This is a genomic window from Methylobacterium sp. PvP105 (assembly GCF_017876975.1).
Lineage (GTDB): Bacteria > Pseudomonadota > Alphaproteobacteria > Rhizobiales > Beijerinckiaceae > Methylobacterium > Methylobacterium radiotolerans.
The window spans coordinates 441595-499265 of the sequence record NZ_JAGIPA010000001.1 but is presented as its reverse complement, the minus strand read 5'-3'; the positions used below and the strand labels follow the sequence as shown (position 1 = coordinate 499265).

The 57671-nt window shown below is 70.9% G+C and carries 48 protein-coding genes (2 of these 48 only partly in view); 28 read left to right on the top strand and 20 right to left on the bottom strand.

The genetic code is table 11. From position 1 onward, the window contains the following. Window positions 1–915, bottom strand: the 5' portion of a protein-coding gene (alaS, locus tag J3A75_RS02395; protein WP_029359418.1) for an alanine--tRNA ligase. It extends 1764 nt beyond the left edge of the window; only the first 915 of its 2679 coding nucleotides appear in the window; the start codon lies at window positions 913–915; its stop codon lies beyond the left edge, outside the window. Between the two features lie 229 nt (window positions 916–1144). Here alaS and J3A75_RS02390 point away from each other — a divergent pair, with 229 nt between their 5' ends. From J3A75_RS02390 to J3A75_RS02370, 5 genes are all read left to right on the top strand, one after another. Further along, window positions 1145–2311 carry a transglycosylase SLT domain-containing protein gene (locus J3A75_RS02390; protein WP_012322493.1) on the top strand — a complete coding sequence of 389 codons (1167 nt, stop codon included), beginning with the start codon at window positions 1145–1147 and terminating at the stop codon, window positions 2309–2311. Between the two features lie 120 nt (window positions 2312–2431). Further along, a complete protein-coding gene (locus tag J3A75_RS02385; RefSeq protein ID WP_012322492.1) occupies window positions 2432–3028 on the top strand; it encodes a response regulator in 597 nt (198 codons plus the stop codon). 73 nt (window positions 3029–3101) lie between these two features. Next, complete coding sequence (locus tag J3A75_RS02380; RefSeq protein ID WP_071000603.1) at window positions 3102–4031, top strand: transglutaminase N-terminal domain-containing protein; 930 nt, start codon at window positions 3102–3104, stop codon at window positions 4029–4031. Between the two features lie 77 nt (window positions 4032–4108). Further along, window positions 4109–4927: a transglutaminase-like domain-containing protein gene (locus tag J3A75_RS02375; protein ID WP_071000799.1), complete on the top strand. Its 819-nt coding sequence runs from the start codon at window positions 4109–4111 to the stop codon at window positions 4925–4927. A gap of 147 nt (window positions 4928–5074) precedes the next feature. Beyond that, window positions 5075–5722: a L,D-transpeptidase gene (locus J3A75_RS02370; RefSeq protein WP_012322489.1), complete on the top strand. Its 648-nt coding sequence runs from the start codon at window positions 5075–5077 to the stop codon at window positions 5720–5722. A gap of 101 nt (window positions 5723–5823) precedes the next feature. Here the strand turns inward: J3A75_RS02370 and J3A75_RS02365 are convergent, their stop codons facing one another. After that, complete coding sequence (locus J3A75_RS02365) at window positions 5824–6159, bottom strand: hypothetical protein (RefSeq protein WP_012322488.1); 336 nt, start codon at window positions 6157–6159, stop codon at window positions 5824–5826. Window positions 6160–6289: 130 nt separating this feature from the next. After that, entirely contained in the window at window positions 6290–6778 is a 489-nt protein-coding gene (locus J3A75_RS02360) for a phasin (protein ID WP_012322487.1), read from the bottom strand. Between the two features lie 259 nt (window positions 6779–7037). Here J3A75_RS02360 and J3A75_RS02355 point away from each other — a divergent pair, with 259 nt between their 5' ends. The 5 genes from J3A75_RS02355 to J3A75_RS02335 all read left to right on the top strand — a co-directional run bounded on the left by J3A75_RS02355 (window position 7038) and on the right by J3A75_RS02335 (window position 15912). Continuing rightward, complete coding sequence (locus J3A75_RS02355) at window positions 7038–9578, top strand: PAS domain-containing protein (protein WP_312892327.1); 2541 nt, start codon at window positions 7038–7040, stop codon at window positions 9576–9578. A gap of 271 nt (window positions 9579–9849) precedes the next feature. After that, window positions 9850–11796: an acetate--CoA ligase gene (gene acs / locus J3A75_RS02350; RefSeq protein ID WP_024828003.1), complete on the top strand. Its 1947-nt coding sequence runs from the start codon at window positions 9850–9852 to the stop codon at window positions 11794–11796. A 136-nt stretch (window positions 11797–11932) separates the two neighbouring features. After that, window positions 11933–12304 (top strand): DUF485 domain-containing protein, encoded by a 372-nt coding sequence (locus J3A75_RS02345; protein WP_024828004.1) that lies wholly within the window; start codon window positions 11933–11935, stop codon window positions 12302–12304. After that, window positions 12301–13983, top strand: coding sequence for a cation acetate symporter (locus J3A75_RS02340; RefSeq protein WP_012322483.1), 1683 nt, complete (start codon window positions 12301–12303; stop codon window positions 13981–13983). Before J3A75_RS02345 ends, J3A75_RS02340 begins: the two co-directional genes overlap by 4 nt. Window positions 13984–14277: 294 nt before the next feature. Then, window positions 14278–15912: an MFS transporter gene (locus tag J3A75_RS02335; protein ID WP_024828005.1), complete on the top strand. Its 1635-nt coding sequence runs from the start codon at window positions 14278–14280 to the stop codon at window positions 15910–15912. A 603-nt stretch (window positions 15913–16515) separates the two neighbouring features. Here the strand turns inward: J3A75_RS02335 and J3A75_RS02330 are convergent. The 4 genes from J3A75_RS02330 to J3A75_RS02315 all read right to left on the bottom strand — a co-directional run bounded on the left by J3A75_RS02330 (window position 16516) and on the right by J3A75_RS02315 (window position 21691). After that, a complete protein-coding gene (locus J3A75_RS02330) occupies window positions 16516–16755 on the bottom strand; it encodes a hypothetical protein (RefSeq protein WP_071000601.1) in 240 nt (79 codons plus the stop codon). A 390-nt stretch (window positions 16756–17145) separates the two neighbouring features. Beyond that, entirely contained in the window at window positions 17146–18744 is a 1599-nt protein-coding gene (purH, locus tag J3A75_RS02325) for a bifunctional phosphoribosylaminoimidazolecarboxamide formyltransferase/IMP cyclohydrolase (protein ID WP_071000600.1), read from the bottom strand. A gap of 83 nt (window positions 18745–18827) precedes the next feature. Continuing rightward, complete coding sequence (locus tag J3A75_RS02320; RefSeq protein WP_043075107.1) at window positions 18828–20576, bottom strand: heparinase II/III family protein; 1749 nt, start codon at window positions 20574–20576, stop codon at window positions 18828–18830. Between the two features lie 176 nt (window positions 20577–20752). Further along, on the bottom strand, window positions 20753–21691 hold the full coding sequence (locus tag J3A75_RS02315; RefSeq protein WP_043075106.1) for a metal ABC transporter substrate-binding protein: 939 nt from the start codon (window positions 21689–21691) through the stop codon (window positions 20753–20755). A gap of 156 nt (window positions 21692–21847) precedes the next feature. Here J3A75_RS02315 and J3A75_RS02310 point away from each other — a divergent pair, with 156 nt between their 5' ends. The 7 genes from J3A75_RS02310 (at window position 21848) to J3A75_RS02280 (ending at window position 31615) form a co-directional block, all read left to right on the top strand. After that, on the top strand, window positions 21848–22381 hold the full coding sequence (locus J3A75_RS02310; protein WP_012322477.1) for a Spy/CpxP family protein refolding chaperone: 534 nt from the start codon (window positions 21848–21850) through the stop codon (window positions 22379–22381). 92 nt (window positions 22382–22473) lie between these two features. Continuing rightward, entirely contained in the window at window positions 22474–24234 is a 1761-nt protein-coding gene (locus tag J3A75_RS02305; protein WP_071000599.1) for an ABC transporter ATP-binding protein, read from the top strand. 103 nt (window positions 24235–24337) lie between these two features. Beyond that, entirely contained in the window at window positions 24338–25426 is a 1089-nt protein-coding gene (locus tag J3A75_RS02300; RefSeq protein WP_071000598.1) for a branched-chain amino acid aminotransferase, read from the top strand. Window positions 25427–25609: 183 nt separating this feature from the next. Continuing rightward, the gene (locus J3A75_RS02295) at window positions 25610–27412 is read left to right on the top strand and encodes a hypothetical protein (RefSeq protein ID WP_024828012.1); all 1803 of its coding nucleotides are present in this window, start codon (window positions 25610–25612) and stop codon (window positions 27410–27412) included. A gap of 134 nt (window positions 27413–27546) precedes the next feature. Further along, complete coding sequence (gene oxlT / locus J3A75_RS02290) at window positions 27547–28833, top strand: oxalate/formate MFS antiporter (protein WP_024828013.1); 1287 nt, start codon at window positions 27547–27549, stop codon at window positions 28831–28833. Window positions 28834–28978: 145 nt separating this feature from the next. Further along, window positions 28979–30724: an oxalyl-CoA decarboxylase gene (gene oxc / locus J3A75_RS02285; RefSeq protein WP_012322472.1), complete on the top strand. Its 1746-nt coding sequence runs from the start codon at window positions 28979–28981 to the stop codon at window positions 30722–30724. A gap of 195 nt (window positions 30725–30919) precedes the next feature. Further along, window positions 30920–31615, top strand: coding sequence for an alpha/beta hydrolase (locus J3A75_RS02280; RefSeq protein ID WP_024828014.1), 696 nt, complete (start codon window positions 30920–30922; stop codon window positions 31613–31615). Between the two features lie 3 nt (window positions 31616–31618). On the opposite strand, the gene J3A75_RS02275 is transcribed toward J3A75_RS02280, so the two are convergent. The 3 genes from J3A75_RS02275 to J3A75_RS02265 all read right to left on the bottom strand — a co-directional run bounded on the left by J3A75_RS02275 (window position 31619) and on the right by J3A75_RS02265 (window position 34660). Further along, entirely contained in the window at window positions 31619–32797 is a 1179-nt protein-coding gene (locus J3A75_RS02275) for an HPP family protein (RefSeq protein WP_024828015.1), read from the bottom strand. Between the two features lie 83 nt (window positions 32798–32880). Further along, on the bottom strand, window positions 32881–34131 hold the full coding sequence (gene frc, locus J3A75_RS02270; protein WP_012322469.1) for a formyl-CoA transferase: 1251 nt from the start codon (window positions 34129–34131) through the stop codon (window positions 32881–32883). A gap of 55 nt (window positions 34132–34186) precedes the next feature. Further along, on the bottom strand, window positions 34187–34660 hold the full coding sequence (locus J3A75_RS02265) for a PAS domain-containing protein (RefSeq protein WP_012322468.1): 474 nt from the start codon (window positions 34658–34660) through the stop codon (window positions 34187–34189). Between the two features lie 395 nt (window positions 34661–35055). Between J3A75_RS02265 and J3A75_RS02260 the strand changes: the two genes are divergently transcribed. Together J3A75_RS02260 and J3A75_RS02255 are read left to right on the top strand one after the other, a co-directional pair. Beyond that, window positions 35056–35709 carry an ABC transporter ATP-binding protein gene (locus J3A75_RS02260; RefSeq protein WP_012322467.1) on the top strand — a complete coding sequence of 218 codons (654 nt, stop codon included), beginning with the start codon at window positions 35056–35058 and terminating at the stop codon, window positions 35707–35709. A gap of 136 nt (window positions 35710–35845) precedes the next feature. Then, complete coding sequence (locus J3A75_RS02255; RefSeq protein WP_012322466.1) at window positions 35846–37087, top strand: capsule polysaccharide transporter; 1242 nt, start codon at window positions 35846–35848, stop codon at window positions 37085–37087. A 40-nt stretch (window positions 37088–37127) separates the two neighbouring features. On the opposite strand, the gene J3A75_RS02250 is transcribed toward J3A75_RS02255, so the two are convergent. Further along, a complete protein-coding gene (locus J3A75_RS02250) occupies window positions 37128–37724 on the bottom strand; it encodes a hypothetical protein (RefSeq protein ID WP_024828016.1) in 597 nt (198 codons plus the stop codon). A gap of 237 nt (window positions 37725–37961) precedes the next feature. Here J3A75_RS02250 and flhA point away from each other — a divergent pair, with 237 nt between their 5' ends. After that, window positions 37962–40109 (top strand): flagellar biosynthesis protein FlhA, encoded by a 2148-nt coding sequence (gene flhA, locus J3A75_RS02245; protein WP_012322464.1) that lies wholly within the window; start codon window positions 37962–37964, stop codon window positions 40107–40109. A 182-nt stretch (window positions 40110–40291) separates the two neighbouring features. Here flhA and J3A75_RS02240 read toward each other — a convergent pair whose 3' ends face one another. From J3A75_RS02240 to fliI, 3 genes are all read right to left on the bottom strand, one after another. After that, entirely contained in the window at window positions 40292–41359 is a 1068-nt protein-coding gene (locus tag J3A75_RS02240) for a lysylphosphatidylglycerol synthase domain-containing protein (protein ID WP_053621323.1), read from the bottom strand. A gap of 142 nt (window positions 41360–41501) precedes the next feature. Beyond that, on the bottom strand, window positions 41502–41909 hold the full coding sequence (fliJ, locus tag J3A75_RS02235) for a flagellar export protein FliJ (protein ID WP_012322462.1): 408 nt from the start codon (window positions 41907–41909) through the stop codon (window positions 41502–41504). A 149-nt stretch (window positions 41910–42058) separates the two neighbouring features. Next, complete coding sequence (gene fliI, locus J3A75_RS02230) at window positions 42059–43411, bottom strand: flagellar protein export ATPase FliI (RefSeq protein ID WP_012322461.1); 1353 nt, start codon at window positions 43409–43411, stop codon at window positions 42059–42061. Window positions 43412–43830: 419 nt separating this feature from the next. Between fliI and ctrA the strand changes: the two genes are divergently transcribed. After that, complete coding sequence (ctrA, locus tag J3A75_RS02225) at window positions 43831–44532, top strand: response regulator transcription factor CtrA (RefSeq protein WP_010683835.1); 702 nt, start codon at window positions 43831–43833, stop codon at window positions 44530–44532. Window positions 44533–44614: 82 nt separating this feature from the next. Here the strand turns inward: ctrA and J3A75_RS02220 are convergent, their stop codons facing one another. After that, a complete protein-coding gene (locus J3A75_RS02220; RefSeq protein WP_071000597.1) occupies window positions 44615–45394 on the bottom strand; it encodes a trypsin-like serine protease in 780 nt (259 codons plus the stop codon). 119 nt (window positions 45395–45513) lie between these two features. Beyond that, complete coding sequence (gene cysS, locus J3A75_RS02215; RefSeq protein WP_071000798.1) at window positions 45514–46911, bottom strand: cysteine--tRNA ligase; 1398 nt, start codon at window positions 46909–46911, stop codon at window positions 45514–45516. A 310-nt stretch (window positions 46912–47221) separates the two neighbouring features. Between cysS and J3A75_RS02210 the strand changes: the two genes are divergently transcribed. Then, the gene (locus J3A75_RS02210) at window positions 47222–47569 is read left to right on the top strand and encodes a hypothetical protein (protein WP_012322458.1); all 348 of its coding nucleotides are present in this window, start codon (window positions 47222–47224) and stop codon (window positions 47567–47569) included. Between the two features lie 51 nt (window positions 47570–47620). On the opposite strand, the gene J3A75_RS02205 is transcribed toward J3A75_RS02210, so the two are convergent. Continuing rightward, on the bottom strand, window positions 47621–48133 hold the full coding sequence (locus J3A75_RS02205; RefSeq protein ID WP_012322457.1) for a CreA family protein: 513 nt from the start codon (window positions 48131–48133) through the stop codon (window positions 47621–47623). Window positions 48134–48292: 159 nt separating this feature from the next. Between J3A75_RS02205 and J3A75_RS02200 the strand changes: the two genes are divergently transcribed. From J3A75_RS02200 to J3A75_RS02185, 4 genes are all read left to right on the top strand, one after another. Continuing rightward, the gene (locus tag J3A75_RS02200; protein ID WP_024828019.1) at window positions 48293–49366 is read left to right on the top strand and encodes a DUF2865 domain-containing protein; all 1074 of its coding nucleotides are present in this window, start codon (window positions 48293–48295) and stop codon (window positions 49364–49366) included. 79 nt (window positions 49367–49445) lie between these two features. Continuing rightward, window positions 49446–51563 carry an OmpA family protein gene (locus J3A75_RS02195; RefSeq protein ID WP_209649664.1) on the top strand — a complete coding sequence of 706 codons (2118 nt, stop codon included), beginning with the start codon at window positions 49446–49448 and terminating at the stop codon, window positions 51561–51563. A gap of 91 nt (window positions 51564–51654) precedes the next feature. Next, window positions 51655–52863, top strand: coding sequence for an MFS transporter (locus J3A75_RS02190; protein WP_029359735.1), 1209 nt, complete (start codon window positions 51655–51657; stop codon window positions 52861–52863). 16 nt (window positions 52864–52879) lie between these two features. Beyond that, entirely contained in the window at window positions 52880–53656 is a 777-nt protein-coding gene (locus J3A75_RS02185) for a class I SAM-dependent methyltransferase (protein ID WP_024828022.1), read from the top strand. Window positions 53657–53714: 58 nt separating this feature from the next. On the opposite strand, the gene J3A75_RS02180 is transcribed toward J3A75_RS02185, so the two are convergent. Next, window positions 53715–55055, bottom strand: coding sequence for a glutamate--tRNA ligase (locus tag J3A75_RS02180; protein WP_071000596.1), 1341 nt, complete (start codon window positions 55053–55055; stop codon window positions 53715–53717). Between the two features lie 147 nt (window positions 55056–55202). Here J3A75_RS02180 and J3A75_RS02175 point away from each other — a divergent pair, with 147 nt between their 5' ends. Then, a complete protein-coding gene (locus J3A75_RS02175) occupies window positions 55203–56480 on the top strand; it encodes an FAD-binding oxidoreductase (protein WP_209649662.1) in 1278 nt (425 codons plus the stop codon). 12 nt (window positions 56481–56492) lie between these two features. Here the strand turns inward: J3A75_RS02175 and J3A75_RS02170 are convergent, their stop codons facing one another. Both J3A75_RS02170 and J3A75_RS36955 read right to left on the bottom strand, forming a co-directional pair. Continuing rightward, entirely contained in the window at window positions 56493–56963 is a 471-nt protein-coding gene (locus tag J3A75_RS02170) for a hypothetical protein (protein ID WP_012322449.1), read from the bottom strand. Continuing rightward, a complete protein-coding gene (locus J3A75_RS36955) occupies window positions 56960–57370 on the bottom strand; it encodes a hypothetical protein (RefSeq protein WP_071000594.1) in 411 nt (136 codons plus the stop codon). Before J3A75_RS36955 ends, J3A75_RS02170 begins: the two co-directional genes overlap by 4 nt. Before the next feature lie 294 nt (window positions 57371–57664). Between J3A75_RS36955 and J3A75_RS02160 the strand changes: the two genes are divergently transcribed. Continuing rightward, window positions 57665–57671: the beginning of a TadE/TadG family type IV pilus assembly protein gene (locus J3A75_RS02160; RefSeq protein ID WP_024828026.1), read on the top strand. 548 nt of this gene lie beyond the right edge of the window; the window shows 7 of its 555 coding nt (coding positions 1–7); it begins with the start codon at window positions 57665–57667; its stop codon lies off the right edge, out of view.

Genomic DNA, 57671 nt, shown 5'->3' with positions numbered 1-57671 from the left:
GATCCGGCGCAGCACGTAGCCGCGGCCCTCGTTGCCCGGCAGCACGCCGTCGGCCACCAGGAAGGAGGACGCCCGCAGGTGGTCGGCGATCACCCGGTAGGACGCCATCGTGGCCGGCTCCGGCGCCCGCGAGACCGCGTGAGCGACGGCGTCGATCAGGGCGCGGAACAGGTCGGTGTCGTAGTTCGAGTGGACGCCCTGGAGGATCGCCGCCATGCGCTCCAGGCCCATGCCGGTGTCGATCGACGGCCGCGGCAGCGGGTTCCGGACGCCCGGCTCCAGCTGCTCGTACTGCATGAACACGAGGTTCCAGAACTCGAGGAAGCGGTCGCCGTCCTCGTCCGGCGAGCCGGGCGGGCCGCCCTGCAGCGCCGGGCCCTGGTCGATGAAGATCTCCGAGCAGGGGCCGCACGGGCCGGTATCGCCCATCTGCCAGAAATTGTCGGAGGTCCCGATCCGGATGATCTTGTCGTCGGAGAAGCCGGCGATCTTCTTCCACAGGCCTGCGGCCTCGTCGTCGTCGGCGTAGACGGTGACGAGGAGCTTGTCGGGCTTGAGGCCGAACTCCTTGGTGATCAGCGTCCAGGCCAGCTCGATCGCGCGGTCCTTGAAGTAGTCGCCGAATGAGAAGTTGCCGAGCATCTCGAAGAACGTGTGATGGCGCGCGGTGTACCCGACATTGTCGAGGTCGTTGTGCTTGCCGCCGGCCCGCACGCATTTCTGCGCCGTCGTCGCCCGGTCGTAGGCGCGCTTCTCCATCCCGGTGAAGACGTTCTTGAACTGCACCATGCCGGCATTCGTGAACATCAGCGTCGGGTCGTTCTTCGGCACGAGGCTCGAGGACGGCACGACCTCGTGGCCCGCCTTGGCGAAGTAGTCGAGGAAGGTCGACCGGATCTCGTTGACGCCGCTCATCGGGGCTGACTCTGGCAGGACGGACGGGAAAGGGCGGCCGCGCGTCATCCGCCCGGCGCCCGCATGGCGCCCTCTTAAGGAGGGATGCCGCGCGAGTCACGGGCGGCCTGCCCCGAAATCTCCTCGGGACGCCGCAACTCGGCCACAAGCACGGCCGTGTTGTCGCCACATCTGTCAAGCGATGGTGAGTCCGTCGCGCCACGACGGCGTGTGGAGAGTCGGGATAACGATGCAGGGCCGCACGGTCGGATCGCCGAGGACCATCGCCGGTAAGCAGGGCCATTTCGGCTCGGGCCGCGCCGACGTGATCGCCGCACAGCCCATGCTGGGCCGCGCCCATGGCAGCCGCCCCGCGCTATTCCGCTCGCTGCTCACCGTCTCGATGATCGCGGGCGGCCTCAGCGCCGCGCTGATCGGATCGGGCGTGGACCTCGCCAAAGTCGGCCTGTCGCCCGCCGTGTCGGTGGCGGAGGCCGCTACCGAGATCCCGATGCCGCGCCCGCGCATCCACACCGTCGCCCTCAGCACCCCGCTCGAGCAGACGCCGCTGCGCGCAGCCGCCAGCTTCGCCCCGGTTCACGACCTCGACACCGAGCTCGGCTCCAACACGGTCGACCGGGTGTCGTACGACTTCCTGCTCTCGGAGAGCGCCGTCGGCGACCCGAACGACATCCTCGAGTTCGGCCCGATGAAGATCCGGCGCCACCTCGTGCAGACGATCGTCCGGGCGGCCCAGGCGGTCCAGACCGATCCGGTGCTGCTGATGGCGGTGGCCGACAAGGAATCGAGTTTCGTCACGGCGGTCCAGGCCAAGACCTCCTCGGCGACGGGCCTCTACCAGTTCATCGAGCGGACCTGGCTCGGCGTGGTGCGCGACTTCGGCGCCAAGTACGGGCTGGAGAAGGAGGCCGCGCTGATCACATCCGACGCCAACGACCGGCCGGTGATCACCGATCCGGCGGAGCGCGCCCGGGTGCTGGAACTGCGCCGCGACCCGTACCTGTCGGCCCTCATGGCCGGCGAGATGCTGAAGCGCGACGCCGCCCGCATCGCCCTGCGCATCGGCCGCGAGCTGACCCTCGGCGAGGTCTACCTCGCTCACTTCCTCGGGCCGGACGATGCCGAGGAGTTCCTCGCCAACGTCGTGAACAAGCCGGCCGCCGCCGCGGCGGCGCTGCTCCCGGGTCCCGCCCGCGCCAACCGCTCGATCTTCTTCGCAGCCGGGCGCTTCGTCGGGCGCGGCCGCCACCGCAAGCCCCTGAGCCTGTCGGTCGCGCAGGTGCACGAGAAGTTCGAGGCGATGATGAGCACCCGCGGGACGCGCTATCAGAACGTCCGCCAGGTCTCCGGAATCATGGCGTATGCCGACGCCGACGCCGGCCTCGTCACGCAGTAACGGCCCTGTGACGCCGGGCGGGATTCCGAACCCCCGGCGCAACCAGCGGCGGATTGCCGACTTTCCTCCTGTGAGCGCCGAGTCCTCGAGCGGCGCGGAAGTCGACTTCGGGGGGAGTCCTTGAAAAAGCACCAGACGAGCGCACCCCTGCCGCTCACCGATACGCTGTCACCGGGTATTCCGCTCGACCAGATCGGTCAGACACTGGCGTCGTTCTACGATAAGCTCGTCACCGAGGGCGTGCCGGAGCACCTCGCCGCCCTGGTCCGCCGCGTCCGGCAGAGCGAGGACGACGAGACCGCCCGGAGCGGGCCAGACGTCGCGGTGCCCGAGGCCGATCCGCCGCGCCTCGCCCTCGTCGTCGAGGACGATCCTGAGATCCGCGCCCTGGCCGAAACCCTCCTGGAAGAGACCGAGCTCGACGTGGTCGGCTGCGACAGCGCCGAGGCCGCCCTGTCGGTCCTCCAGGCGCGCGGCGGCGACGTCGCGCTGGTCTTCGCCGATGTCCGGCTGGCCGGACAGATGGACGGCCTTCAGCTGGCGCGCGCCGTGGCGACGCTGTGGCCGCGGGCCCGGCTGGTGATCACCTCCGGCCATGGCCTGCCGCGCCCCGAGCTGCCGGCCGAGGCGGTCTTCATCGCGAAGCCCTGGCGCCCCCTCGACGTGCTCGTCGAGGCGGAGCGCGCCGCGGCCGATCCGGCTCCCCCGGTGGTCTGAGGCGCTCCGCGCGGACGGGCCCGGCCCTTGCATCGCCGGTGAGCGTGTCGGCGCGAGCCCGGAGCCTGCGACCTTGCCGATCCTCTCCGTCCGCCACCGCACGGTCTACCGGTACCGGCGTCCGGTCGCCTTCGGCGAGCACCGGATCATGTTCCGGCCGCGCGACAGCTACGACCAGCGGCTGATCGCGGCGACCCTCGACATCACCCCGGAGCCGGCCTCGCTGCGCTGGCTGTTCGACGTGTTCGGCAACTGCGTGGCGGTCGCGACCTTCGACACCCGGGCCGAGACCCTGACGTTCAACTGCGGCATCACCCTCGACCACGCACCGGAGCACGCGCCGGTCTTCCCGCTGGCGCCGCACGCGACCCACTACCCGTTCGGCTACGGGGCCGAGGACATGCCGGACCTCGCCCGATCCATCGAGCGGCAGTGGCCGGACCCGCGGCACGAGGTCGATGCCTGGGCGCGGAGCTTCCTGCCGCCCGAGGGCCGGATCCCGACGCAGGAGCTGCTCGCCGCGATGACGCGCAGCGTGCGGGCGAACTTCACCTACCTCGCCCGCTCCGAGAAAGGCGTGCAGGACCCGCTGACGACCCTGCGCACCAAGCTCGGCTCGTGCCGGGACTTCGCGGTGCTGATGATGGAGGGCGTCCGGGCACTCGGCATGGCCGCCCGCTTCGTCTCCGGATACCTCTACAACCCGCGCAACGACCGTGCGCGCCACGTCGGCGGCGGCTCCACCCACGCGTGGCTGCAGGTCTACCTGCCGGGCGCCGGCTGGGTCGAGTTCGACCCGACCAACGGCATCGTGGGCAATCGCGACCTGATCCGCGTGGCCGTGACCCGCGACCCCGCGCAGGCGGTGCCGCTGCACGGCTCCTTCTTCGGCCTCGCCAGCGACGATCTCGGCATGCGCGTCGACGTCGACGTGGTGGAGCTGCCCGCCGACGGGCCGGCGGCCCGAACCGTGCAGGGGCCGCACACGTCCCTGGCGCGTTGAGTCCCCTCGAGCACCGGGACCCGGAACGAGCGTGCGTGGCGACCCCGCGCGGAAGGCGACAGAGCAAGGTGGCCGCGATGAAGATCAGGACCGGTTTCGATATTGCCTTCACGCTGTCGCAGCCGACGCCGATGATCCTGATGCTGAGCGTCCATCCCGCGCGGACCGGGGACGTGCTGACCCCGCAGGCGATCCGGTTCGACCCGCCGGTCGAGGCGCGCGAGTACCGGGACGTCTTCGACAACATCTGCCACCGCATCGTCGCGCCGCCGGGCCAGCTGACGATCGCGGCCGATTTCACGGTTCAGGATTCGGGTCAGCCGGACCCGGTCGTGCCTGAGGCCCGGCAGATCCCCGTCCAAGACCTTCCTGACGACGTCCTGATCTTCCTCCTGGGCTCGCGCTACTGCGACACCGACAAGCTCTCGCAGACCGCGTGGTCCCTGTTCGGCGGCACCCCGGAGGGCTGGGCACGGGTCCAGGCGATCGTCGACTACACGCACGAGCGGATCCGCTTCGACTATCAGCGCGCCGACGCCACCCGGAGCGCGCACGATGCCTTCATGCAGCGCGAGGGCGTGTGCCGGGACTTCGCGCATCTGGCGATCACCCTGTGCCGGTGCATGAACATCCCGGCGCGCTACGCCACCGGCTACCTCGGCGATATCTGCGTCCCGAAGGACCCGGCGCCGATGGACTTCTCGGCGTGGTTCGAGGTCTTCCTCGAGGGGCCCGAGGGACCGCGCTGGTACACGTTCGACGCCCGCCACAACCGGCCCCGCATCGGCCGCATCGTCATGGCCCGCGGGCGCGACGCCACCGACTGCGCCATCTCGACGAACTTCGGTTACGCCCACCTCGCGCGCTTCGACGTCCACACGGACGAGATCCCCTGAGCCGAACACGCCTTCGTGATGAGGCGCACCGCACGGCCAAGCTGGCCTGCGTATTCCGCCGGAGAGCGAATTCTTGGCGGGTGTATGGAACTGCCTGCCTATGCTCACGCTTGTAATGGCAAAGGTTATTGCACAGGTAGGCCACTCATGAAGACCACGGTCACCGCACTCGCCGCGCTCCTCGGCGTGTCTGTTCTTGCCGCCACGCCCGTTCTCGCCGCCTCGTCGTACGATCCCTTCGGCACGGACAATGCCGATGAGTACTACTCCGATCAGGGACAGTACGGTTACCAGGGCACTTACGCCCCGGGCTACGGCCAGGGCGTGCAGGCCGCGCCGCAGGCGCAGGTCCAGCCGATCCCCCGTGAGATCGTGGCGTTCAACGGACCCTACGCGCCCGGCACGATCGTGGTCTCCACCGCCGAGCGGCGCCTGTACTACGTGCTCGGCAACGGCGAGGCGATCCGCTACGGCGTCGGCGTCGGCCGTCCGGGCTTCAGCTGGAGCGGCACCAACAAGATCACCGCCAAGCGCGAGTGGCCGTCGTGGACGCCCCCGAAGGCCATGATTGCCCGTCGTCCCGACCTGCCGCGCTACATGGCGGGCGGCATCGAGAACCCCCTCGGCGCCCGGGCCATGTATATCGGCAGCACTGAGTACCGCATTCACGGCTCCAACGAGCCGGACACGATCGGTCAGGCGGTGTCGTCGGGCTGCATCCGGATGACGAACGAGGACGTCACCGACCTGTACGACCGCGTGAAGGTCGGCGCCAAGGTCGTCGTCCTGAACTGAGGACGCGGCGCGGAAATACTCGCGCCCAGGTCCGCCTGCGCCGCACGGGCCGCGTCATCCGAAAGGGGGGCGCGGCCCGTCGCCGTCGAGACCGCGTGCAATCAGGGAACGACGTGGCCGACGGCCGTCTGCGGCGGGCTGAACGAGGCGATCGGCAGGTCGCAGAAGCAGCGCACGCCGAGGGGACGCGGCCCCGGCAGCGGGCACGAGAACGGCTTCGGGCCCGTGATCCCCTGCTGGACCGCGTCGCAATTGTAGCCGACGGGGGCGCGCTGCGCCCGGCGCGGGACCGGGCGGTATCCGCCGTCGTAGCCCGGATCGTCGTAGTACTGGGCCCAGGCCGCGCCGCTCGGAACGACGGCGGCGAGCGCCAGGGCGGCGACCGCCAGGCGGAGAGGTCCACGCAGGCCGGATCGGCCGGAAACAGTGAGGCGCATCCCTGAACCCTTCAGTCGGCGCGGACCCAACGCGTCCGCCCGGCGGCTCTCGGCGGCAATACCGGCGAAAACGAGACGGCCCGCCCCCCTGGACGGGAGCGGGCCGCGGCTCGTTTCGTCGATGTCTGCCTCAGTGCGAGGCGCGCTCGGCGGCGTCCTGGGCGTTCTGAGCCGTCTGCTTGGCGGCGTCCTGGCCCTGCTCCATAGCCTTGCGGGCCTCGTCGGCGCCCTGCTGCATCGCCGACTTGGCGCGTTCGGCGCCCTGCTGCATCGCGCTCTGCGCGAGGCCGCTGAACTCTTTCGCCTGCGCCTGGATGGCGGCGAACTGGCTGCGGACGAACTCGGCCTGATGCTGCATCGCCTCCTGCATGTCCCTGGAGCGGACCAGCTTCTGGGCGAGGTCGAAAGCCGCGTTCACGTTCTGCTCGGCATATTCGAAGCCGCGGGAGGAGGCGTCCAGCGCGTTCGAGCGGGCCAGTTCGGCCGAACCCTGCACCGTGTCGGCGGTGCGGCGGGCGGCGCCGATGAAGCTGTCGAACGCCTTGCGGGCCTGCTCGACGCTCTTCTCGGCGAAGTCGCGCATCTCGGCCGGAACTTCGTAGTTCGGGGGGTTGCTCATACGTCGTCTCCTCTCTTCGTTGGCCTGTGGATGGCGCTTTGTGCGGTGCACAATAACTGATTCGCCGCCATATGCCACCCGCGCTCACGGCGTTAAGGTTGACATAACGTAAACGTGTGACGGTTGCGCCGAGAGTCCAGCGTCGCGGCGCGAGGGAGTTTACAATAGGGCTACGGTCGCGGGCGTTTCTCGGGCAAAGCGGGACCGCGGAGCGTCTGGATCGCGTTGGGGTTCGAGGTCGCGGGCTTTGGAGACGACAGTGACACCGACGGCCACTGCAGTCCCGGCCGGGCTGGCGAATGCCTTCGCGACCTGGGAGCGGCTGCCCGCCCTGGCGGCCGCGCTGGCCGCGCGCGACGCCGTGCATCTCGTGATCGATTCGACGGACGCGCGGATCCTGTCCGCGTCCGAAGCGGCGGCCGGTCTCGCCGAGTCGCTGGCCGGCCCCGCCCTCGCCGGTCTGAACCGGCAGATCGCGGCGGCGGTGGCGGGCGACGCCGCGCCCCGCCTCGCGCGCCTGCGCCTCGATGCCCGCCGGATCGCGCCGCCTGTTCTGTGCTGGCTGGCGCGGGGCGCGCAGGCCGACGGCCGGCCCGCGATCCTCGTCGTCCCGACCGCGCCGGTGTCGGCGGGCCGCGCCCGTCCCGCCCGCCCGGTCGAGGCTCCGGTCGAACCGCGCGCCGCGCCTTCTGGGGCGGAGGGCGCGCCACCCCTTCAGCCGCAATCGCCCTCAACGGTGCCGCTGCGGCGCGACGACCGCTTCCTGTGGCGCCTCGATGCCGCGGGTGTCTTGACCACGCTCACCGGCCCGGAGGCCCTGTCCGGGCTGGTCGGGCAGCGCTGGCAGGATCTGGCCGCGAGCGGGCGACTCTCCGGCGCCGACGCCGTGCTGGCGGCCCTGCGCGACCGGCGCACCTTCCGCGGCGAACCGGCGGTACTCGATGCCGGCACCGGAGCGTTCCGGGTCGATCTGTCGGGCGCCCCGCTGGGGCGGGGCGACGCGGCCTTCTCGGGCTTCGGCGGCTTCGGTCTGATCCGGAGCGTCCCGGCCGCGCCTCCGGAGCCGACCCCCGAGGCAGTACGGGAGCCGACGCCGATTGCGACACCGGAGCCCGCAGCCTGTGAGGATGCGGGGGCCGCGATAGTCCCGGCCGAGCCCGGCGAGGTCGCTATCCCTGTCGGGGTGGACGCGGACCCCGTCGCCGCGCCGCTGTCGAACGACGAGCACGCCGCGTTCCGCGAGATCGCCCGGGCGCTGGGGGCCCGCTACGCCGGCGACGAGGCCGAATCCGGTTCGCCCAGGACCGAGAGCGGTTCGGTGATGCCGTTCCCCGCTCCACAGGCCGGTCCGGCGGAGACCCGCGCCGTCTCGGACGATGTCGGCGCGGACCCGGACACGGCGGAGATCGCACCGGTCGACGACGCGGCACCGGCGCCCGCGACCGATCTCCTCGGCGGATTGCCGCTGCCGGTGCTGGTCCATCGAAACGGCACGATCGTCGCGGCGAACGGCGCCTTCCTGGACCTGACCGGCTATCCTGATCTGCCGAGCCTCGCGCGCGTCGGGTTCTCGGGATTGCTGCCCGGTCTTCCCGCGGCGGAAGCACCCGAGCCGTCCGCACGCCGCACGACCGTCACGACGGCCGACGGCGGCGCCCGCCCCGTGGAACTGCTGGGGGGTGCCCTGCCCTGGGCGGGCGCGACCGCCACGTGCCTGGTCGCGCGCCCCGTCGAGGAGGCCGACGTCGCGGACGCGCTCAGGGCCGAGCGCCTCGCCCGCGCCGCCCAGACCGAGCGGACGGCCAGCGCCGAGGCGACCCTCGACGCGCTGGAAACGGGCGTCGTCACGGTCGACGCGGCCGGGCGCATCGTCGCGCTGAACCGCGCCGCGACCGACCTGTTCGGCTGCGACCCGCGCGAGATCGTCGGCAGCACTTTTGTCACGCTGTTCGACGGGGACAGCGTCCTGACGGTCGCCGATGCCCTTCGCGGCGCGGCGCCCGGGCGGCGCGTCGTGCGCCTCGCCGGGGCGCCCGTGTCGCTGACCGTAGCGGCGGCGCAGGGCCGACGGGTGGTCCAGATCGGGCGGGCCGAGAGCGAGGCGGCGGAGCGGGCCGCCGAGGGCCGCCCGGATCCCGCGCCGGCTCGCGCCGACGCCCTCGGCCGGCTCGAGGGCGCCGTCCGCCAACCGCTGACCGGGATCATCGACCTCGCCGCCGCGATGCTGAAGGAGCCGTTCGGCCCCCTCGGGGACGCGCGCTACAGGGGCTGCCTCGCCGAGATCAAGGCCTCGGGCGAGGCGATGCGGGAGCGCGTCGGGAAGCTCCTGGACCTCGCCGCCGTCGAGGCCGGGTCGCTCCACCTGGAACCGCGCGCCCTCGATCTCAACGACGTGGTGGCGAGCTGCGTCGCCCGGCTCCAGGGCGAGGCGGCCCGGGGCCGCATCGTCATGCGGACGAGCTTCTCCACCGATATCGGCGACCTGGAGGCCGACGAGCGTTCGGTCAGCCGCGCGGCCAGCTTGGTGATCGAGAACGCGATCCGGCGGTCGACCGCCGGCAGCCAGATCATCGTGTCCACCGGTTCGACGGAGCGGGCGGGTATCGCCGTGCGGGTGCGCGACACCGGTGCCGGCCACGCCCCGCGGCCGGAGGCTCCGCAGGACGATGTCGAGGACGGGCTGGCGCTGCCGCGGGCGCTGGTGGAGGCCAATGGCGGGCGGCTGGAGCTCTCCGCCCGGCCGGAAGACGGCACGCTCGTGGAGATCATCATGCCCACGCGCCGGGCGGCCAACGGCTAGGGTCGATCGCGACCACGGGCGGTCTCCGGCGGCGGAAACAGAGGGCTGCCGGTGACAGCCGCCTCGTGCGGGCGCGCTTGACAGCGCAGCATCGAAGCCTCAAGCAGCTCTTACATTGTGCCCAATCTATTCACGGGGATTGTGCTGCGCAGGTGCGCGCCAAACTGCGATGATATCGCCATCGTAGATTGTCGGCTACGTTACTTTGGAAGTCCTGGCTGCGCGGCGGCGACCGCGATACGATCGGGCACCAAAACAGGGATGGGACGCCATGGAAGGCAAGGTGATCGAGGTCCAATCCGCGTGGCGCGAGGGTGCGCACGTGGACGATGCCAAGTACCGGGAGATGTACGCGGCTTCCGTCGCCGATCCCGACGCGTTCTGGGCCGAGCACGGCAAGCGCATCGACTGGATGAAGCCGTTCTCGACCGTGAAGAACACCAGCTTCGAGCCCGGCAAGGTCTCGATCAAGTGGTTCGAGGACGGCACGACCAACGTCGCCCACAACTGCATCGATCGCCATCTCGAGACCCGGGGCGACCAGACCGCGATCATCTGGGAGGGCGACAACCCCGACGAGGCCAAGCACATCAGCTACCGCGAGCTGCACGCGCAGGTCTGCCGGATGGCCAACGTGCTGCGCAACCGCGGCGTCGGTAAGGGCGACCGCGTCACACTCTACATGCCGATGATTCCGGAGGCCGCCTACGCGATGCTCGCCTGCGCGCGGCTCGGCGCGATCCACGCCATCGTGTTCGGCGGCTTCTCGCCGGACTCCCTCGCCTCGCGCATCCAGGGCTGCGGCTCGAAGGTGGTGATCACCGCCGACGAGGGCCTGCGCGGCGGCCGCAAGGTGCCGCTGAAGGCCAATGTCGACGAGGCGATCAAGCGCCTCGACGCGGACTTGGTCGACCACGTGATCGTCGTGCGCCGCACCGGCGGCAGCGTCGCCATGGAGGCGGGCCGCGACGTCTACTACGACGAGGCCGCCGAGCAGGTGACGGACGAGTGCCCCGCCGTGGCGGTGGAGGCCGAGCACCCGCTCTTCATCCTCTACACCTCGGGCTCGACCGGTCAGCCAAAGGGCGTGGTGCACACCACAGGCGGATACCTCGTCTACGCGTCGATGACGCACGAATACGTCTTCGATTACCGCGAGGGCGACGTTTACTGGTGCACGGCCGATGTCGGCTGGGTCACCGGCCACAGCTACATCGTCTACGGGCCGCTCGCGAACGGCGCCACGACGCTGATGTTCGAGGGCATCCCGACCTACCCGTCGACCTCCCGGTTCTGGGAAGTGGTCGACAAGCACAAGGTCAACATCTTCTACACGGCACCGACCGCGATCCGCTCGCTGATGGGCGGCGGCGAGGGCCCGGTCAAGAAGACCTCGCGGCAGTCGCTGCGGGTTCTGGGCTCCGTCGGCGAGCCGATCAACCCGGAAGCCTGGGAATGGTACTACAACGTCGTCGGCGACAGGCGCTGCTCGATCGTCGACACGTGGTGGCAGACCGAGACCGGCGGCATCCTGATCACGCCGCTGCCGGGCGCCACCGCGCTCAAGCCGGGCTCGGCCACACGCCCGTTCTTCGGCGTGAAGCCCCAGATGGTCGACGCCGAGGGCAAGGTGCTGGAAGGGCCGTGCGAGGGCAATCTCTGCATCGCCGATTCCTGGCCGGGCCAGATGCGCACGGTCTACGGCGACCACGAGCGCTTCGAGCAGACCTACTTCTCGACCTATCCGGGCAAGTACTTCACCGGCGACGGCGCCCGGCGGGACGCCGACGGCTACTACTGGATCACCGGCCGAGTGGACGACGTCATCAACGTCTCGGGTCACCGCATGGGCACCGCCGAGGTCGAGTCGTCGCTGGTCGCCCACCCGAAGGTCGCCGAGGCGGCGGTGGTGGGATACCCGCACAACGTGAAGGGCCAGGGCATCTACGCCTACGTGACCCTCAACGACGGCGAGGAGGGCGACGACGCCCTGCGCAAGGAACTCGTGACCTGGGTCCGCAAGGACATCGGGCCGATCGCCTCGCCGGACCTGATCCAGTTCGCCCCCGGCCTGCCCAAGACCCGTTCGGGCAAGATCATGCGCCGGATCCTGCGCAAGATCGCCGAGGACGATTTCAGCTCGCTCGGCGATACCTCGACGCTGGCCGAGCCGGCCGTCGTCGACGACCTGATCGAGAACCGGCAGAACCGGGGCTGATCGCATCCGCGCCGCCCCGGCGGCGCGGGTCCGGACCGGGGCGGGTGCCGGGGCGGCGCCCGCCTCCAACAAGAACCACGAATCCCAACGCGCAGAACCGGGGGGCCGCGAGCGTGCCCTCGCGGGAGGAACACCCATGAGCGGCACGACACTGAACACCCGAGGGCGCACGGCGCCCCCGGGAACACGCCCACGCGAGATCGCCGCCGATCCGCAGGTCGAGCGGATCGCCCGAACCCCCGAGTTCCAGCAACTCGTTCACGAGCGCACCCGCTTCGCCTGGATCCTGACGATCCTGATGCTGGTCGTCTATTTCGGCTTCATCGGCTTGATCGCCTTCGACAAGTCGCTCCTCGCCGTGAAGGTCGGCGGCACCGCCTCCCTCGGCCTGTTCGCGGGCGTGTTCGTGATCCTGTTCGCCTTCGCGCTCACGGGGGTCTACGTCGCCCGGGCCAACACGCGCTTCGACGCGCTGAGCGAAGCCCTGAAGCGGAGCGTGGCCCGATGAACCGCCTCCTTCTCGGCCTGACGCTCGCCACGATCGTCGCGAGCGCCGCCTACGCGGCCGGCCCGGATCTCGGCGCCGTCGCGCAATCGGCCACGAACTGGCCGGCCATCCTGATGTTCCTGTTCTTCGTGCTGCTGACGCTCGGCATCACCTACCGGGCCGCCAAGGGCACCAAGTCGGCCGCCGACTTCTACGCGGCGGGCGGCGGCATCTCGGCAGGGACGAACTCCCTGGCGATCGCCGGCGACTACATGTCGGCGGCCTCGTTCCTCGGCATCTCCGGCCTCGTCTACACCTCGGGCTTCGACGGGCTGATCTACTCGACGGGCTTCCTGGTCGGCTGGCCCATCGTGCTGTTCCTGATCGCGGAGCGCCTGCGCAACCTCGGCAAGTTCACCTTCGCCGACGTGGCGAGCTTCCGCCTCGACCAGACCGCGATCCGCATCATCTCGGCGGTGGGCACCCTGGTGGTGGTGGCCTTCTACCTGATCGCCCAGATGGTCGGCGCGGGGAAGTTGATCCAGCTCCTGTTCGGCCTGCCCTACCTCTACGCGGTGATCATCGTCGGCGTCCTGATGATCGTCTACGTCGCCTTCGGCGGCATGAAGGCGACCACCTGGGTGCAGGTGATCAAGGCCTGCCTGCTGCTCGGCGGCGCGACCTTCATGGCCGGCGCGGTGCTGCTGAAGTACGGCTTCAACCCGGAAATGCTGTTCGCCAGCGCCGTTCAGGTCCACCCGAAGGGCGACGCCATCATGGCGCCGGGCGGCCTCGTGTCGAACCCGGTCGAGGCGATCTCGCTCGGCGTCGGCCTGATGTTCGGCACCGCCGGCCTGCCGCACATCCTGATGCGGTTCTTCACGGTCTCGGACGCCCAGGCCGCCCGCAAGTCGGTGTTCTACGCCACCGGCCTGATCGGCTACTTCTACATCCTGACCTTCATCATCGGCTTCGGCGGCATCGCGCTGCTGATGTCGGACCCGGTCTACTTCAAGCTCGGTCCGGCCGGCGCGTTCGACAAGCTGAAGGACATGATCGGCGGCACCAACATGGTGGCGGTGAACCTCGCCAACGCGGTGGGCGGCCCGTACTTCCTGGGCTTCATCTCCGCCGTGGCCTTCGCCACGATCCTCGCGGTCGTCGCCGGCCTGACGCTCGCCGGCGCTTCGGCGATCAGTCACGACCTCTACGCCCAGGTGATCGCCCGCGGGCGGACCACCGAGAAGCACGAGGTCAACCTGTCAAAGATCTCGGCCGTGGTGATCGGCATCGTGGCGATCTACCTCGGCTACGTGTTCGAGAACCAGAACGTCGCCTTCATGGTCGGCCTCGCCTTCGCGGTGGCGGCGAGCTGCAATTTCCCGGTGCTCGCCATGTCGATCCTGTGGCGGGGCACCACCACCTGGGGCGCGCTCGCCGGCGGCCTCGTCGGCCTGCTCGCGGCGGTCATCATGGTGGTGCTGTCGAAGGCCGTGTGGGTGACGACGCTGGGCAACCCCGCCCCGCTCTTCCCCTACGACAACCCGGCGCTGTTCTCGATGCCGCTGGCCTTCGCGACGATCTGGGTCGTGTCCCTCTTGGACAAGACCCGGCGCGCGCAGCGCGAGCGGGCCGCCTTCGAGGCCCAGTACGTGCGTTCCGAGACGGGCATCGGGGCCGCCGGCGCGCACGCGCACTGACGGCGATCCGACGGGTCTGACAGGCGGAGGGCGCGGCGCGAGCCGCGCCCTTCGTCGTTCCGGTGACAACTCGGTACGCGCCCATGTTGATGAGGGTCTTCACAATCGCTTTACCGGTTGACCGCCCCACCACGTGCGATAACGCATAGGTGATCTGCGCCTCGCGCAGAACCGCCCGGGAAACGGGCCGGTGAGCGGGCGATCCGTGTCTCGGGCCGCCCATGTGCGTCTGGGAGGACCTGTTTCATGCCTGTGGCAACCGCGATCCCGCGAGCGGGAGACGCTGCGAGGCCGATGACGTCGGCCGAGAAGCGGGTGATCTTCGCATCCTCGCTCGGCACCGTGTTCGAGTGGTACGATTTCTATCTCTACGGGTCGCTGGCGGCGATCATCGGCGCGCAATTCTTCTCGGCCTACCCGCCGGCCACGCGCGACATCTTCGCTCTGCTGGCCTTCGCGGCCGGCTTCATCGTCCGGCCGTTCGGCGCGCTGGTGTTCGGCCGTGTCGGCGATCTCGTCGGTCGCAAGTACACCTTCCTGGTCACGATCCTGATCATGGGTCTGTCGACCTTCATCGTCGGCATCCTGCCCAACGCGGCGACCATCGGCATCGCGGCGCCGATCATCCTGATCGTCCTGCGCCTCGCCCAGGGCCTCGCGCTGGGCGGCGAGTACGGCGGCGCGGCGACCTATGTGGCGGAGCACGCCCCCAATGGCCGGCGCGGCTTCTACACGAGCTGGATCCAGACGACCGCGACGCTGGGCCTGTTCCTGTCGCTCCTGGTGATCCTGGCGACCCGGACCATCACGGGCGAGGCCGCCTTCGCCGAGTGGGGCTGGCGCATCCCGTTCCTGGTCTCGGTGCTGCTCCTCGGCATCTCGGTCTGGATCCGTCTCCAGCTCTCCGAATCCCCGGCCTTCAAGAAGATGAAGGAGGAGGGCAAGACCTCGAAGGCGCCGCTCACGGAGGCCTTCGGCGAGTGGCGGAACGCGAAGTTCGCGATCATCGCCCTGTTCGGACTCGTCGCCGGCCAGGGCGTGGTCTGGTACACGGGCCAGTTCTACGCGCTGTTCTTCCTGCAATCGATCCTGAAGGTCGACGGCTACACGGCCAACCTGCTGATTGCGTGGTCGCTGCTCCTCGGGACCGGCTTCTTCGTCGTGTTCGGCTGGCTGTCCGATAAGATCGGCCGCAAGGTCATCATCCTGGCGGGCTGCGCGATCGCTGCGGCGACGTTCTTCCCGATCTTCAAGGGGATCACCTCCACGGCGAACCCGAAGCTCGAGGCGGCGATCGAGAACGTGAAGGTGACGGTGACGGCCGATCCGGCCGCCTGCGGTACCCTGTTCAACCCGGTCGGAACGCGGGTCTTCACCCAGCCCTGCGACCTCGCCCGCGACTTCCTGTCGAAGTCGTCGGTCCGCTACACGACGGTGCCCGGCGCGGCCGGCCAGCCCACGGCGATCCGCGTCAACGACACCGAGATCCCGTACCCGCAGGGCGGCAACGTCGAGGCCAACAAGGCCACGACCGCCGCGCTGCAGGCCGCGGGCTATCCGAAGGCCGGCGATCCCGAGATCGTCAAGATGTCGAACCCGTTCGACATCTTCCGGGCTCAGCCCGCGCAGGTGATCGGCCTGCTGTTCATCCTCGTGCTCTTCGTCACGATGGTCTACGGCCCGATCGCCGCCATGCTGGTGGAGCTGTTCCCGACCCGGATCCGCTACACCTCGATGTCGCTGCCCTACCACATCGGCAACGGTTGGTTCGGCGGCCTCCTGCCGGCGACCGCCTTCGCCATGGTGGCACAGACCGGCGACATCTATTTCGGCCTCTGGTACCCGATCGTCATCGCGGTCGCGACGGTGATCATCGGCGTGTTCTTCGTGCCGGAAACCAAGGATCGCGACATCTTCGCCGACACCTGACCGGCGCGAGCCGACCGGACCCCGGTCAGACCCGCGGCAACGGCGCCCAGGCAGCACACGCTGCCTGGGCGTTCTCGTTCGGGACAGCGCCCCGCGTCAGTCGCGCTTGTGTCGACCCAGCAACGCCGCGGCGAAATTGCGATCCGTGCGGTTCGACACGGATTGCGTTTTGTCGGATCCTATACGGAGGTGACAAGTATCGAGGCCCGGCTGAAACGTCGCCCCATCGGACGATGGCCGTAACTCCGACTGTTTTCGAAAAGATTATTGACGTTGTAAGAGGATGTTTATTGCAACTGAAAGTAAATTATCGGGCAGCCCCGGACTTCCCTGGAGGCGCGCCGACCACATGAATCTGTACGAATTTTAATTCGCCGACAATCGGCCCGGCGGAACCCTATGCGGTACAAGTCCGTATGAGGTTTCCCTCCGCTCCAGGCCCTTGGGATCTCGAACGTGAACACCGTCCTGGCACATCTGCGCCGTCAACCCGGGTCGAAGCCGCCGCTTCTCCTTGTGATTACCTGGTCCCTCATCGCTGCGGGGTTGTGGATCCTGATCAACAGTCTCGCCGGACGCGTCGTCTGGTGGTGGTGATTTACCTCAACGCCCCCCGCTGTTCTCGGGGCAGCCGCTGAGATAGGCGCCGAGGAGATATCCCGCCTGGTGCGCGGTCAGATATCCGATCACGATCAGCACGCGCAGCAGGTCGATCCCGTAGACGGACATGAAGATCGTCATGGCCGCGAACAGGATAACCGACGAGGTCATGGCGACGACGACCACCGAGTAGGATCGGCCGATCAGCCATCCCACGAGGAACAACAGCGCTGCGACCACCATCTCGTCACCCGACCCGGACCTGTTCCAGGAAGTTCTTCACACGAGCTTCCGGCGCATATCCGTGTGATGATGGCGCGCGACCGAGAAAATTTCAACCCAGGCAGCAGACGCCGAACATATTCGCGAAGACCGAGATATTACACCGGTAATAATGCCCGAAAAATAGCATTTCTGGATGCCAGACATCCATTGCCGAGCTTCGAACCGACCCGCACCTGTTCACGGCAATGCTGGCCGGAATCGCGCGCCCGGCTCAAAATCGGTCCGGCCGATATGATCGCGGCAAATCGTTAACGGCGCGCAACAGGGAGACCTCCGCGGTAGCCGGACAGTTCCGGACACCGCGGAGGTCGCGCGCCTTCTCGGAGAACCGGGGAACGGCCTGCCGGCTCAGTGCCGGAAGTGGCGGTGCCCCGTCAGGACCATGGCGAGCCCGGCCTCATCGGCCGCCGCGATGACGTCCGCATCGCGCATCGAGCCGCCGGGCTGGATCACCGCGGTGGCGCCCGCCTCGGCGGCGGCCATCAGCCCGTCCGCGAACGGGAAGAACGCATCCGATGCCACGACCGAACCGACCGCGAGGCTCTCCGCGACCCCGAGACGCTTCGCCCCCTCGGCGGCCTTCCAGGCGGCGATGCGCGAGGAATCGACCCGCGACATCTGACCCGCGCCGATGCCGACCGTGGCGCCGGCCTTCGCGTACACGATGGCGTTCGACTTCACGTGCTTGGCCACCCGGTAGGCGAACCGGAGATCGGCCAGCTCGGCCTCGCTCGGCGCGCGCTTGGTCACGACCGTGAGCGGCATGTCGTCGACGACCGCCGCGTCCCGGGTCTGGACCAGCAGGCCGCCCGCGAGGGTCCGCACGGTCTCGCCGCCGGCCCGCGGATCGGGCACGCCACCGGCCAGCAGCAGGCGCAGGTTCTTCTTGCCGGCCACGATCGCCGCCGCCTCGGGCGTGGCGTCGGGGGCGATGATCACCTCGGTGAAGATCTCGACGATCCGGCGGGCCGCCTCGGCGTCGAGCGTCCGGTTCAGGGCGACGATGCCGCCGAAGGCCGAGGTCGGGTCGCAGCTCAGCGCCCGCTCATAGGCCTCGAGGAGGCTGGCCCCCTCGGCGACGCCGCAGGGGTTGGCGTGCTTGATGATCGCCACGGCGGCGGTCCGGGCCGGATCGAACTCGGCCACGCACTCGTAGGCGGCGTCCGTGTCGTTGAAGTTGTTGTAGGACAGCTCCTTGCCCTGGAGCTGGCGGGCGGTGGCCACGCCCGCACGGACCTGGCCGGGCGCGCGGTAGAAGGCCGCCGACTGGTGGGGGTTCTCGCCGTAGCGCAGCTCCTGGCCCAGAGCACCCCCGAAGGCGCGGAACCGGGCCGGCGCGTCGGCGCCGAAGCGGCCCGCCATCCAGTTGGCGATGGCGGCATCGTAGGACGCGGTGCGGGCGAACGCCTTCTGCGCCAGGCTCCGGCGCAGATCCGCGCCGAGCGACCCGTCCTGCGCCTCGAGGGCGGCGAGCACGCCGGCGTAGTCCGACACGTCGGTGACGACGGCGACGTCCGCGTGGTTCTTGGCCGCCGCGCGGATCATCGCCGGGCCGCCGATATCGATGTTCTCGATGCAGTCGGCGTCCGACCGGTCGGCCGCGATGGTGGCCTCGAACGGGTAGAGGTTGACCACGAGAAGATCGATGGCGCCGATCCCGTGGGCGGCGAGCGCGGCCTGATGCTCCGGGTTGTCGCGGATGGCGAGCAGGCCGCCGTGGACCGCAGGGTGCAGCGTCTTGACCCGACCGTCCATCATCTCCGGGAAGCCCGTCAGGTCGGCGACCTCGGTGACCGGCAGGCCGGCCTCCACCAGGGCGCGGTGGGTGCCCCCGGTCGAGACCAGCACGATGCCGCGGGCGTGGAGCGCCCGGGCGAAGTCGACGAGTCCGGTCTTGTCCGAGACCGAGAGGAGCGCGCGGGAGACCCGCACCTGATCGTGCGCCATAGCTTCGTGCCGAAAGTTCGAGATTTTCCGGCGCGGTAGCATGGAAACGGTGACCCCGGCCAGCCGCCCCCGTCGCGAACCTGTCAGGGCGCCACGCCGCGCAGGGGCGCGGAGGCCTGGCGCTCGAAGGTCCACCGGACCTCGACGTCGTCGGCGACCCGCAGGTGAAGGACGATCTGGTCGGTCCGGCGCGGCCCGGTCAGCCCCGAGAAGTAGACGCTCTCCTCGATGGCGATCGCGGCGTTCTCGGCGCGGAACGTCCAGATCTCCCCGAGCGCCGAGGCGAGTTCCAGCCCCTCGGGGATGCTGCGCACCGCGATCCCGGGATGGAGGTGGAAGCGGATCGCCACGTCCTGCGGGCGCAGCCGCCGCCCGCGGCTGAGCCCCTTGCCCTGGCGCAGGAAGGCGTCGCGGCCCTCCAGGCGGGCCGTCGCGTGGAAGAGCTGCCAGCGGCGCTCGTGCACGATGCCGAACTCGGGGCCGTAGCCGTTGTGCCGGGCCGCGAGGACGACGCTGTCGGTCTCCTCGGCGCGCTCGGCGGCCACCGCGGACGGACCGCTCAGCACCACCGGGCCGCGCCGGCGGATCAGCCAGTCGGCCAGGAGCCGCTCGCCCCACCAGCCGGTGCGGGTGAGGAACCGGCAGGACGAGGCGTGGGCCACCGCGGCCGTGGAATGGGCCGGCGTCGAGCGAGCCAGGAGGCGCAGATCCGCGCCGCTGGCCGGCAGACCGCAATTGACCACGATGCGCTGCGGTCCGCTCGACATCTCGAAGGCGAGGCAGCCGGCACCGGAATTGACCGAGTAGGGCAGCGGCGGGCTGGCGCCGACATCGGCCACGATCACGACCCGGCCGCCCTCAAGGCGCTCGTAGCCGGAATTCGGCGCGTGCATCAGCGGGCGGGCGAGCGCGCCGTCGTAGACCAGCAGGGTCGCGAGATGGTCCGCGTCCGTGGCGCCCATGCCGTTGAAGTGGCTCAGCGAGGCGTCCGGGTGCCGCAGGAGACGCAGCAGCGGCAGCATCCGGTCGATTGCGCGCAGGAGCGAGAGCGGCGGCTCGACGCTGCGGCTCAGATAACTCTGGCGCAGGGGCAGCAGGTCGAGGAGCAGCTCCATGGCGAAGCGCGGGTCGCGGGAGCGGTGGCCGCCATCGGTCAGGATCTGCCGGTCGAGTTCCCGCGTCAGGATCCGGGTCGCCCGTCGCAGGATCGGCTGGATGCCGTCGCAGCACAGGCCGGCGTAGCAGAGCGCCACCGCGGCGTTCAGGCGCCATTGCGGCGGCACGCCCCGCCGGAGGTCACGCTCGAGCTGCTGCGCGTTGCGCCCGATCGCCTTCAGGAAGTTCTGGTAGAAGCCGTGGTCGGCGCCCTCCAGCACGAGGGGCGACTGGCACAGGAACGAGATCAGCCGGCGCGCCGCCACCGGCGTCTGCCGGGCGAGCACCGCGTCGCCGCGGCCGGCGATGAAATCGGCCACGAAGGCGCGGGCATTGGCCCGGGCGAGCGCGGTGTCGGCGGCGCGCAGGTGACGCAGCCAGCCGAAGCCGTAGAGCTCGTCGGCCCATTCCGGTGACGGCGCCGCGTAATCGAAGGGCGAGCCGCCGCTCGCCGCGAGCGACCGGCCGGCGAAGACGAACAATCCGGCATAGATGTCGTCCGCGAAGGTCGCGTCGGAGGTGCGCAGGTCCTGCGGCGCGATCACGAGCCCGGCCACCCGCATCCGGGCGAGGATGTCGGGCGAGGCGGTGACGCTGGCGCCGGCGGCGCGCACCGCGCGCGCGGCCTCGCGCGCGACGAGCCGATAGAAGCGCCAGCGGTCAGGCCCCCAAGCCACGCGATCTCCGAGCTACGCGTTCTGACAAGGCCCCAAGGCCTTGAGCCCTCGCGTACGAGGATCGGCTGGCACCCGTTTCGTAAGGCTAGTGGGGGCCTCTTAACCGGCGGTTTACGCTATGTCATGTCCGACGCCGCCAAGGCGAACGGCGGCGGCGGGCCTTCTCCGCGGCGGGGCTAGCCCGGCATCAGCGCCGCGTCGAACGCCTTGAGGTTCGACCGCATCAGATCGAGATAGGTCGCGGCCGGACCGCCCGGCGCCGAGAGCGCGTCGGAATAGACCTTGCCGCCGACGCGGGCGCCGCTCTCGCGGGCGATCTGCTGCATCTGGCGCGGATCGCTGATGTTCTCGAGGAACACCGCCGGCACGCGCTCCTTCCGGATCTGGCGGATGATCGCCGCCACGTCCCGCGGGCTCGCCTCGCTGTCCGTCGACACGCCCTGCGGCGCGATGAAGCGCAGACCGTAGGCCGCCGCGAAGTAGCCGAAGGCGTCGTGGGTCGTGATGATCCGCCGCCGCTCCGGCGGAATGCGGGCGATCGCCGCCCGCACGTCCCGCTCCAGCGCGTCGAGCTCGGCGAGATAGGCGGTGGCCGCCGCCCGATAGGCGTCGGCATGGGCCGGATCGACCTTTGCGAGGCCGTCCCGGATGTTCGCCACGTAGATCCGCACGTTGGCGACATCCTGCCAGGCATGCGGGTCCACGGCGTGGTCGCCGTGCCCGTGGTCGCCGTCGCCGTGGGCGTGCTCGTCCTGCGCGGGGATCGGCTTCACGCCCGCGGAGGCCACCACGACGGGGGCGCGCGTTCCGGAAGCTCGGATCAGCCGGTCGAACCAGCCCTCCAGCCCGAGGCCGTTGACGAACACGATGTCGGCTTCGGCGAGCTTGCGCGCGTCGGCCGGGGACGGGCTCAGGCCGTGGGCATCGGAGTCCGGCCCGACCAGCGTCGCCACCGTCACGTGCGATCCACCGACCTGCCGGACGAGGTCGCCGAGGATCGAGAACGTCGCCACCGCCCGGACCGGCCCGTCCTGCCCGGCAGCCGAGGCCGGCCCCGCCGACCCGAACCACAGGGACAGGATCGCGAGCGCCGTGATCCGGAATGTTCTCGCCACGCGCCGCACCGCTCCACCTGCCCGATTCCCCGTCGCGCCTGCCACTAATGTAACATTGTTACATACACAAGCGGGATACACGGTCGGTGCCTCATGCGCGGCGTTGGGCGCCGCCGCGGGCCGCGACGACGTCCCGAGCGTAAGACGGAGATGTTCATGTCCCGACGTATGAGAGCGGCCATTCTCATCAGCGGCGCCCTCGGCCTGGGGCTCGCCGGCGCGGCCTTCGCGCACGATCACGGGCCCGGCGGATTCCGCGGGCACGGGCGCTGGAGCGCGCTGACGCCCGAGGACCGCGCGGCCTTCACGGATGCCCGCATCGCCGCCCTGCATGCGGGCCTGAAGCTGACGCCCGACCAGGAGAAGCTCTGGCCGCCGGTCGAGGCGGCGATCCGCGACATGGCCAAGCTGCGCCAGCAGCGCCGCGCGGCGATGCGCGACCGGCCGAAATTCAGCGACGACGCCCCGGCGGCGCTGCGGGCGATGGCGGACGCGGCGAGCGCGCGGGGCGACGCCCTGCGCAAGCTCGCCGACGCGTCGCAGCCGCTCTACGCCAGCCTCGACCCCGATCAGAAGCGGCGCGCCCTGATCCTCGCCCGGCCGATGGGCCCGATGGGCGGCCACGGCATGCGGGGCGGCTGGCAGCGCGAGCACGACGACGATCGCGGGCCGCGCGGCGAAGACCGCTGAGCAAAAGCCTTGATCCGCGGCGGCGGCGGCGGCAAACCGCTGCCGCCGCGCATCCTGACCGGGGGCGGCACTGATCCGACCCGGTAGGTCTCATGGCGCGCCTTCCCGGCGACACGGCTCCCCTCCTCGCCCGGCTCTGGCGCACCTGGCTGTACCCGCACCGGGCCACCCTGGCGGTGGTGCTGGTGCTCATCGCGCTGGTGGGCGCCTCGACGGGGCTCTACCCCGCGCTGATCAAGGCCGCCTTCGACGCCTTCGACCGCAAGGACGCCGCCGCCATCGCGTACGGACCGCTGGTGGTGATCGTGGTCACGGCCACGCGCGGCTTCGCCCTCTACGGCCAGACGATTCTGACCAACCGCGTGGTGACCCGGGTCGAGGCCGATATGCAGTCCGCGCTCTACGGCCACCTGATCGACTCGGACCTCGCCCAGCTCGGCCGCGAGAGCCCGGCGGCGCTGACACAGCGCTTCACCACCGACTTCGCCTTCATCAAGGAGGCGCTGACCCGCATCTCGACGGTCCTTCTCCGCGACATCGCGATGCTGATCGGGCTCGTGGCCGCGCTGATCTGGATGGATCCTGTGCTGACCCTGGTGGCCGGTGTCACGGTCCCGTTCGTCGCCGGGCCGATCGGGCGGATCGGCCGGAAGCTGCGGCGGGTCTCGACCTCGACCCAGGAGCAGATGGGCGCCACCGCCAGCCTGATCTCCGAGAGCCTGCAGGGGGCCCGGGTCGCCAAGACTTTCGCCATGGAGAGCTACCTCAAGGGCCGCGCCGCCGCCGCCCTCGACGAGGTGCGCCGCCTCAAGATGAAGGCCGCCAACGCCCGCGGCCGCCTCGACCCGCTGCTGGAGATCGGCGGCGGCATCGCGGTGGCGGGCGTGCTGGTGCTGGTCGGGCAGCGCGTGCTGGCCGGGGAGAAGACGGTCGGCGACTTCACCGGCTACGTGGCGGCGCTGCTGCTCGCGGCGCAGCCGGCCCGGGCGCTTGGCAACCTCAACGCCATCCTGCAGGAGGCCGCGGCCGCGCTGCGGCGCTACTTCGACGTGATGGACGAGGTTCCCACGATCCGCGAGGCGCCGGACGCCCGGCCGCTGGCGATCGCGGGCGGCGGCATCCGGTTCGCGGACGTGCATTTCCGCTACCGGCCGGACGCGCCGGCGCTGGAGGGCATCGACCTCGCGGTTCCCGCCGGCTCCGTGACGGCGCTGGTCGGGCGCTCGGGCTCCGGGAAGTCCTCGCTGCTCAACCTCGTTCCGCGCCTCTACGACGTCACCGGCGGCGCGGTGACCATCGACGGCCAGGACGTGCGGACCGTCACGCTGGCCTCGCTGCGCGCCGCGGTCGCGGTGGTGTCGCAGGAGGTCGTGCTCTTCGACGACACGATCGCCGCCAATATCGGCTTCGGCCGGCCCGGAGCGACGCGCGCGGAGATCGAGGCGGCGGCCGCGGCCGCCGCGGCCCACACCTTCGTCACGGCCCTGCCGGAGGGTTACGGCTTCCGGGTCGGATCGGGCGGCGGCCGGCTCTCCGGCGGCGAGCGGCAGCGTGTGGCCCTCGCCCGCGCCTTCCTCAAGGACGCGCCGATCCTGCTCCTCGACGAGGCGACCTCGGCCCTCGATTCCGAATCGGAGCGCCTCGTCCAGGAGGCGCTGACCCGGCTGATGCGCGGCCGGACCACCCTGGTGATCGCCCACCGGCTCTCGACGGTGCGCGAGGCCGATCAGATCGCCGTGATGGACGCCGGCCGCGTGATCGAGATCGGGCGGCATGACGACCTGCTCGCGGCCGGCGGCCCCTACGCGCGCCTCCACCGGTTGCAGCTGTCGGAACCGGCGACAGCGGAGTGACACGCAGGGTGACTCGCATGTGCGGCGACGCCGTCATGCGCCGGCTCCGTAGATTCGCGCGCCGGAGCGCGCCATAAGGGCCTCAGTCGATGAGGACCACACCGTGAGCGACCTGACGTTCGAGATCCAAAGTCATCCCACGCCGCGGACCGCCGAGGAGCGGGCCGCACTGATGGCGAATCCAGGCTTCGGCAAGGTGTTCACAGACCACATGGTGGTGGCGCGGTACACGGCCGGCCGCGGCTGGCACGACGCGCGGATCCAGGCCCGCGAGGCCATCCCGCTCGACCCCGCCGCCGCGGTGCTGCACTACGCGCAGGAGATCTTCGAAGGCCTCAAGGCCTACCGCACCGCTGACGGCGGCGCGGCCCTGTTTCGACCCGAGGCGAACGCCCTGCGGTTCCGCCGCTCGGCCGAGCGCATGGCGATGGCGCCGTTCCCCGAGGACGCCTTCGTGGAGGCGATGCGCAAGCTCGTCGAGATCGACCGCGCCTGGATCCCCGACACGGCGGACGGCAGCCTCTACCTGCGCCCGTTCATGATCGCCAGCGAGGCTTTTCTCGGGGTCAAGCCGGCCTCGGAATACCTGTTCGTGACGATCGCCTCGGCGGTGGGCTCCTACTTCAAGGATCCGACCGGGACGGTCACGGTGTGGATCTCGGAGCACTTCACCCGCGCGGCCCCGGGGGGAACGGGCGCGGCCAAGTGCGGCGGCAACTACGCCGCGAGCCTCGCGGCGCAGTCGGAAGCGGCGTCCCAGGGCTGCGAGCAGGTGGTGTTCCTAGACGCGGCCGAGCGCCGGTTCGTCGAGGAACTCGGCGGCATGAACGTGTTCTTCGTCTTCGAGGACGGCACGCTGGTGACGCCGCCGCTCTCGGACAGCATCCTGCCTGGCATCACCCGCGACTCGGTGATCACCCTGGCCCGGGAGGCCGGCCTGACGGTCAAGGAGGAGCCCTACACGATCGACGCGTGGCGCGCCGACGTGCGGGAGGGACGCCTCACCGAGGCCTTCGCCTGCGGCACCGCCGCGGTGATCACACCGATCGGCACCGTGAAGGGCCGGGAGGAGAGCTTCACGATCGGGAACGGCAAGGCCGGCCCGGTGGCCCAGCGGCTGCGGAGTCTGCTGGTGGACATCCAGCGGGGCAATTCCAATGACGCCCATGGCTGGTTCCAGAAGATCTTCTAGGAGCCGTCTCCCGTCCGCGGCGGTGCATTCATCGTCGGGACGGCCGGGTTCACCGCTCGGACCCGGAGGGCGCCTGTCCAGCTCCTATCCTGAGGTCCCGGACGCCTCCGGGGCCGCCGTGCGGCCCCGCGGCCCGCGGCCGGCCGACCGGAGCGTCCGCCTCAGGATACGGCGGCCGCGCGCGTGACAGACGCGGCGGTCCGCTCCCCCGAGGCAGCGATCGGCCCCTGGAATCCGGGCGTCCGGTCCGATCTGCCGTCCGCGTTCGTGCCGCTGGTCACCGTCTACCGGCCAGAGCACGTCGAGACGCCGCTCCGCGACGCCCTGGATCTGAGCGACCTCTGCGGGCTGCCCGCCCGCCAGCTCACCCGGTTCCGGGCCGGCCGCCTCGTCGTCCACGAAGTCCTGATCCGGGTCATGTCGGACCTGTCCGTGCCGGTCGGCGCGGTCTACGCCGATCTCGGCGTGAACTTCCGCGCCATCGTCGCCACGATCCTGCGCGAGGGGATCGAGCCGCGCCTCGGCGAGATCGAGACCGCCCTCGCGGGGATCCGCGCCGAGGCCGACGCGGTGCTCGCCCGCGAGGTCGCCGCCATCCTGGACGACCGGCCTCCCCCGCCGCCGGAGCCGCGCTGGCTCGACCGCCTCCTCGGACGCCGCCCTCCGGCGCTCGAGGCCCCGCGCGAGGATCTCGCGACCCGCGCCCTGCGCCATCTGGAGACCTGGCAGCGGCGCGCCGCCGAAGCCGGCGACGCCCTGGAGATCGCCGCCTGCGAGGCTCTGCGTGCCGTCGTGGCCGGCCTGATCGCCCGGCAGAACACGGTCATCCGCGACGCGGCCCTGCTGCGGACCATCGCGGGGACGCTGGTCTCGAACGGCTACGGCAGCCGGCGCATCGGCGAGCAGATCGAGCCCTGGATCGACGCGGTCGTGGAGGCGCAGCGCTACCGGCGGCTGGCGCCCCAGGATCATCCGGTGGTGATGAACGTGAAGGGTGCCTCGGCGTCCGGGAAGAGCACGATCCGCCCCTACCAGCTCGGCCTCGCCAGGCGCCTGGGCATGGCGTGGTCGGATTTCGCGGTGATCACCCCCGATGTCTGGCGCAAGTACCTCCTCGACTACGACAGCCTGGGCAAAGCCTCCCGCTACGCCGGGACGCTGACCGGCTACGAGGTCGAGATCATCGATATGAAGCTCGACCGCTACGTCACCCGCAAGGCGGCGGAGCGGCGGATCTCGAACCTGCTGATCGACCGGTTCCGGTTCGACAGCTTCCAGGCCGAGGCCGGCTCGGACGGTGGCGGCCAGCTGCTCACTCGGTTCGGCGATCGGGTCTACATGCAGTTCATGGTCACGCCCCCGGCCGATACCGTGGAGCGCGCCTGGAAGCGCGGCGAGCTGTTCGGCCGCTACAAGGCCGTGGAGGACCTGCTGGCCCACAACGTCGAGGCCTATACCGGGATGCCGCGCCTGTTCTTCAACTGGGCGCTCGCACGCGACAAGCAGGTGGTCTGCGAGTTCCTCGACAACAGCGTGCCGCTGGGCGAGCGCCCGCGCACCATCGCGTTCTGGGCGGACGGGATCCTCAACATCCTCGACGTGAAGGGGTTGATCGACATCGACCGCTTCCGGAAGGTCGACATCTTCGCCCGCGGCCCCGAGGCGGTGTTCAAGGGCGCCGACCTCTCTGCAGCCGCCAACACCACCTTCCTACGGGAATGCCTGCGCCGGATGGCCACCGTCCGATTCGTTCAGGCCGAGACCGGGCGGGCGATCCTGCGCCTCGACCGAGGTCGGATCACCGCGCTGGATCGGGACACCCTGGCGGCGGTGAAGGCGGGCCCGGACTGGGAGGCCGCCTGTGCGGCCATCGGCTTTCCGGCCGATCCGAGTTCCATCCCTACCCTGGAGGAGACGCTGCACCCGGCTGACGCGCCGACGCTCGGCGCGTGGGGCCCGATTCCTGCAGCGGGGCAAACGGAATAATATCGCCGCCCTGACAGTTCATCCGGTCCGTCTCACGCTGGTATATTGCATACCTAGAACGGATGTGCATGATCGTCGGTGCACCAGAGACGCCGCCACAGCAAGGCCGCGCCGCCCAAGAGAGAGGCTCAGGGATGGAACGCCAGGATTCGCCGTCGGCGAAATGGTGGCAGCTCGCCTTCGGCGTGATCTGCATGGCCATGATCGCCAACCTCCAATACGGTTGGACACTGTTCGTGGACCCGATCGATCAGCGTTACCACTGGGGCCGCGCGGCGATCCAGCTCGCATTCACGCTGTTCGTCGCCACCGAGACCTGGCTGGTTCCGGTCGAGGCTTGGTTCGTCGACCGCTACGGTCCGAAGATCGTGGTCGCCTTCGGCGGCGTGATGATCGCCCTCGCCTGGACCATCAACGCGTACGCCGACAGCCTGGCGATGCTCTATCTCGGCGCCGTCATCGCCGGCATCGGAGCGGGCTCGGTCTACGGCACCTGTGTGGGCAACGCGCTCAAGTGGTTCCCGGATCGCCGCGGCCTCGCCGCCGGTGCCACCGCGGCCGGCTTCGGCGCGGGTGCCGCCATCACGGTGGTGCCGATCGCCCGCATGATCGCGTCCAGCGGCTACCAGGACGCATTCCTGTATTTCGGCATCGGCCAGGGCGCCGTGGTCCTCGCCCTCGCCTTCCTGCTGCGCAAGCCGTCGACCAACACGCCGGTCCAGCGCAAGAAGACGCGCCTGCCGCAGACCAAGGTCGACCGCAGCCCGCGCGAGGCGGTGCGCACCCCGGTCTTCTGGGTGATGTACGTGATGTTCGTGATGGTCGCCTCCGGTGGCCTGATGGCGGCGGCGCAGATCGCCCCGATCGCCCACGACTTCCAGGTGGCCGGCGTCCCGGTGAGCCTGTTCGGCCTGCAGATGGCGGCGCTGACGCTGGCGATCTCGCTCGACCGGGTCTTCGACGGGTTCGGCCGGCCGTTCTTCGGCTACGTCTCCGACAACATCGGCCGCGAGAACACGATGTTCATCGCCTTCTCGACGGCGGCGCTCGCGGTGATCGTGCTGCTGACCTACGGGCACATCCCGATGGTCTTCGTCCTGGCCACCGCGGTCTATTTCGGGGTGTTCGGCGAGATTTACTCGCTGTTCCCGGCGACCTGCGGCGACACGTTCGGCTCCAAGTACGCCGCCAGCAACGCCGGCCTGCTCTACACCGCCAAGGGTACCGCGGCCTTCCTCGTCCCCTTCGCCAGCATCCTGTCGGCGGCCTACGGCTGGTCGGCGGTGTTCACGCTGATCATCGTCCTCAACGTGACGGCGGCGGCGCTGGCGATGTTCGTCCTGCGCCCGATGCGGGCCCGCTACCTCGCCTCGGAAGACCAGCCCGCGGCGCTCGGCGCCCAGCCGATCCGGGCGGCCTGACCGGCCTCCCACCCCACGGCGTCGCGGAAGCGACGCCCAACCTTCCCGGATCTCCCGCCCGCCCCGTCTTCGGGAGCGCGGGGGATCCCCAGCCAGCCGGCGCCGAGCGCCGCCCGTCCAAACCGATCTTCCGGGAGAAACCGTGATGACCGCAGTCGCCAAGATCGTCCACACCGCCCCCGAGGTCGAGGCCGAGCCCGATCTGACCGACGGCTTCCACCTCGTCATCGACGCGCTCAAGCTCAACGGCATCGACACCATCTACGGTGTCCCGGGCATCCCGATCACCGATCTCGGCCGCATGGCCCAGGCCGAGGGGATGCGGGTCATCTCGTTCCGCCACGAGCAGCACGCCGGTAACGCCGCGGCGATCGCGGGCTTCCTCACCCAGAAGCCGGGCATCTGCCTCACCGTCTCGGCGCCGGGCTTCCTGAACGGCCTGACCGCGCTCGCCAACGCCACGACCAACTGCTTCCCGATGATCCTGATCTCGGGCTCCTCCGAGCGCGAGATCGTCGACCTGCAGCAGGGCGACTACGAGGAGATGGATCAGCTCGCCATCGCCAAGCCCCTGTGCAAGGCGGCCTTCCGCGTCCTGCACGCCGCCGATATCGGCATCGGCGTCGCCCGCGCGATCCGCGCGGCCTGCTCGGGCCGGCCGGGCGGCGTCTACCTCGACCTGCCCGCCAAGCTGTTCTCCCAGGTGATGGACGCCGAGGCCGGCCAGAAGTCGCTGGTCAAGGTGATCGACCCGGCCCCGGCCCAGCACCCCGCTCCCGAGGCGATCGCCCGGGCGCTCGAGGTCCTGAAATCCGCCAAGCGGCCGCTGATCGTGCTCGGCAAGGGCGCCGCCTACGCCCAGGCCGACGAGGCGATCCGCGCCCTCGTGGAGACGAGCGGCATCCCCTACGTTCCGATGAGCATGGCCAAGGGCCTCCTGCCCGACACCCACCCGCTCTCGGCCGGCGCGGCGCGCTCGACGGCGCTGAAGGACTCGGACGTGGTGCTGCTGATCGGCGCCCGGCTGAACTGGCTGCTGTCGCACGGCAAGGGCAAGAGCTGGGGCGAGCCGGGCTCGACCAAGTTCATCCAGATCGACATCGAGCCCCGCGAGATGGACTCGAACGTCGAGATCGTCGCTCCGGTGGTCGGCGACATCGCCTCCTGCGTCCAGGCACTGCTCGACGGCATGGGCCAGGGCTGGCAGCAGCCCCCGTCCGACTGGATCGAGACGCTCAAGACCAAGCGCGAGGCGAACATCGCCAAGATGGCGCCGAAGCTCATGAGCAACGCCTCGCCCATGAATTTCCACGCCGCGCTCGGGGCGCTCCGCACCATCATCAAGGAGCGGCCGGACGCGATCCTGGTCAACGAGGGCGCCAACACCCTCGACCTCGCCCGCGGCATCATCGACATGTACCAGCCGCGCAAGCGCCTGGACGTCGGCACCTGGGGCATCATGGGCATCGGCATGGGCTTCGCCGTCGCGGCCGCGGTCGAGACCGGCAAGCCGGTCCTCTGCGTGGAAGGTGACAGCGCCTTCGGCTTCTCCGGCATGGAGGTCGAGACGATCTGCCGGTACGGCCTGCCGGTCTGCATCGTGGTGTTCAACAACAACGGCATCTATCGCGGCACCGACACCGACCCGACCGGTCGCGATCCGGCCACCACGGTGTTCGTGCCGGATTCCCGCTACGACCGGATGATCGAGGCCTTCGGCGGCGTCGGCTACCACGTCACCACGCCGGACGAGCTGACCCGCGCGGTCAACGAGGCGATGAACTCGGGCCGCCCAGCCCTGGTCAACGCCGTCATCGACCCGGCCGCCGGCAGCGAGAGCGGCAACATCGGCAGCCTCAACCCCCAGAGCGGGATCAAGAAGAAGAAGTGAGGGCCGCGGGCGTCCTCAGCCCGGTCCCCTGACATCGACAGACCGGCCGGATCGCTCAGCGGTCCGGCCGTTCGTGAATGAGCGGCATCCTCTCAGGCCGATCCGCAGGTCCCCTCGCCCCTGTGGGAGGGGCAGGCCTTCGCGGCGGCAAGCTACGTCGCGCGATCCCAGACACCGATCCGACGAGTCCCCGCGATGATCGATCCCGACCTCGCCGGCCGCCTGCACTTCCGACACCGTCTCCCGACTGAGGAGCCCCTTCCCCCAGGCCGGCACGATCTCGGCCTCTTCGCCGAGCGCGACGCGGTGCTGGTGGTTCCCGAGGGTCTCGATCCGCGCCGCCCCTGCCCGCTCGTGGTGCTGTTCCACGGCGGCGGCGGCAGCGCCGAGCGGATCCTGCCGATGCTGGAGGCGCATGCCCGGACCGAGCGCTTCCTGCTCCTCGTGCCGCAATCCCTGTTTCCGACGTGGGACCTCGTCATCGCCGGTCACGGGCCGGACCGGGAGCGGGTCGCGGCGGCGCTGGATCACGTCGCTGACCGGTTCCTGCTCGATCCGCAGCGGCTCTGCTTCGCGGGCCACTCGGACGGCGGCAGCTACACGCTCTCCCTTGGGCTCGCCAACGGCGACGTGGCGCGCCACCTGATCGTCTCGTCGGCCGGGTTCCTGTCGGTTCACCTGCAGGTCGGGGCGCCGCGCATCTTCCTGTCTCACGGGACGCAGGACGAGCAGATCCCGATCGACCGGAGCGCCCGGGTCCACGTGCCGGCCCTGCGCGAGGCCGGCTATCCGGTGACCTTCGTCGAGTATGACGGCCCGCACGCCCACCAGCCGGCCGTGGTGGCGCAGGCCGTCGCGTTCTTCCTGGCGGACCCGGCCGAACGCCCCTGAGGCTCAGGCCAGGGCGGCCCGCGCCGGCGCGCGGGCGCGGACCGGTGCCTCGCGCGCGTCGGTCTCGGACAGGAGCGCCGGGATCAGGTCCGTCTGCGAGACGATCCCGACCAGGCGGCCGTCGGTGTCGACCACCGGCAGGTGGTGAAGCCCCGCCTCCGACATCCGCGGCACCAGCGCGGCCACGGGCGTGTCGGGACCGACCGGCTCGACGGCGCTCATGATGTCGGCCGCGCAGCCGTGAGGGGCGCGGCCGCGCTCGGCGGTGAGGCGCAGGCGGCGGCCGAGGCCGAGACGCGGCCCGTTCCGGTCCCAGGCGGCCTTGTCGAGCAGATCGGTCTGCGTGACGATGCCGAGGACGCGCGCGCCCTCGTCGGTGACCGGGAGCGCCTTGATCCGGTGACGGCGCAGCAGCCGCATGGCCTCGGACAGCGGCGCGTCCGGCGCCACCGCGATCACGTCGCGCGACATGATCGCCGCGCAGGTGATCGGCCCCGAGCGGCGGCCGTAGACCCGCATCTGCACGCGCCGCAGGATCTGCTCCAGGTCGCTCCGGTCGACGTCGAGAAGCTGGTCGAAATCCTCCAGCGCGGCATCGAGGTCCGAGGCCCGGAAGCCCACGCGGGCGCCGGAGGGCGGATCGGCCGTTCGCGGCCCGGCGGGTCGCAGGTGCGGGTAGGCGCGCCCGGTCAGGTTGTTGAACAGCAGGGCGGTTGTCAGCAGGAGCAGCGAGTTGGCCGCCACCGGCCACAGCACGAAGCCGTAGCCCAGCTCCCGGATCGCCGGGCCGCCGAGGACCGCCGTCAGCGCCACGGCCCCGCTCGGCGGGTGCAGGCAGCGCAGGGCCATCATCAGCGCGATCGCCACGCCGATGGCGCAGGACGCGGCCACGAACGGGTCGCCGATCCAGGCCGCCGCCGTGACGCCCACGAGCGCCGCCACGGTGTTGCCGCCGAGGATCGACCAGGGCTGCGCCAGGGGGCTCGCTGGCACGGCGAAGAGCAGCACCGCCGAGGCCCCCATCGGGGCGATCAGCACCGGCAGCGCCTCGGCCGGGACGGAGACCCGACAGACGAAACCGGTCGTCAGGATGCCCACGAGGGCACCGGCCGCGGAGCGCAGGCGCTCGCGCTTGCTGACCGGGGTCAGCTCCGGCAGGAAACGGCTGAGGAATGCGCGCATCGGATCCGGGGCTCGCACATGAAAAGGACGGCGCCGGGGGAGCGCCGTCCTGTCTCAGGAACGCTGAGGTCGGGCGGTCTCTATCAGACCGCGCGGGCCTCGTGCATCGCCCGGATCTGCTCCGGCGTGTAACCCAGGTCTGCGAGCACCTCATCGGTGTGCTCGCCCAGCAGTGGCGACGCCTTCACCTCGACTTTCATGTCGGAGAACTTGATCGGGCTTCCGACGGTCAGGTACTTGCCGAGCTTCGGGTGCGCCACCTCGACGACGGTGCCGCTCTCGCGCAGGGACTTGTCCTCGGCGATCTCCTTCATCGACAGCACCGGCGCGCAGGGGATGTCGTAGGTGCGCAGGATGTCGACCGCCTCGAACTTGGTCTTGTCGGCGAGCCACTCCTCGATCGTCTTGAAAATGTCGAAGATCTTGTCCTGGCGGGCCCGCGGCGTGTTGTAGCCCGGGTCGGTGATCCACTCCTCCTTGCCGAGCGCCTTGCAGATCGGCGCCCAGGCGTGGCCCTGGATGGTGAAGTAGATGTAGGCGTTCGGGTCGGTCTCCCAGCCTTTGCACTTCAGCACCCAGCCCGGCTGGCCGCCGCCGCCCGCGTTGCCGCCGCGCGGCACCACGTCGGAGAACTCGCCGTGGGGGTACTGCGGGTACTCCTCGAGGTAGCCGAGGGCGTCGAGGCGCTGCTGGTCGCGCAGCTTCACGCGGCAGAGGTTGATCACCGAGTCCTGCATCGACACGGCGACCTTCTGGCCCTTGCCGGTCTTGTTCTTCTGGTGGAGCGCCGTGAGGATGCCGATGGCAAGGTGCATGCCGGTGTTGGAGTCGCCGAGCGCGGCGGCGCTGACGGTGGGCGGCCCGTCCCAGAAGCCCGTGGTCGAGGCGGCACCGCCCGCGCACTGGGCGACGTTCTCGTAGACCTTCAGGTCCTCGTAGTGGTGACCGTCCGAGAAGCCCTTCACCGAGGCGAGGATCATGCCCGGGTTCAGCTCCTGGATGCGGGCCCAGGAGAAGCCCATCCGGTCGAGGGCGCCGGGGCCGAAATTCTCGACCATGACGTCGGAGTCCTGGATGAGCTTCTCGAGGACTTCCTTGCCGGCCTGGGTCTTGGTGTCGAGGGTGAGCGAGCGCTTGTTGGAGTTCAGCATCGTGAAGTAGAGCGCGTCCGCGTCCTCGACGTGGCGCAGCTGGGTGCGGGTCACGTCGCCGGCGCCGGGACGCTCGACCTTGATCACGTCGGCGCCGAACCAAGCGAGCAGCTGCGTGCAGGCCGGGCCGGCCTGGACGTGCGTGAAGTCGATGATCTTGATGCCTTCCAGCGGCTTGCTCATTGGGCGTTCTCCCTGTGCGGTTTGGTGATCGGGACCTTCGGCACGTCCGGCGGGATCAAGGTGCCCGGCGGTTCGCATCCGAGGAAGCTTCGAGTTCGGCCACGCGCTGGCGCAGGCGCTTCTCCTCGGCCCAGCGATCGGTCTCGTCGCGGATCACGGCGACGATCCCGGTCACGTGGTCGGAGGCGTCCCGCACCATCCCCACCGTGAAGGCGATGGAGAGCTGGTGGCCGTCCTTGTGGAGCGCCGGCACCCTCAGGGTCTCTGCCCCGTACCGGGTGACGCCGGTGCGCATGGTCTTGGCGTAGCCGTCCCAGTGGCGGCGACGGTGCCGCTCGGGCGTGATGAGGTCGAGGCTCTGCCCCAGCGCCTCGGCGGCGGTGAAGCCGAAGATGCGCTCGGCGGCCGGGTTCCAGACGGTGATGGCGCCGTCCGGATCGGACACAACCACGGCGTCGCCGATGGCCTCGACCAGACCGTCAAGTTCGGAGGGACCGGGCGCGGCCAGGGTCGGCCCGGTCGTCCTCATGGACGCCACCCGGTCGGCGGCGCGGATGAGAGGTGAATCGCGGCAGTCCGGCGCCTTGTCATGGGGCGGCCCTTCCTGAACGTCACGCGCGAGAACGGCGGTAAATTTCCGGTCCCGCATCCCTGAAGGGCCGTCACCCGCCCTCGTCGGTTGGTATTTGGTATGCCAAATGGGAAATGGCGTCAACCGAGGGAGTGACAGGTGGAACTTTTCTTCAAGCGGCCGAATGAGATCTCCGGCGAGGCCGAGGAGCGGTCGCACCCTGCCCGACCGAGTCGGCGTGTCTCGGCAAGGCGCTCATGTTGTTCTCAGATTCGCCGCTTTCGGCGAGCAGGAGATCGTGCGTCAGGCCGCTCGTACCGGCGGTTCGGCGAGCCGCCCGGGAGACCATTTCGGTGATCCGTTTCGAGAAAGTCAGCAAGGTCTACCGCACGGAGGGCCACCGGCGGACCATCTTGGAGCAGGTGTCGTTCACCCTGAAGCCGGGCGTCTCCTACGGCATCCTCGGCATCAACGGCGCCGGAAAATCGACCACGATGCGGCTGATCGCCGGCACCGAGGACGCGACGCGGGGCCGGATCCACCGCGGCCTCAGAGTGTCGTGGCCCCTCGGCTTCGCCGGCGGTTTCCATCCCAAGATGACCGGGCGCGACAACGTCACGTTCGTGGCGCGCATCTACGGCGAGGACCCGCGCAAGGTCCTCGATTTCGTCGAGGACTTCTCTGAGCTCGGAAGCTACCTCGACGTTCCGATCTACACGTACTCATCCGGCATGGGCGCGCGGCTCGCCTTCGGTATGAGCATGGCGATCCCGTTCGACTGCTATCTGATCGACGAGATCACCTCGGTCGGCGACGCGCGGTTCTCGAAGCGCTGCGACGAGGTCTTCTCGCAGCGTCGGAAGAACGCCGACATCATCATGGTCTCGCACTCGATGGAGACGATCCGCCAGTGGTGCACGCAGGGGCTCGTCCTGCTCAACGGCCGCGCGATCATCTACGAGGACGTGAACGACGCCATCGAGGTGTACCGGCGCCTCAACGCCTGACCGCGCCGGCGGCCGGCCGTGACGACATGCTTTTGCCGCCTCGCCGTGCGAGAGACGATCGCGGCGCCGCGTGCGGCGCGGTCGGGATCCCGGTGACGGATCGACCTTCGAGGCCGGGGAGGCCGGGAATCAGACCATGAACATGGAGATCCGGAAGGCCGAGGGGCAGCCGGTCACGCCCGCGGACCGCCAGCAGGCTGTCAGCGAGTCGCTGCGGCAGATCGCGCGCATGTCGCGCTTCGCCGACCGCAAGAAGGGAATCCGATCTTACCAGGCCGATGCCAAGAATGATCCCTGGATCCCGATCCTGTTCGTCGTCTGCTTCCTGCTGCCGACCCTCGCCGGCGCGGTCTATTACGGCCTGATCGCCTCGGATCGCTACGTCACCGAGGCGCGGTTCGCGATCCGGCCGGCCCTCGGCTCCGCCGAGAAGACGTCCTCGGAGACCGGGGGCACGAATTCCGGCATGGCGAACCAGATGGTGGCGCAGGACACGCTGATCACGCGCGAGTTCATCCTGAGCCGGCCGATGCTGGAGCTCCTCGAGGCGCAGCTGCCGCTGCGCCAGTGGTACAGCAACGATTCGATCGACTACTTCTCGCGGTTCGATCCGGAGAAGCCGATCGAGAAGTTCCTCCGCTACTGGAAGCGGCGCGTCGGCGTCGAGGTCGAGTCCGGATCCGGCATCCTGTCGGTGGAGGTCGAGGCCTTCGATCCCGAGGAATCCCTCGCCATCGCCAAGGCCGTCATGAAGGAGGCCGAGCGCAAGGTGAACGACCTCACCGTCAAGTCGCGCGAGGATGCGGTCGCCGAGAGCACGCGCGAGCTGCGGCTCGCCGAGGAGCGGATGACCAAGATCCGCCTCGCGACCCGCGACCTGCGCAATCGCGAGGGCGTGCTCGACGCTCAGAAGACGAACGACATCAACGTCAAGATGATCGCCGAACTGCGGGCCTCCCGAATCAACCTCGCATTGCAGCTCGCCATCGGACAGCGCGACCTCGGGCCCGACGCGCGCCGGATCATCGACATCAAGCAGCAGATCAAGGACATCGACGAGAACATCGCCCGGATCGAGCGGCAATCCGCCAGCCAGGATCCGGAGCAGAAGCGCCTGCTCTCGGACGCGTTGACCAAGTTCGAGGTCCTGGAGAACGACCGCAAGAACGCCGAGAAATACTATCAGCAGGTGCTGACCGCGCACGAGCGCGCGCGCATCATCGCGGCCCGGCAGATCGAGTTCTTCAGCCCGATCGTCGAGCCGGTGAAGGCGGAATCCTCCACCGAGCCGCGGCGGCTCCTGATGATCGGGCTGATCACCGCGGGCGCGGGCGTCCTGTTCGGCGCCGCGATGTTCGCCCGGAAGATGATGACCTGACCACCGCCCGGCCGGGCTTCCCGGGGACGGTCCGAGATCATCAGCGGCCGGACCCGGTGCCCCGGTCGTCGGCCGCCGGGCCGATCGTGCCGCCGGTCCAGCCCTGCGCCCGCCAGCCCTCGGCACGCTCGTCGAGATCGATCGACCCCGCATGGTCGAGAATGGACAGGACGCGCTCGGCCCGGGACTCGTCGGCGCGCACCGTCACCAGGGTGCCGCCCCGGCGCACGCCCTCGGCGTAGGTCTCGGCCTCGTCCGCGCTGAGACCCGCCGCCGTCAGGCCGCCGATCAGGCCGCCGGCCGCGGCCCCCACGCCCGCCCCCGTCACGGTGGCGACGAGCCAGCCCGCCGCCACCACCGGGCCGAGTCCCGGTATCGCCAGCAGCCCCAGGCCCGCGAGCAGCCCGGCGCCGCCGCCCAGCACCGTGCCGACCGTAGCGCCGGTGCCGGCGGAGTCGGCCGCATCCACCGGTCGGGGAACGGCGGCCCCCGGCGCCCGCGGCGGGGCCGCGGGCTCGTCGCGGTTCGCGATGATGCTGATGTCCGCGTGGGGAATGCCGGCGGCCTCCAGCCGGTCCACCGCACCTGCGGCGGCGTCGTAATCGTCGAACAGGGCGGTCAGGGCGCGCAGGGCCATCGAACTCTCCCGGGATTCGCGGGCCTGGGCCCGGAGACGTGGCGGCGGCGCGGGCGGCCCGGACGCGGGCTCGGTCGGATGCCGGATCGACGCTCTCGCCGTCCGATCAAGCGATCGCGGCGGCCCCGGTTCCCGTCACCGTCGGCCGTATCTTAACGCCGCGCTAACCATCCGGTCGGCAGATCTTGCCGGGTACGTCCCGGTCGCGTCCCGGGTGAGCGGCAGCGGGTGGCATCGATGGCAGAGACGGCGAGCGCGCCGGCACAGACAGGGGCGGCGGCCGTCCTCGGCCAGCTGACGCTGCCGACGCGCGGCGACCTCCAGGCACTGTCGAAGCGGTCGGACCTCCTCTTTGCCACCGGCGTGCTGGGGATCCTGGCGGTCCTCATCTTCCCGCTGCCGGCGATCCTGCTCGACCTGCTGCTGGCCGTGTCGATCATCATGTCGGTCCTGATCATGATGACCGGCCTGTCGATCGATAATCCGCTGGAATTCACCGTCTTCCCGACGCTGCTGCTCATCGCCACGATGCTGCGGCTCGCCCTGAACCTCGCCTCGACGCGCCTCATCCTCGGCCACGGCCACGAGGGCACGGCGGCGGCCGGCCACGTCATCGAGGCCTTCGGCCACTTCGTGATGGGGGGCAACTTCGTCATCGGGATCATCGTGTTCGCGATCCTGATCATCGTGAACTTCGTGGTCATCACGAAGGGCTCGGGCCGGATCGCCGAGGTCGCGGCCCGCTTCACCCTCGACGCGATGCCCGGCAAGCAGATGGCGATCGACGCCGACCTGTCGGCCGGCCTGATCGACGAGAAGGCCGCGAAGGCTCGGCGCGCGGCCCTGGAGGAGGAGTCCTCCTTCTTCGGCGCCATGGACGGTGCCTCGAAATTCGTGCGCGGCGACGCGGTGGCGGCCCTGCTGATCACCTTCATCAACGTGGTCGGCGGCATCATCATCGGCGTGGCGCAGCAGGGCCTGAGCTTCGGCGAGGCCGCCAAGAGCTACACCCTGCTGACCATCGGCGACGGCCTGGCGAGCCAGGTCCCCGCGCTGATCGTGTCGACGGCGGCGGGCCTGCTGGTCTCGAAGGCCGGCGTGCGCGGGGCCGCCGACAAGGCGCTCGGCAAGCAGCTCGCGCATTATCCCAAGGCGCTGGGCATGTCGGCGGCGGTGATGCTGCTGATCGCCCTCCTGCCCGGCATGCCGATGCTGCCCTTCGTCCTGCTGGGCGGCGGGGCCGGCTACGCGGCGTGGCGCATCAACAAGACCGCCAAGCTGGCGCCGCCCCTGGACGCTCAGGGCGTCCCGATGGATGCGGCCGCGGTCGCGGCGGCCAGCGCCGCCAAGGAGGAGACGGTCACCGACCTGCTGAAGCTCGACGACCTCAAGCTCGAGATGGGCTACGCGCTCCTCGCCCTGGTCAACGGCGAGGGCCAGGACCGGCTCACCGACCAGATCAAGGCCCTGCGCCGCCAGCTCGCCGCGGAACTGGGCTTCGTGATGCCGTCGGTGCGCATCCTCGACAACGTCCAGCTCGACGCCAACGCCTACGTGGTCCGGGTCAAGGAGATCGAGGCGGGCACCGGCCGGATCTTCCCGGGCCAGTTCATGGCGATGGACCCGATGGGCGGTCAGGTTCAGCTGCCCGGGCAGCACATGCTGGAGCCGACCTTCGGCCTGCCGGCGACCTGGATCGACGCGGCCCTGCGCGACCAGGCCCAGCTCAAGGGCTACACCGTGGTCGATGCCGCCACCGTCGTGTCGACGCATCTCACCGAAGTCATCAAGGCTCACGTCTCCGAGCTCCTCAACCACGTCGAGGTCTCGAAGCTGCTCCGCGAGCTGCCCAAGGAGCACGCCGAGCTGCTCAAGGAGATCGTGCCGTCGCAGATCTCCACCACCGGCATCCAGCGCGTGCTGCAGTTCCTGCTCGCCGAGCGGGTCTCGATCCGCGATCTCGGGGCGATCGTGGAGGCGGTCGCCGAGGTGGCGGGCGCCGTGAAGAACCCCCGCGACGTCGTCGAGCACGTCCGGGCACGCCTGGGCCGGCAGATCTGCGCGCAGTACCAGGATCCGAACGGCATGCTGCCGATCATCACCCTGTCGCCGGCCTGGGAGCAGGCGTTCATGGAATCGATCGTGGGCGAGCGCGAGGAGCGCTACCTCGCGATGCAGCCTTCGAAGCTCAGCGAGTTCGTCAACACCGTGCGCGACCGCTTCGAGACGGCGGCGCGCCAGGGCGAGATGCCGGTGCTGGTCACCTCGGCCCAGACGCGCCCCTTCGTGCGCTCGATCATCGAGCGCTTCCGCCGCGAGACGCCGGTGATGAGCCAGGCGGAGATCCACCCGCGGGCGCGGCTGCGGACGGTGAACTCGATTTGAGGATCGACCGGCCGCGGCGCCGGCGCTCTGCCGGGGCCGCCGCAGCCGCCACGTGGGCCCTCAGAGGCATCGGCGCGAACCGCGCACGCACGCGGCAAGACGATCCGGAGTGGTGTGCGGTGTGACGCTTGAGGGCCGACGTGACGGCGTGATGGCGCTCGTGGAGACGGCGTCCAGTCCTGTCAGATCGCCTTCTGCTTGAGCTCCCGCTCCATCTCGTGCGCGTCGAGGCCGGGAACGACGACGGGCGGCTCCGGCACGGCGGCCGCCTTGGGCCCGTGCGCGGCCGAGCCGATCGCCGCGGCCAGCCGCGAGCGCTCGAAGGCGATCACCACGATCACCGAGACCAGCGCCGGCAGCCAGAAATAGAAGATCCGGAAGATGATCACCGCCGCGATGATCGCGTCCTTCTGCGCCTCGTCGGTGATGTGCATCGCGGTGATGAACACGATCTCGAACACGCCGAGGCCGCCCGGCGCGTGCGAGGCCAGTGCCACCGAGAACGAGGCCAGGAAGATCGCCAGGACCGGGATGAAGCCGGGATTCATCGCCTCCGGCAGGGCGAAGTAGATGATGCCCGCCGCGCCCAGGAGCTCCAGCGGTGCCGCCAGAAGCTGGCGTCCCATGATGCCGGGCCGGGGATACTCGAGCTTGAACGAGCGGATGTGGAGCGGGCGCAGGTGCAGGATCGAGCCAAGCACGTACAGGCCGACGAAGCCCAGCATGCCGATGCCGACGATCAGCGCGGTCTTGGAATCGGTGAGGAAGCCCGGCAGCTTGCCCTCGAGCCGCGTCAGCAGGTGCGGATCGACCACCAGCGTGAAGCCGCCGAGGAGGACGGTCCCGAGGAAGAAGGTGAACGAGCAGAGCGCCACCAGCACGGCGACCTGCGCCGCCGTCAGGCCCTTGGCCGTGTAGGCCCGGTAGCGGACGAGCGCGCCCGAGAAGACCGAGGCGCCGATATTGTGCGACAGCGCGTAGGTCGTGAACGAGCAGAGCGAGACGAAGAGCCACGAGATGTGGCGGACGCCCAGATGCAGCAGGGCGATCCGGTCGTACCAGGCGAGTGCCGCGTAGGCGACCAGGGTCGAGAGGGCCGCCAGCAGGATCCGGTGCGGCGGGATCGCCAGAATCGCGGCCCAGATCGCCGAGAGCGAGGTCGTCTTCAATTCCTGGTAGAGGAAGTAGCCCGATATCACGACGGCCGCGAGGCCGATCAAGGGCCAGATGAACTCGCTGATCTTCTTCATGAACACCGACGCCCTGGGGAGAGCCCCTGATGCGCCGGCACGCGACGCGCTGCAAGCGGCATGAGACCGCCGCGATCCCCCTTGTCAGGTGATCGTGACGGTTTCGTGCCGCGGGAGCCGGTCAGCGGCCCGCCGGACCGCGTCAGCCCCGGGCGCGGTTGAGGCCGATCCCGTCCATGGCGGCCTGGTCGCGGGCCGATTCGGCAGCGCGCTCGGCGGTCCGCTCGCGATCGTTCAGGATCTCGACCTTCTTGAGCTCCTCGAACGCCTCGCCCAGTTCGGCCTTCGCCTCGGCGAGCTGGCCCTCGAGCGCCTGGGCGGACTGAATCATGTTGTCCCGGCGCGTCGCCGCCGCGCGGGCGTAGGTCGGGTAGGCGAAGTGACCGACGTCGGTGATGCCGGCCCGGGCCTCCTCGACGGCGACCTCGCGATCGAGCTCCACCGCCATGCGCTGGAAGTCGGCCATCATCATCTCGATCTGGGTCACGCGCCGGCGCTTCTCGTCGACCTGGAAGCGGCGCAGGCGGATCAGCGTGTCACGCGATTTCATCAGGACGCTCACTCCACGCAACGCTTGAGGCCGCGTCCGGGATCGTGCCCGGACCGAGCCTGTGCGCGAGCCTGCCCACGGCAGACCCGCCCGAATCCCCCACGTGCACCATGATCGCGCCGAAGCGTTAACGCACCGGCCCACAGTGCCTAGGCCCCGCCGACGATCTCGGAGAGCCGTGCGTAACCATCGCCGATGGACGTTGCTTCTTCCTTACCCTGCCCCAGAAAAGCCTCAAGATGCGGCATGAGCGCGACCGCCTCGTCGACCTCCTGGGAGGAGCCGGCCCGGTAGGCGCCGAGGCGGATCAGCTCCTCCATGTCGGCGTAGGTCGACAGCAGCCGCCGCGCGCGCCGCACGACCGGGAGATAGGCTGGATCGCAGGAGCGCGGCATGGTGCGCGAGACCGAGCGCAACACGTTGATCGCCGGGTAGCGCCCGCGCTCCGCGATGGCGCGCTCCATGACGATGTGGCCGTCGAGGATGCCACGCACCGCGTCCGCCACGGGCTCGTTGTGGTCGTCGCCCTCGACCAGGACGGTGAACAGGGCCGAGATCGTCCCCTGCCCCACCCCGGGGCCGGCGCGCTCGAGCAGGCGCGGCAGCTCCGAGAAGACGGTCGGCGTGTAGCCCTTGGCGGTCGGCGGCTCGCCGGCGGCGAGGCCGATATCGCGCTGGGCCATGGCGAAGCGCGTGATCGAGTCGATCATGCACAGGACCTTGGCGCCCTGATCGCGGAAGTGCTCGGCGACCGACAGGGTCACGTAGGCCGCGTTCCGGCGCATCAGGGCCGGCTCGTCGGAGGTCGCCACCACGACCACCGAACGCGCGAGGCCGGCGGCGCCCAGATCGTCCTGGAGGAATTCCTGCACCTCGCGGCCGCGCTCGCCCACGAGGCCGATCACCGCCACGTCGGCGGCTGTGTAGCGGGCGAGCATCGACAGCAGCACGGACTTGCCGACGCCCGACCCGGCGAAGATGCCCATCCGCTGGCCCGCGCACATCGTCAGGAAGGTGTTGATGCATCGGACGCCGAGATCGAGCGGACCGCCGACCCGGGTGCGGGCATGGGCCGGGGGCGGATCCGCGCGCAGGGGGTAGACGTCGGGCCCCTGCGCCAGGGGGCCGAGCCCGTCGACCGGCCGCCCGAGGGCGTCGATCACCCGGCCCAGCCACGCGCCGGAGGGCCGGATCGCGCCGGCCGATTCGTCGCGGACATAGGCCGGGCAGCCGCGCCGCACGCCCTCGAGCGAGCCGAAGGGCATCGCGAGTGCCCGATCGCCCTGGAAGCCGATGACCTCGCACGGGACCAGCCCGTGGCCGTTGGCGCCCTCGACGTCGACCCGGCCGCCGAGTCGCATCGCGGCCACGGGTCCGGCGACCTCGACCAGCAGGCCGCGGATCGCCACGACCCGCCCGAACGTCTCCAGCACCTCGATCCGCTCCAGGGCGGCCCGCGCCGACGCGAGGGAAGCAACGGATCTTGCCGGATCCTGTGTCATCGGCCTGGCTCTCAACGCTTCGTTTACCGGCCTCCTTAACACTGCGGGTCACGGGCTCGTAGCGGCTCGATCCGGGTCGCGGCCGTGGTCGCGCCCGACGAAGTCGTACCGGTGTGTCCGACGGACAACACCGGGGATCGGATCGTTGCGGAGGAAGTACTTACGCCGAAGGGGGCGAGCGGCCTGGACGCGGACGGAACGGAATCGGGACCGTGGGCGTGACCGGAGAGGCGATGTTTCTCCTGTCAAGCTCGCGGAACTGCGAACGAGACGCTTGCGGGCAGGAATCAGGTTTTGTTAACGATTAATCCATAGCGTTCCACGTCAAGAGCGACGGAGCGCCCGTCCACAGGCCGGTGGCGGGCGAAGGCTGGGACGTGTCTGCGCGCTGATGCGGCCGGCGGGGCTGGGGACCGACGATGCGGGTACTTTTGATCGAGGACGACAGCGCGACCGCGCAGAGCATCGAGCTGATGCTCAAGTCCGAGAACTTCAACACCTACACCACCGACCTCGGGGAAGAGGGTGTCGATCTCGGCAAGCTGTACGACTACGACATCATCCTCCTCGATCTGAACCTGCCCGATATGTCGGGCTACGAGGTGCTCCGCTCGCTGCGCGTGGCGAAGGTGAAGACGCCGATCCTGATCCTGTCCGGCATGGCCGGCATCGAGGACAAGGTGAAGGGCCTCGGCTTCGGCGCCGACGACTACCTCACCAAGCCGTTCCACAAGGACGAGCTGGTGGCGCGCATCCACGCCATCGTGCGCCGCTCGAAGGGCCACGCCCAGTCGGTCATCACCACCGGCGACCTGATCGTGAACCTCGATCAGAAGACCGTCGAGGTCGGCGGCGCCCGGGTGCACCTCACCGGCAAGGAGTACCAGATGCTGGAACTCCTCTCGCTCCGGAAGGGCACGACCCTCACCAAGGAGATGTTCCTCAACCATCTCTACGGCGGCATGGACGAGCCCGAGTTGAAGATCATCGACGTCTTCATCTGCAAGCTGCGCAAGAAGCTCGCGAACGCCAGCCAGGGCAAGAACTACATCGAGACCGTCTGGGGCCGCGGCTACGTGCTGCGCGAGCCGATGGACGGCGAGGAGCGCATGGCGGTCTGATCCGCCGGTCGCACCGTCCCGTGAAAAACCCCGCGCGGTCCGGCCGCGCGGGGTTTTCGCGTTCCGGCGGTGTCCGAAGCCCTCACCGCGTCCCGGTGGCGGAGAAGACCTGCGCGGCCGGCGCGATCACCACGTAGCCGCCGCAGGGCGCGGCCCGGCTGATCACCGCGCTGGCCACGCCCCAGATGTAGGTGCCGCGGCGATCCTGCGCGACGACCGGGCCGCCCGAATCGCCGAAGCAGACCCGGGCGCCGTTGGCCCGGGCGATGGTCAGCCCGGTGCTGCTCGCCGCGACCGGCGTCAGCGTGGCGGTGCGCAGGCGTCCGACGGTCCGGCCGGAGAGGCCGGCTCCGGCGATGCGCAGACTCTTCGGAACGCGGCCGGGATCCGCCGCCAGCGGCACGGGCCGCCGGTCGCGCACCGGGTCGGTCAGGCGCAGGACCGCGAGGTCGAGGGAGAGATCGGAGAGGCTGACGCCCGACGCCTCGTTCGGCAGCATCTCCCCCGGATCGGGGCTGTAGCGGGCGGCGACCCGCGCGCCGTAGACCGGCCGCGCCGGCTCGCTGCCCCGGAAGAACACCACCAGCGCGCCCAGCGGATCGCCGTTCACGCAGTGGGCCGCCGTGAGCACGAGATCCGGCGCGATGAGCACGCCGGTGCAGCGGGTCAGCTTCAGCGCCTCCTCGGGCTGGGTGATCGTGCCGATCGCCACGGTGGCCTGCGCCAGGGCATCACGGCCGGCGGCCGACCCGCCGTCGATCGCGGCGGCCGGGCCTGACAGGCCCAGACCGAGGGCCAGGGCCGACGCGGCGGCGGCGCGCCGCGCCCCGACGGTCCGGAAGGTGGTCCCGAAGCTGGTCACGTGCTGCTCTTCTCCGCCGCGAGTCCCCGGACCACAGATGCCGCCCGCGCCGCGCCGCGCAAGCGGGCGCGAGGACGCGGCCCCCGTCACATCCGTGTCATCGGCCGCCGGCTCCGCGATCAGCGCGCCACCGTCCAGGTCGTGGTGCCGTCCTTGTTGTCCTTCACGGCGACGCCCATCGCCGCGAGGGCGTCGCGCGCCCGGTCGGAGGCGGCCCAGTCCTTGGCGGCGCGCGCCGCGCGGCGCTCGGCGATCAGCGCCTCGACCGCCGCGACGTCGACCCCCGAGGCCGCGACCTGATCCTGCTCGCGGTCGCTGCGGGTGCGCGCGAGGAAGCCGAGGAGGTTCGCGCCGGCGCGCAGCGCACCGGGCTGCGCCTCCGCGCCGCCCGCGAGCCGGTGCAGCTCGTTGATCGCCGCCGGCGTGTTGAGGTCGTCGCAGAGCGCCTCGACAACGCCGACGGGGATGTCGGGTGCGGCGGGCGCGTCGCCGGCGGCGTTGTACCAGCGGTCGAGCACGCGGGCCGATTCCTCCAGGCCGCGCAGGGTCCAGTCGATCGGCTGCCGGTACTGGGTCTTGAGCATGGTGAGGCGCACGACCTCGCCCGGCCAGTCGTTCAGCACGTCGCGGATGGTGATGAAGTTGCCGAGCGACTTCGACATCTTCTCCCCCTCCACCTGGAGGAAGCCGTTGTGCAGCCAGACATTGGCCATCACCGGCGTGCCGAAGCAGCAGCGCGACTGCGCCACCTCGTTCTCGTGGTGCGGGAAGATCAGGTCGATGCCGCCGGCGTGGATGTCGAAGGTCCGGCCGAGATGCTTGGCCGACATGGCCGAGCACTCGATGTGCCAGCCCGGCCGCCCGGCGACCGCGATCCCGGCGGGCGACGGCCAGGACGGCTCGCCGGGCTTCGCGGGCTTCCACAGGACGAAGTCGAGGGGCGAGCGCTTGTAGGGGGCGACCTCGACCCGGGCCCCCGCCTCCATCTCGTCGAGGGGCCGCTTCGACAGGCCGCCGTAATCCGGCATCGAGGGGACGTCGAACAGCACGTGATCCGCCGCCACGTAGGCGTGGCCGGCCCGGACCAGGGCCTCGATCATCGTCACCATCTCGGCGATGTGGTCGGTGGCGCGGGGCTCGACGAAGCGGGGCCGCGCGCCCGTGAGGTTCACGTCCTCCGGCATGAGCACGCCGAGGTCGCGCACGTCGCGGTGGAACTGCGCGAGCGTGCCGTCGGTCAGTTCGCGGATGCTGACGCCGCGCTCGGCCGCCCGGGCGTTGATCTTGTCGTCCACGTCCGTGACGTTGCGGGCGTAAGTGACGTGCTCCGGCCCGTAGAGGTGGCGCAGCAGCCGGAACAGCAGGTCGAAGACGATGATCGGTCGGGCGTTGCCGATATGGGCGGCGTCGTAGACCGTCGGGCCGCAGGCGTAGACGCGGACATGCTGCGGGTCGATCGGCGCGAAGGCCTCCTTGGCGCCGGTCAGCGTGTTGTAGAGCCGCAACATCGGCGCCATGAAACCCATCCCTTTTCCGGCGCCCGGGATGACGTCCGGACCGGAGCCGTGGCCGGAAATCCGGCCCTGCCTTCAACGACCTGAGGGCCCCGCGCGGCGAAGAGCGGCCGAAACGTGGCGGATCCGCCAGCCCCGGCACAGCATCCTGTTGCATCGCGGCGACGGCGCGGCCCGCGCGATGGGGCTAACTCAAAAGCGTGAGGAATTCGAGATGGCCTGCGCGCCATGCGGGTAAGGCTTCCTTAACCGCGCCGTCGGACCGTCCGGGCCACGATCCTCACGCCACAGATCCTGTGCCCAAGGACAATCCATGCGACGCTCGGCCGCCGGTTCCCTCGCTCTCGCCACCGTTCTCGCCTGTGCGGGCCTGACCCACGTCGCGCTGGCCGGCACCGACGGCGAGACGCCCGCGAAGGCGCCGGCCCACGTCGAGAAGACCTTCCTGATCCCGTCGAGCGACGGCTACGGCGTCGGCGAGTGCCTGACGACGCCGGGCAGCGCCTGCGGGCAGGTGGTCGCCAACGCGTGGTGCGAGGCCCAGGGCTACGCCGCGGCGAACTCCTACGGGGTTGCCGCCGCCGACGAGTACACCGGTGCGATCAGCCAGCCGGTCCCGGCGCCCTCCGAGCGCCCGATCCGGATCACCTGCCAGGACTGAGGGAGCCGCGGACGCCCCGGTCCCCGGGACGCCCTGTCGACCCCGCGCGGCTCACTTCATGAAGTCGGCGCATTTCTGCGCCGGTTCGGTGCCCCAGGGCGCCAGAGGGACGGCCGAAGTCGAGTTCTTGGGCGAACCCTGGATGACCTTGTCCGAGTAGACCATGTAGATCAGCGTGTTGCGCTTCGCGTCGCAGCCGCGGACGATCTGCATCGACTTGAAGATCAGCGACCGGCGCTCGCTGAACACCACCTCGCCCTGGCTCATCTTGCCCTTGAAGGCGATCGGCCCGGTCTGCCGGCAGGCCAGCGAGATGTCCGAGACGTCCTCGGCCAAGCCCAGCGTGCCCTTGATCCCGCCCTTCTCGGGCTGGGTGTACCAGCAGGCCACGCCGGAGACCGCCGGATCGTCGACGCCGTAGACCACGAGCTTGTCGTTGGGCGTCAGCGGGCGCCAGACCGTCGACTTGTCGAAGATCCGGTCCGGCTCCTGCGCCGAGGCCGTACCGGCCGCTGTCAGGCCCAGTGCGAGAAGCCCAACATAGGTGAGACTCCGAAACAACATCGCCGGTCAATTCCCCCTCACGCTTGCCGGCCGGATGTAGGAGGGGTGTCGCGGTCTTGCGAGGGGGCGTAGAATGGCCCCGCTTCCGTTCCGAAGCGCGGATGCGCGCGGGCCCGGGTTCTCCGGATCGCCGCGCACCCGATCAACGCGATGCAGCCTATGCCTCACCGCCCGATCGTCCGTACGCTCGGCCGCCTCGTCCTGAGCGCGGCCATAGCCCTCGGACTGTCCCACTCGCTCGCCGTCTCCGCCAGCGCGCAGGAGGCCGCGTCCGGACCGCCGCCCGCCGAGGCGCGGCCGGCGCCGCAACTGCCGTCGCCCCAGTGCCGGCGCTACCGGGCGGAGCTGGCCTCGATCCAGAGCGGCGCCAGCACGACGCGCGCCCTGAACGACGAGATCGGGCGCCTCGAAGCCTATTTCCGCGGCCTGAACTGCGAGGGCGGCAAGTTCCTGTTCTTCGACACGCGGCCGCCGCAGTGCGGCGCGGTGGAGCAGCGGATCCGCGCCCTCAAGGCCACCTACGGCGGCGCCGTGATAGACGACAGCGGCGCCCGCAAGCGCGAACTCCAGGGGCTGGTCGCCTCCACCTGCCCCCCGCGCGAAACCTCCGCGGGCTCCGGCGAGGCCTACGGCCGGGGCGGGCCGCAGATGGTCTGCGTGCGCACCTGCGACGGCGGCTTCTTCCCGATGAAGAACCTGCCCGAGGGCCGCGGCGGCGCCGACGAGATGTGCCAGGCCCTCTGCCCCGGGACCGAGGCGCAGGCCTATTCCATGCCGTACGGCGACGATGCCCTGAAGCACGCCGCCTCGGTGAAGGGCAGCCGGGCCTACGCGAACCTCGCCAACGCCTTCAAATTCCGCAAGGAATTCGTTCCGAACTGCTCCTGCAAACCGGAGGGCAAGTCCTGGGCGCAGTCGCTGGTCAAGGCCGAGAGCATGCTGGTCCGGCACAAGGGCGACATCTTCGTGACGCCGATGCAGGCCGAGGCGCTGTCCCGGCCGAAGGTGCGCCTGACCCTCGTCGGCCGGGCCGACCGGACCGCGGCAGAACTCGCCGCCGACGCCGCCGGCCGTGCGGGCGTCGACACGAAGGGCGGCCCCGGCCGCGACGACGCGAAGGTCGAGCCCGCCGCGGCCGACGGCGCGAAAGCCGCGGAGGCGAAGCCGGATCACGTTGCCGTGCGCATCATCGCGCCCGACGTGATCGCGGTGCCCCAGCGCCTCACGCCCTGAAGCCGGTTCCGCTTCCCGGGACGCGGAACCAATCGCGGCGTCCGGTGTTCGGCTCGGCCTGAACCGAGACGAGACCGCGATGCGCCTGCTCCGCCTGATCCTCCTCACCGGCACGGTGCTGCCGGCCCTCACGCTCGTGCAGCTCGCCGATGCCGCGCCGGGCCGGATCCAAGTGGCGCAGGGCGGACCGGACGAGCGCGGTCCCCGCGGCGGCGAGCCCCCGCACGGCGGTCCGCGCCCCGAGCGGCCGCCGCAGGAGCGTCCCGGCCCGCCGGCCGAGCGCGAGCGGCCGGAGCCTCGGCCGGAGCGTGCGCCGCCGCGCGAGCGTCCCGAGCCGCCCGCCCAGCGCCAGCCGCAGGCCGAACCGCCCCAGCGGGAGCGCGCGCCCGAGCGCCGGCCGGAGCCGCCTGCGGCCCGTCCGCCGGCGCCGGATCGGCCGGACCGCCATTCGGATCGACAGCAGGAGCGGCAGCAGGAGCGGCGGGATCAGCAGCCGGATCGTCCGGATCGCGGGCCGCAGGAGCGGCCGACCCCCGGACGGCCCGCGCCCGAGCGCCAGCAGGCTCCGGATCGCGATCAGGCCCCGCCGCCCCAGGGACGCCCTGCGCCCGAGCGTCCGCCGGCGCCGCAGCAGCGCCAGGCACCGGACCGGGACCGCCCCGGCCCGGATGACCAGCCGAACCGTCCCGCGCAGCGCGACGCGGCTCCCGACCGATCCGTGCCGGATCGCGGTGCTCCGGGCCAGCGTCCGGGCGGTCCGGGTGCGCCCGGCGAGCGGCCCCAGCCGCCGAACGCGCCCCCCGGCGCACCCGGTCGGCCGGCCCAGCGCCTCGACGCGCAGCCCGAGAACCGCCAGCCAGAGAACCGCCAGCCAGAGAACCGCGCCCAGCCGAACGGCGGTCCCGGCGCCGAGCCCGGCCGGCCGCAGGCGCCCAACGCGGCCCCGGGCGTTCCGGGGCGGCCGTTCCAGCCGCAGGGGGCCCAGCCCGATGGACGGGCGCCGGCCCAGCCCAACGGCGCCCCCGCGGCGGAGCCCGCGCGGCCAGTGCCGCCCAACATGGCCCCCGGGATCCCGGGACGGCCATTCGTGCCGCCAAGCCAGGCGCCCGCTCCCGGACAGGCCCCGCCGCCCGGCGCACCGCAGCCCGGGATGGCGCCGGGCCAGCCGCCCGCGGGCGGTCCGGGCGGTCCGACCGACCCGAGCGCCTTCAACCGGTCGGGACAGCCGGGCTACGTGCCCGGCGGCTTCCGCCAGAACGACGCCGTGCGCGATTTCGAGCAGGTCCGCACCGACCGCCGCGAGTTCCGGGAGGACGGCCGGACCTATTACCGGGAGCCGGGCCGCATCATCGTGCAGGACCGCGACGGCTACCTGATCCGACACGACGAGAACGAGCGCTTCCGCACCCTGGACCCGCGCGGCTACAGGTTCGAGCGGCGGGGCGCCGACTTCTACAGCTACGTTGACCGGCCCGGCGGCGAGCAGATCGTCACCGTCACCAACGACGACGGGCGGATGCTGCGCCGCTACCTCCGCTATCGCGACGGTCGCGAGCTCATCCTGATCGACAACAGCTATGCCGGCCCGCTCCGCCCGATCTACGAGGACGTGGTGGTGCTGCCGCCCCCGGAGATCCGCATCCCGCGGGACCGCTACGTGGTGGATTACGCCCAGGCCGACGAGGCGGAAGTCTACGAGGCGCTGACGGCGCCGCCGGTGGTGCAGGTCGATCGCCGGTACACGCTCGATCAGATCCGCTACAGCCCGGACCTCCGCGCCCGGCTGCGCTCGGTCGACATCAACACGATCACCTTCGACACCGGCTCATTCACCGTCACGCCCGATCAGGCGGCCAAGCTGTCGGGGATCGCCGGCGCGATGAACCGCGCCATCCAGGCCAACCCGCGGGAGGTGTTCCTGATCGAAGGCTTCACCGACGCCGTCGGCTCAGCCCTCGACAACCTGTCCCTGTCGGACCGGCGTGCCCAGGCGGTGGCGACCGTGCTGACCGAACAGTTCCGCGTGCCGCCGGAGAACCTGACCACCCAGGGCTACGGCGAGCAGTACCTCAAGGTGAACACGCAGGGCCCGTCGCGGGAGAATCGCCGCGTCGTCGTCCAGCGGATCACGCCGCTGCTGCAGCAGGGGCCGGATCAGGGTCAGGGCCAGGCGGCACCGCCGCCGCCGCCTCGGTGAAACGGCCGCCGCGCGGGCATGTCCCGCGCGGCAGTTGACCGTCGAGCCTCCGCGCCTCACCACCGGTTGAGGACAGCGGTGCGGGACGACGATGGACAGCGAGGCGGATGGCGGGCTCATCCGGTCGGGCACACCGGTCTTCCGCCGCACGGCTCTGGCGCTGGCGGCGGCCGGCTTCTCGACCTTCGCGGTGCTCTACGCGGTCCAGCCGCTCCTGCCGATCTACGCGGACGATTTCGGCGTCTCGCCGGCCGCGAGCAGCCTCGCCCTGTCGCTGCCCTGCGGGCTGCTGGCGGTGGCGCTGCTGGTCGTCAGCCCGCTCTCGGAGATCTGGGGCCGCAAGCCGGTGATGCTGGCCTCGCTGGTCGCCTCGGCGCTGCTCACGGTCGTGGCCGCCCTGGTCCCCGGCTGGTACGGCTTCCTGGCACTGCGCGCGCTCACGGGGCTGACGGCCAGCGGCCTCCCGGCCGTCGCCATGGCCTATCTCGCCGAGGAGATGGACGCCAAGGCCATCGGCCTGTCGATGGGCCTGCTCGTCGGCGGCAACGCGCTGGGCGGCATGTCGGGCCGCCTGATCAGCGGCGTGATGGCGGATTTCGTGAGCTGGCGCGCCGGGCTCGCGGTGATCGGCGGCCTCGCGCTCGCCGCCGCGCTGGCGTTCTGGCGGTGGCTCCCGCCCTCGCGCCGCTTCGTGCCGCGCCGGCTCGCCTGGGCAGAGGTGCCGGGCAGCTTCACCCACCATTTCCGCGACGCCGGCCTGCCCTGGCTCTTCGCCGAGGCGTTCCTGCTGATGGGCGGCTTCGTCTGCATCTACAATTACATCGGCTTCCGCCTGCTCGAGCCGCCCTACGCGCTGAGCCAGGCGGTGATCGGACTGATCTTCTCCGTCTACCTCGCCGGCATGGTCAGCAGCCCGGTCACCGGCGAGCTGGCGAGCCGCTTCGGCCGCCGCCGCGTCCTCTGGGTCGCCACGGCCGTCGGCCTGGCGGGCATCGTGATGACGCTCTCGGATCACCTGCTGCTGATCCTCGCCGGCATCGTGGTGACGACGGTGGGCTTCTTCGGCGCCCACGCGGTCGCGAGCAGCTGGGTCGGGCGGCGGGCCCTGCGCGACCGGGCCCAGGCCTCGGCGATCTATCTCGGCCTCTACTATCTGGGCTCGTCGGTCCTGGGGACCGCGGGCGGCTGGTTCTTCGCCCATTCCGGGTGGAACGGCGTGGTTCTGTTCGTGGGCGGGCTGTACGGTCTGGCGCTGACGATCGCCCTGCGGCTGTCCCGCCTGCCGCCGCTCGCGACCTGAACCGGGAGATCCGCCGATGAATGCCCGCAGCCACACCCGACACGTCGTCGACCAGTTCGGCGCGCAGGCCTCCGCCTACGTGACCAGCGCCGTGCACGCGGCGGGCGCCGACCTCGACCGGATCGGCGAGCGGGTCCGCGCGCGGCCCGGCCTGCGGGTGCTCGACCTCGGCTGCGGCGGCGGCCACGTCGCCTTCGCGGCGGCGGCGGCCGGGGCCTGCGTCACGGCCTACGACCTGTCGGCCGAGATGCTGGCGGCGGTCGCCGCCGAGGCGTCGCGGCGGGGGCTCGACCGGATCGAGACCCGGCAGGGCGGCGCGGAGGCCCTGCCGTTCCCGGACGCGCGTTTCGACGCGGTCCTGACCCGCTACAGCGCCCACCACTGGCGCGACGTGCCTGCGGCCCTGGCGGAGGCGCGTCGGGTGCTGAAGCCGGACGGATTCCTCGTCGTCAGCGACATCGTCGCGCCCGAGGATCCGCTGCTCGACACGCACCTTCAGGCGGTGGAGCTGCTGCGCGACCCCTCGCACGTGCGCGACTACAGGGTCTCGGAATGGCGGGCCCTGCTGGAGGCGGCCGGCTTCGAGCCCGGCGACGCGACGCCGAGCCGGCCGCGCATGGAGTTCGCGAGCTGGATCGCCCGGATGCGGACGCCGGAGACCCACGTCGCGGCGATCCGGGCGCTGCAGGTCGCGGCGCCCGCGGAGGTCGCGGCGCATTTCGGCATCGAGGCCGACGGCAGCTTCCTGCTCGATGCCGCGCTGATCGAGGCGCGCCCCCGACCCGGCCGCTGAACCGCCGCCGAACGGCCCAGGATTACGAACGCCGGCGGGGCTGTCCGGGCCGGGTCGCTCAGGCGGCCGCGCCGGAGAGCCGGCGCGCCGCCCGCTCCCGCCCGATCAGCGGCAGCAGGCCGGCGAGGTCCGGCCCGTGCTCGAGGCCGGTCAGCGCGAGCCGGAGCGGCATGAACAGGCCGCGGCCCTTGGCGCCGGTGCGAGTCCGGATCTCGGTCGTCCACGCCTTCCAGGTCTCCGGGCCGAACGGCCCGGGGGGCAGGGTCTCGATGGCGGCCGCGATCACGGCAGGCTCGGTGAGCACCGGCTCGACCGGACCGGTCACGACCCGCCACCACGGCGCCGCCTCCGGAACCCGGCTCAGGTTGGCGCGCACCGCGAGCCAGAAGGCCTCGGCCCGGTCCTCAGGGATCCCGAGATCCGCGAGGCGCGCGGCCGCCTCCCGGTACGGCATGGCGTGGATCAGGCGGGCGTTGAGGCCGTCGAGCTCCGCCGGGTCGAACCGGGCCGGCGCCCGCGAGATCTCCCCGAGATCGACGAGGCCCGCGAGGGTGTCGAGGTCGGGCACCGCCCGGACCGATTCGGCCGAGCCGGTCAGCACCGCCAGCGAGCGCACCGCCGCGGGCTCGTAGCCGGCCTCGCGCAGGCCGCGCAGCGACAGGTGGCCGAGGCGCTTCGACAGGCCCTCCCCGTCGGCGGTCGTCAGCAGGTTGTGGTGGCCGAAGACCGGAACGGCCGCGCCCAGGGCCTCGAAGATCTGCACCTGCACGCCGGTGTTCGTGACGTGGTCCTCGCCGCGGATCACGTGGGTGATGCCGAGATCGGCGTCGTCCACCACCGACGGCAGCGTGTAGAGGTAGCTGCCGTCGGCGCGGATCAGCACCGGATCCGACAGGGACGCGCAGTCGACGTGGGCCGGGCCGCGGACGAGATCGTCCCAGCCGACGGTCCGCGCCTCCAGCAGGAACCGCCAGTGCGGCCGCCGGCCCTCGGCCTCGAGCGCCGCCCGCTCGTCGCCGGTGAGCCGCAGCGCCGCCCGGTCGTAGATCGGCGGTTGGCCGCGCCCGAGCTGGCGCCTGCGGCGGCGCTCCAGCTCCTCCGGGGTCTCGTAGCAGGGGTAGAGCCGGCCCGCTGCGCGCAGGCGGTCGGCGGCGGCGTCGTGCTGCGCCGTGCGGGCGCTCTGCCGGGCGAACAGGTCGGGCACGATGCCGAGCCACGCGAGATCCTCGCCGATCGCCTCGGCGAAGGCCTCGGTGGAGCGCTCCGCGTCGGTATCGTCGAGGCGGAGCAGGAAGCGGCCGCCGGTCCGGCGGGCGAACAGGGCGTTGAGCAGGGCCGGCCGGGCGTTGCCGATATGGAGATACCCGGTCGGCGAGGGTGCGAAGCGGACGAGAGTCATGGTCCGCTCTCTAGCCGATCTCCGCGGGAATGTGCGCGGGACTTCACGATCACACCGGCCCGATGCGTGACGCCGCGGAGCCCGCTACCCAGGACGCCGGAAACCCGTCAGAAGGGCGCGCGTGGTGCGGTGCAGGATGTGAGCGGCATGGCGACGGACGAGACGGCCGACATCGTGGTGGTCGGCGGCGGGATGGTCGGCCTCGCCAGCGCCGTCGCGCTGAGGGATCGCGGGCTCGACGTGGTCCTGCTGGATCCCGGCGAGGCGCGAGCCCGGACCTCCTACGGCAATGCCGGCGTGGTCAGCCGCGGCTCGATCCTGCCGATGTCGAGCCCGGCCCTGTGGGGCAAGCTCCCGGCCTACCTGCGCAACGCCGATCGCGGCCTGAGGCTGCACTACGCGCATCTCCCGCGAATCTTGCCCTACACGGCGCATTTTCTCGCGGCTGCGCGCGTATCCCGCTGGCACCGCGCGGCCGCGGCGCTGCTGCCGCTGACCAGCGCCGCCTATCCGGCCCACGAGCGGCTGGCGGCCCGGGCCGGCACCGGCGACCGGCTGCAGCGGACGGGCTGGATCAAGGCCTACCGCACCGAGGCGGCCTTCGCGGCCGCCGCCCTGGAGCGCGAGATCCTGGCCGCGCACGGGGTCGCGTTCGACATCCTCGACAGGGCGGCGCTGCAGGCCGTCGAGCCGGCGCTGGTGCGGCCCTACGCGCGGGCCATGCTGCTCACCGAGACGGGATCGGTGCGCGAGCCCGGCCGGCTGATCGAGGCGTGCGAGGCCCTGTTCACCGACCTCGGCGGCCGCCGCCTGCGTGGCAGCGTCGCCCGGTTGGAGCCCGAGGCCGGTGGCTGGCGCGTCGATCACGACGGCGGCGCCGTGCGGGGCCGGCAGGTCGTCCTCGCGGCCGGCGCCGCCTCCGGGGCGATCGCCCGGACTCTCGGCTACCGCTTCGCGGTGGCGGCCGAGCGCGGCTACCATCGCCACTACGCCCTGCATCCGGATTGCCCGCCGCTGACCCGGCCTGTCCTCGACACCGGCGCGGGCTCGATCCTGTCGCCGATGGGCGAGCACCGGGTCCGTGTCCTGTCCGGTGTCGAACTCAACGCCCGCGCCGCCGCCCCCGACCACACGCAGATCGAGGCGGCGTCCCGCGAGGCGGCCGGCACCCTGCGGCTCGGCGGGCCGCTGGACAACGCGCCGTGGCTCGGCTCCCGCCCGTCGACGCCCGACGGGATGCCGGTGATCGGCCGCGCCCCGCGGCACGACGGCCTGCTCTTCGCCTTCGGCCACGGTCATATCGGCCTGTCCACCGGCCCGATCACCGGCGAGATCGTCGCCGACCTCGCCACCGGCCGGAACCCGGCGGTGCCGGTCGCGGCCTTCGCGCCGGAACGGCTCCTGCGCTGGCCGCGGCTGCTCTGAGGGCGTCCGCGATCAGCGCCAGTCGTAGGGGTTGTAGGGCTCGAGCGCGGCCTCGACCTTCCGCAGGAAGTCCGGCTGGCGCTGCAGATCGGCCTCCCGAGCGAGCGCCCGGAGGAACGCCTGGGGCCCGTGCTCGAGGTCGCGCGTCAGACCGTCGTAGCGGTCGGCCGGCTCGACATGGGCGGGGTTGACCGCGACGCGGTAAGCGAGGCCGCAGGTCGGCGGATCGATCCCCAGGCGATAGCAGATCCGCACCCGGGCGAACGGCGCGTCCGGGCGATAATCGACCCGGTAGCCGCCGAGTCGGAAAGCGCCGCCGGTCGCGCGCTCGGCATAGGCCAGCGTGCGCGCCACGGTGGTGAAGCCGGCGGTGCGCCGGTCGCGCACGAGGTCGATCGCCGCCCGCTCCGTCGGCACGAAGGATTGGGCACAGGCGGGGCCGGACACCAGCGCGATCAGGAGTGCGGGGGCGGCGAATCTCATGGCTTCTTCATGCAGACCGCGACGGGCTGGGCATCCTTGGCGGCCTTGGCGGTCATGTCGAGGCAGCCGACCGTGGACACGCCGTCCGTGACGGTCACGGACGGCAGAACCGCCATGCCTCGGCAGTAGGCGCCAATCAATTCCTCGTCACGGCGGCAGGCCACGTCGAGACGCACCTGGCTGTTCAGGGCCGGTCCGGGCGGACCGGCCGGCCCGGCCGGACCCGGGTCGCCCGCGGGACCGCGAGCCCCCGTCGCGCCGTTGACCCCGGCCGGCCCGGCCGGCCCCGGCGGTCCCCGATCACCCTTCGCACCGGGAGGCCCGGCCGGCCCCGGCTTGGGCGCGTTGCAGGCGGCGAGCGCGAGCGCCGTCGCGCCGACCACGAGCGCGATCAGAGGGGATCTCATGCGGTTCTCCGGCCACGCCTGCGCGCGTGGAAGTGGTGCGCACCGGCGGGGCGTCAACCGCGCATCGCCGACTACCGCGCTCGACACAACCAAAAGTAGCAGGAACTCGATAAGCCTGTTGTAGTCGATCGAATTAAGAGTTTTGCAAAATCTTGGCGTCACATCGAACGCGATGGCTATTTTCGACTGATCTGCTCGCTCATGAACCGTCGAGGACTTTCACACGCGCAGGTCAGAGTTACGTCGGGTTGTCTCCTGAGGCGCCTCGCGCGCGACAGCGGCGGCGCGGCCGCGGTGGAGT

Coding starts and splice junctions, on each gene's coding strand:
- J3A75_RS02390 (WP_012322493.1), top strand. CDS start 1,145: ATGCAGGGCCGCACGGTCGGATCGCCGAGGACCATCGCCGGTAAGCAG.
- J3A75_RS02375 (WP_071000799.1), top strand. CDS start 4,109: ATGAAGATCAGGACCGGTTTCGATATTGCCTTCACGCTGTCGCAGCCG.
- J3A75_RS02370 (WP_012322489.1), top strand. CDS start 5,075: ATGAAGACCACGGTCACCGCACTCGCCGCGCTCCTCGGCGTGTCTGTT.
- J3A75_RS02365 (WP_012322488.1), bottom strand. CDS start 6,159: ATGCGCCTCACTGTTTCCGGCCGATCCGGCCTGCGTGGACCTCTCCGC.
- J3A75_RS02360 (WP_012322487.1), bottom strand. CDS start 6,778: ATGAGCAACCCCCCGAACTACGAAGTTCCGGCCGAGATGCGCGACTTC.
- acs (WP_024828003.1), top strand. CDS start 9,850: ATGGAAGGCAAGGTGATCGAGGTCCAATCCGCGTGGCGCGAGGGTGCG.
- J3A75_RS02345 (WP_024828004.1), top strand. CDS start 11,933: ATGAGCGGCACGACACTGAACACCCGAGGGCGCACGGCGCCCCCGGGA.
- J3A75_RS02340 (WP_012322483.1), top strand. CDS start 12,301: ATGAACCGCCTCCTTCTCGGCCTGACGCTCGCCACGATCGTCGCGAGC.
- J3A75_RS02335 (WP_024828005.1), top strand. CDS start 14,278: ATGACGTCGGCCGAGAAGCGGGTGATCTTCGCATCCTCGCTCGGCACC.
- J3A75_RS02330 (WP_071000601.1), bottom strand. CDS start 16,755: ATGGTGGTCGCAGCGCTGTTGTTCCTCGTGGGATGGCTGATCGGCCGA.
- purH (WP_071000600.1), bottom strand. CDS start 18,744: ATGGCGCACGATCAGGTGCGGGTCTCCCGCGCGCTCCTCTCGGTCTCG.
- J3A75_RS02310 (WP_012322477.1), top strand. CDS start 21,848: ATGTCCCGACGTATGAGAGCGGCCATTCTCATCAGCGGCGCCCTCGGC.
- J3A75_RS02305 (WP_071000599.1), top strand. CDS start 22,474: ATGGCGCGCCTTCCCGGCGACACGGCTCCCCTCCTCGCCCGGCTCTGG.
- oxlT (WP_024828013.1), top strand. CDS start 27,547: ATGGAACGCCAGGATTCGCCGTCGGCGAAATGGTGGCAGCTCGCCTTC.
- oxc (WP_012322472.1), top strand. CDS start 28,979: ATGACCGCAGTCGCCAAGATCGTCCACACCGCCCCCGAGGTCGAGGCC.
- J3A75_RS02280 (WP_024828014.1), top strand. CDS start 30,920: ATGATCGATCCCGACCTCGCCGGCCGCCTGCACTTCCGACACCGTCTC.
- J3A75_RS02275 (WP_024828015.1), bottom strand. CDS start 32,797: ATGCGCGCATTCCTCAGCCGTTTCCTGCCGGAGCTGACCCCGGTCAGC.
- frc (WP_012322469.1), bottom strand. CDS start 34,131: ATGAGCAAGCCGCTGGAAGGCATCAAGATCATCGACTTCACGCACGTC.
- J3A75_RS02265 (WP_012322468.1), bottom strand. CDS start 34,660: ATGAGGACGACCGGGCCGACCCTGGCCGCGCCCGGTCCCTCCGAACTT.
- J3A75_RS02255 (WP_012322466.1), top strand. CDS start 35,846: ATGAACATGGAGATCCGGAAGGCCGAGGGGCAGCCGGTCACGCCCGCG.
- J3A75_RS02250 (WP_024828016.1), bottom strand. CDS start 37,724: ATGGCCCTGCGCGCCCTGACCGCCCTGTTCGACGATTACGACGCCGCC.
- flhA (WP_012322464.1), top strand. CDS start 37,962: ATGGCAGAGACGGCGAGCGCGCCGGCACAGACAGGGGCGGCGGCCGTC.
- J3A75_RS02240 (WP_053621323.1), bottom strand. CDS start 41,359: ATGAAGAAGATCAGCGAGTTCATCTGGCCCTTGATCGGCCTCGCGGCC.
- fliJ (WP_012322462.1), bottom strand. CDS start 41,909: ATGAAATCGCGTGACACGCTGATCCGCCTGCGCCGCTTCCAGGTCGAC.
- fliI (WP_012322461.1), bottom strand. CDS start 43,411: ATGACACAGGATCCGGCAAGATCCGTTGCTTCCCTCGCGTCGGCGCGG.
- ctrA (WP_010683835.1), top strand. CDS start 43,831: ATGCGGGTACTTTTGATCGAGGACGACAGCGCGACCGCGCAGAGCATC.
- cysS (WP_071000798.1), bottom strand. CDS start 46,911: ATGGCGCCGATGTTGCGGCTCTACAACACGCTGACCGGCGCCAAGGAG.
- J3A75_RS02210 (WP_012322458.1), top strand. CDS start 47,222: ATGCGACGCTCGGCCGCCGGTTCCCTCGCTCTCGCCACCGTTCTCGCC.
- J3A75_RS02205 (WP_012322457.1), bottom strand. CDS start 48,133: ATGTTGTTTCGGAGTCTCACCTATGTTGGGCTTCTCGCACTGGGCCTG.
- J3A75_RS02200 (WP_024828019.1), top strand. CDS start 48,293: ATGCCTCACCGCCCGATCGTCCGTACGCTCGGCCGCCTCGTCCTGAGC.
- J3A75_RS02195 (WP_209649664.1), top strand. CDS start 49,446: ATGCGCCTGCTCCGCCTGATCCTCCTCACCGGCACGGTGCTGCCGGCC.
- J3A75_RS02190 (WP_029359735.1), top strand. CDS start 51,655: ATGGACAGCGAGGCGGATGGCGGGCTCATCCGGTCGGGCACACCGGTC.
- J3A75_RS02185 (WP_024828022.1), top strand. CDS start 52,880: ATGAATGCCCGCAGCCACACCCGACACGTCGTCGACCAGTTCGGCGCG.
- J3A75_RS02180 (WP_071000596.1), bottom strand. CDS start 55,055: ATGACTCTCGTCCGCTTCGCACCCTCGCCGACCGGGTATCTCCATATC.
- J3A75_RS02175 (WP_209649662.1), top strand. CDS start 55,203: ATGGCGACGGACGAGACGGCCGACATCGTGGTGGTCGGCGGCGGGATG.
- J3A75_RS02170 (WP_012322449.1), bottom strand. CDS start 56,963: ATGAGATTCGCCGCCCCCGCACTCCTGATCGCGCTGGTGTCCGGCCCC.
- J3A75_RS36955 (WP_071000594.1), bottom strand. CDS start 57,370: ATGAGATCCCCTCTGATCGCGCTCGTGGTCGGCGCGACGGCGCTCGCG.